Source organism: Streptomyces ambofaciens ATCC 23877, assembly GCF_001267885.1.
GTDB lineage: Bacteria > Actinomycetota > Actinomycetes > Streptomycetales > Streptomycetaceae > Streptomyces > Streptomyces ambofaciens.
Genome location: NZ_CP012382.1, coordinates 8,192,123 through 8,246,128 on the forward strand (window position 1 = coordinate 8,192,123; position 54,006 = coordinate 8,246,128).

At 71.7% G+C, this 54,006-nt stretch carries 59 protein-coding genes and 2 pseudogenes (2 of these 61 only partly in view); 34 read left to right on the top strand and 27 right to left on the bottom strand.

Features of this window, described 5'->3' with window-relative positions; genetic code table 11:
* Positions 1 to 488 carry the 5' portion of a helix-turn-helix domain-containing protein gene (locus SAM23877_RS35585; protein ID WP_053125785.1) on the bottom strand. The gene continues 451 nt to the left of window position 1, outside the view, so the window shows 488 of its 939 coding nt (coding positions 1–488); the start codon lies at positions 486 to 488; the stop codon falls past the left edge of the window.
* A 129-nt stretch (positions 489 to 617) separates the two neighbouring features.
* Between SAM23877_RS35585 and SAM23877_RS35590 the strand changes: the two genes are divergently transcribed.
* Entirely contained in the window at positions 618 to 1,670 is a 1,053-nt protein-coding gene (locus SAM23877_RS35590; protein WP_174532179.1) for a saccharopine dehydrogenase family protein, read from the top strand.
* Here SAM23877_RS35590 and SAM23877_RS39885 read toward each other — a convergent pair.
* Together SAM23877_RS39885 and SAM23877_RS35600 are read right to left on the bottom strand one after the other, a co-directional pair.
* Complete coding sequence (locus tag SAM23877_RS39885) at positions 1,640 to 2,017, bottom strand: hypothetical protein (RefSeq protein ID WP_159041955.1); 378 nt, start codon at positions 2,015 to 2,017, stop codon at positions 1,640 to 1,642. The two genes, SAM23877_RS35590 and SAM23877_RS39885, sit on opposite strands and share 31 nt — an antisense overlap.
* Before the next feature lie 162 nt (positions 2,018 to 2,179).
* Positions 2,180 to 2,758 carry a dienelactone hydrolase family protein gene (locus SAM23877_RS35600; RefSeq protein ID WP_053125781.1) on the bottom strand — a complete coding sequence of 193 codons (579 nt, stop codon included), beginning with the start codon at positions 2,756 to 2,758 and terminating at the stop codon, positions 2,180 to 2,182.
* 112 nt (positions 2,759 to 2,870) lie between these two features.
* Between SAM23877_RS35600 and SAM23877_RS35605 the strand changes: the two genes are divergently transcribed.
* Together SAM23877_RS35605 and SAM23877_RS35610 are read left to right on the top strand one after the other, a co-directional pair.
* Entirely contained in the window at positions 2,871 to 3,263 is a 393-nt protein-coding gene (locus SAM23877_RS35605; protein ID WP_053125779.1) for an SgcJ/EcaC family oxidoreductase, read from the top strand.
* 189 nt (positions 3,264 to 3,452) lie between these two features.
* A complete protein-coding gene (locus tag SAM23877_RS35610) occupies positions 3,453 to 4,037 on the top strand; it encodes a dihydrofolate reductase family protein (protein ID WP_053125778.1) in 585 nt (194 codons plus the stop codon).
* A gap of 111 nt (positions 4,038 to 4,148) precedes the next feature.
* Here the strand turns inward: SAM23877_RS35610 and SAM23877_RS41655 are convergent, their stop codons facing one another.
* The 4 genes from SAM23877_RS41655 to SAM23877_RS35630 form a co-directional block, all read right to left on the bottom strand.
* Positions 4,149 to 4,469, bottom strand: a complete 321-nt coding sequence (locus SAM23877_RS41655) for a DUF8108 domain-containing protein (RefSeq protein ID WP_053125776.1) — start codon at positions 4,467 to 4,469, stop codon at positions 4,149 to 4,151.
* A 751-nt stretch (positions 4,470 to 5,220) separates the two neighbouring features.
* Positions 5,221 to 5,661 (bottom strand): VOC family protein, encoded by a 441-nt coding sequence (locus tag SAM23877_RS35620; protein WP_053125774.1) that lies wholly within the window; start codon positions 5,659 to 5,661, stop codon positions 5,221 to 5,223.
* Between the two features lie 232 nt (positions 5,662 to 5,893).
* The gene (locus SAM23877_RS35625; protein WP_053125772.1) at positions 5,894 to 6,952 is read right to left on the bottom strand and encodes a phosphotransferase family protein; all 1,059 of its coding nucleotides are present in this window, start codon (positions 6,950 to 6,952) and stop codon (positions 5,894 to 5,896) included.
* A 96-nt stretch (positions 6,953 to 7,048) separates the two neighbouring features.
* Positions 7,049 to 7,714, bottom strand: coding sequence for a maleylpyruvate isomerase family mycothiol-dependent enzyme (locus tag SAM23877_RS35630; RefSeq protein WP_053125771.1), 666 nt, complete (start codon positions 7,712 to 7,714; stop codon positions 7,049 to 7,051).
* A gap of 342 nt (positions 7,715 to 8,056) precedes the next feature.
* On the opposite strand from SAM23877_RS35630, the gene SAM23877_RS35635 reads away from it, so the two are divergent.
* Together SAM23877_RS35635 and SAM23877_RS35640 are read left to right on the top strand one after the other, a co-directional pair.
* Positions 8,057 to 8,605, top strand: a complete 549-nt coding sequence (locus tag SAM23877_RS35635) for a YciI family protein (RefSeq protein WP_053141957.1) — start codon at positions 8,057 to 8,059, stop codon at positions 8,603 to 8,605.
* A 61-nt stretch (positions 8,606 to 8,666) separates the two neighbouring features.
* Positions 8,667 to 9,818 carry an SGNH/GDSL hydrolase family protein gene (locus SAM23877_RS35640; RefSeq protein ID WP_053125769.1) on the top strand — a complete coding sequence of 384 codons (1,152 nt, stop codon included), beginning with the start codon at positions 8,667 to 8,669 and terminating at the stop codon, positions 9,816 to 9,818.
* Here SAM23877_RS35640 and SAM23877_RS35645 read toward each other — a convergent pair.
* Positions 9,785 to 10,213, bottom strand: a complete 429-nt coding sequence (locus SAM23877_RS35645; RefSeq protein ID WP_244902878.1) for a hypothetical protein — start codon at positions 10,211 to 10,213, stop codon at positions 9,785 to 9,787. The genes SAM23877_RS35640 and SAM23877_RS35645 overlap by 34 nt on opposite strands.
* Positions 10,210 to 10,968 carry a DeoR/GlpR family DNA-binding transcription regulator gene (locus SAM23877_RS35650; protein ID WP_053125767.1) on the bottom strand — a complete coding sequence of 253 codons (759 nt, stop codon included), beginning with the start codon at positions 10,966 to 10,968 and terminating at the stop codon, positions 10,210 to 10,212. Before SAM23877_RS35650 ends, SAM23877_RS35645 begins: the two co-directional genes overlap by 4 nt.
* Positions 10,969 to 11,016: 48 nt before the next feature.
* Here SAM23877_RS35650 and SAM23877_RS35655 point away from each other — a divergent pair, with 48 nt between their 5' ends.
* The 3 genes from SAM23877_RS35655 to SAM23877_RS35665 all read left to right on the top strand — a co-directional run bounded on the left by SAM23877_RS35655 (position 11,017) and on the right by SAM23877_RS35665 (position 13,129).
* A complete protein-coding gene (locus tag SAM23877_RS35655; protein WP_053125764.1) occupies positions 11,017 to 11,400 on the top strand; it encodes an NUDIX hydrolase in 384 nt (127 codons plus the stop codon).
* Positions 11,397 to 12,095: an NUDIX domain-containing protein gene (locus SAM23877_RS35660; protein WP_053125761.1), complete on the top strand. Its 699-nt coding sequence runs from the start codon at positions 11,397 to 11,399 to the stop codon at positions 12,093 to 12,095. The genes SAM23877_RS35655 and SAM23877_RS35660 overlap by 4 nt, the downstream gene beginning before the upstream one ends.
* Before the next feature lie 149 nt (positions 12,096 to 12,244).
* On the top strand, positions 12,245 to 13,129 hold the full coding sequence (locus SAM23877_RS35665) for an SCO4651 family lipoprotein (protein ID WP_053125759.1): 885 nt from the start codon (positions 12,245 to 12,247) through the stop codon (positions 13,127 to 13,129).
* Positions 13,130 to 13,431: 302 nt separating this feature from the next.
* Here the strand turns inward: SAM23877_RS35665 and SAM23877_RS35670 are convergent, their stop codons facing one another.
* Both SAM23877_RS35670 and SAM23877_RS35675 read right to left on the bottom strand, forming a co-directional pair.
* Entirely contained in the window at positions 13,432 to 15,033 is a 1,602-nt protein-coding gene (locus SAM23877_RS35670) for a serine/threonine-protein kinase (protein WP_053125757.1), read from the bottom strand.
* 136 nt (positions 15,034 to 15,169) lie between these two features.
* A complete protein-coding gene (locus tag SAM23877_RS35675) occupies positions 15,170 to 15,448 on the bottom strand; it encodes a hypothetical protein (protein ID WP_053125755.1) in 279 nt (92 codons plus the stop codon).
* 93 nt (positions 15,449 to 15,541) lie between these two features.
* On the opposite strand from SAM23877_RS35675, the gene SAM23877_RS35680 reads away from it, so the two are divergent.
* On the top strand, positions 15,542 to 16,543 hold the full coding sequence (locus SAM23877_RS35680; protein ID WP_053125753.1) for a DUF389 domain-containing protein: 1,002 nt from the start codon (positions 15,542 to 15,544) through the stop codon (positions 16,541 to 16,543).
* A 76-nt stretch (positions 16,544 to 16,619) separates the two neighbouring features.
* Here SAM23877_RS35680 and SAM23877_RS35685 read toward each other — a convergent pair whose 3' ends face one another.
* On the bottom strand, positions 16,620 to 17,357 hold the full coding sequence (locus SAM23877_RS35685) for a VOC family protein (RefSeq protein WP_053125752.1): 738 nt from the start codon (positions 17,355 to 17,357) through the stop codon (positions 16,620 to 16,622).
* 181 nt (positions 17,358 to 17,538) lie between these two features.
* On the opposite strand from SAM23877_RS35685, the gene SAM23877_RS35690 reads away from it, so the two are divergent.
* Entirely contained in the window at positions 17,539 to 18,312 is a 774-nt protein-coding gene (locus tag SAM23877_RS35690; protein WP_244902877.1) for a tetratricopeptide repeat protein, read from the top strand.
* 119 nt (positions 18,313 to 18,431) lie between these two features.
* Here SAM23877_RS35690 and SAM23877_RS35695 read toward each other — a convergent pair whose 3' ends face one another.
* The 3 genes from SAM23877_RS35695 to SAM23877_RS35705 form a co-directional block, all read right to left on the bottom strand.
* Positions 18,432 to 19,901, bottom strand: coding sequence for an oxygenase MpaB family protein (locus tag SAM23877_RS35695; RefSeq protein WP_053125749.1), 1,470 nt, complete (start codon positions 19,899 to 19,901; stop codon positions 18,432 to 18,434).
* Entirely contained in the window at positions 19,901 to 20,620 is a 720-nt protein-coding gene (gene uppS / locus SAM23877_RS35700; RefSeq protein WP_053141984.1) for a polyprenyl diphosphate synthase, read from the bottom strand. The genes SAM23877_RS35695 and uppS overlap by 1 nt, the downstream gene beginning before the upstream one ends.
* Positions 20,621 to 20,946: 326 nt before the next feature.
* Positions 20,947 to 22,455 (bottom strand): helix-turn-helix domain-containing protein, encoded by a 1,509-nt coding sequence (locus tag SAM23877_RS35705; protein ID WP_053125747.1) that lies wholly within the window; start codon positions 22,453 to 22,455, stop codon positions 20,947 to 20,949.
* A gap of 236 nt (positions 22,456 to 22,691) precedes the next feature.
* On the opposite strand from SAM23877_RS35705, the gene SAM23877_RS35710 reads away from it, so the two are divergent.
* Positions 22,692 to 23,315 carry a hypothetical protein gene (locus tag SAM23877_RS35710; RefSeq protein ID WP_053125745.1) on the top strand — a complete coding sequence of 208 codons (624 nt, stop codon included), beginning with the start codon at positions 22,692 to 22,694 and terminating at the stop codon, positions 23,313 to 23,315.
* Positions 23,316 to 23,429: 114 nt separating this feature from the next.
* On the opposite strand, the gene SAM23877_RS35715 is transcribed toward SAM23877_RS35710, so the two are convergent.
* From SAM23877_RS35715 to SAM23877_RS35735, 5 genes are all read right to left on the bottom strand, one after another.
* Positions 23,430 to 23,738 carry an SCO5918 family protein gene (locus SAM23877_RS35715; protein WP_053125743.1) on the bottom strand — a complete coding sequence of 103 codons (309 nt, stop codon included), beginning with the start codon at positions 23,736 to 23,738 and terminating at the stop codon, positions 23,430 to 23,432.
* A gap of 49 nt (positions 23,739 to 23,787) precedes the next feature.
* Positions 23,788 to 24,192 (bottom strand): CBS domain-containing protein, encoded by a 405-nt coding sequence (locus SAM23877_RS35720; protein ID WP_053125741.1) that lies wholly within the window; start codon positions 24,190 to 24,192, stop codon positions 23,788 to 23,790.
* A 47-nt stretch (positions 24,193 to 24,239) separates the two neighbouring features.
* Positions 24,240 to 25,739: a DEAD/DEAH box helicase gene (locus tag SAM23877_RS35725; RefSeq protein WP_053125739.1), complete on the bottom strand. Its 1,500-nt coding sequence runs from the start codon at positions 25,737 to 25,739 to the stop codon at positions 24,240 to 24,242.
* Positions 25,740 to 26,087: 348 nt separating this feature from the next.
* Positions 26,088 to 26,291 carry a cold-shock protein gene (locus tag SAM23877_RS35730; RefSeq protein ID WP_003973099.1) on the bottom strand — a complete coding sequence of 68 codons (204 nt, stop codon included), beginning with the start codon at positions 26,289 to 26,291 and terminating at the stop codon, positions 26,088 to 26,090.
* A gap of 450 nt (positions 26,292 to 26,741) precedes the next feature.
* Positions 26,742 to 27,641 carry an aminoglycoside phosphotransferase family protein gene (locus SAM23877_RS35735; protein ID WP_053125737.1) on the bottom strand — a complete coding sequence of 300 codons (900 nt, stop codon included), beginning with the start codon at positions 27,639 to 27,641 and terminating at the stop codon, positions 26,742 to 26,744.
* A 451-nt stretch (positions 27,642 to 28,092) separates the two neighbouring features.
* Between SAM23877_RS35735 and SAM23877_RS35740 the strand changes: the two are divergent.
* From SAM23877_RS35740 to SAM23877_RS35750, 3 genes and pseudogenes are all read left to right on the top strand, one after another.
* Positions 28,093 to 28,898: pseudogene (locus SAM23877_RS35740) on the top strand (SDR family oxidoreductase).
* A gap of 249 nt (positions 28,899 to 29,147) precedes the next feature.
* Positions 29,148 to 30,347, top strand: coding sequence for a hypothetical protein (locus tag SAM23877_RS35745; RefSeq protein WP_053125735.1), 1,200 nt, complete (start codon positions 29,148 to 29,150; stop codon positions 30,345 to 30,347).
* A 10-nt stretch (positions 30,348 to 30,357) separates the two neighbouring features.
* Positions 30,358 to 30,948 carry a hemerythrin domain-containing protein gene (locus SAM23877_RS35750; RefSeq protein ID WP_053125733.1) on the top strand — a complete coding sequence of 197 codons (591 nt, stop codon included), beginning with the start codon at positions 30,358 to 30,360 and terminating at the stop codon, positions 30,946 to 30,948.
* A gap of 198 nt (positions 30,949 to 31,146) precedes the next feature.
* On the opposite strand, the gene SAM23877_RS35755 is transcribed toward SAM23877_RS35750, so the two are convergent.
* Positions 31,147 to 31,668: a hypothetical protein gene (locus SAM23877_RS35755; protein ID WP_053141982.1), complete on the bottom strand. Its 522-nt coding sequence runs from the start codon at positions 31,666 to 31,668 to the stop codon at positions 31,147 to 31,149.
* Positions 31,669 to 31,810: 142 nt separating this feature from the next.
* Between SAM23877_RS35755 and SAM23877_RS35760 the strand changes: the two genes are divergently transcribed.
* From SAM23877_RS35760 to SAM23877_RS35770, 3 genes are read left to right on the top strand one after another with little or no spacing between them, the layout of a single operon-like run.
* Entirely contained in the window at positions 31,811 to 32,299 is a 489-nt protein-coding gene (locus tag SAM23877_RS35760; protein ID WP_053125731.1) for a hypothetical protein, read from the top strand.
* Between the two features lie 20 nt (positions 32,300 to 32,319).
* Complete coding sequence (locus tag SAM23877_RS35765) at positions 32,320 to 33,483, top strand: zinc-dependent alcohol dehydrogenase (RefSeq protein WP_235614667.1); 1,164 nt, start codon at positions 32,320 to 32,322, stop codon at positions 33,481 to 33,483.
* Entirely contained in the window at positions 33,480 to 34,175 is a 696-nt protein-coding gene (locus SAM23877_RS35770; protein WP_053125727.1) for a catalase family protein, read from the top strand. The genes SAM23877_RS35765 and SAM23877_RS35770 overlap by 4 nt, the downstream gene beginning before the upstream one ends.
* Before the next feature lie 266 nt (positions 34,176 to 34,441).
* Here the strand turns inward: SAM23877_RS35770 and SAM23877_RS35775 are convergent, their stop codons facing one another.
* The 3 genes from SAM23877_RS35775 to SAM23877_RS35785 form a co-directional block, all read right to left on the bottom strand.
* Complete coding sequence (locus tag SAM23877_RS35775; RefSeq protein WP_053125725.1) at positions 34,442 to 35,125, bottom strand: hemerythrin domain-containing protein; 684 nt, start codon at positions 35,123 to 35,125, stop codon at positions 34,442 to 34,444.
* Positions 35,122 to 35,301 (bottom strand): hypothetical protein, encoded by a 180-nt coding sequence (locus tag SAM23877_RS35780; RefSeq protein ID WP_053125721.1) that lies wholly within the window; start codon positions 35,299 to 35,301, stop codon positions 35,122 to 35,124. Before SAM23877_RS35780 ends, SAM23877_RS35775 begins: the two co-directional genes overlap by 4 nt.
* Before the next feature lie 198 nt (positions 35,302 to 35,499).
* Entirely contained in the window at positions 35,500 to 36,225 is a 726-nt protein-coding gene (locus SAM23877_RS35785) for a GAF and ANTAR domain-containing protein (protein WP_053125719.1), read from the bottom strand.
* A gap of 319 nt (positions 36,226 to 36,544) precedes the next feature.
* On the opposite strand from SAM23877_RS35785, the gene SAM23877_RS35790 reads away from it, so the two are divergent.
* The 6 genes from SAM23877_RS35790 (at position 36,545) to SAM23877_RS35805 (ending at position 40,317) form a co-directional block, all read left to right on the top strand.
* A complete protein-coding gene (locus SAM23877_RS35790) occupies positions 36,545 to 36,775 on the top strand; it encodes a DUF5133 domain-containing protein (RefSeq protein WP_053125717.1) in 231 nt (76 codons plus the stop codon).
* 22 nt (positions 36,776 to 36,797) lie between these two features.
* Entirely contained in the window at positions 36,798 to 37,244 is a 447-nt protein-coding gene (locus tag SAM23877_RS35795; RefSeq protein ID WP_053125715.1) for a DUF6098 family protein, read from the top strand.
* A gap of 147 nt (positions 37,245 to 37,391) precedes the next feature.
* A complete protein-coding gene (locus tag SAM23877_RS38680; protein WP_053125713.1) occupies positions 37,392 to 37,586 on the top strand; it encodes a hypothetical protein in 195 nt (64 codons plus the stop codon).
* Positions 37,587 to 37,619: 33 nt separating this feature from the next.
* On the top strand, positions 37,620 to 37,790 hold the full coding sequence (locus tag SAM23877_RS40470; RefSeq protein ID WP_167355219.1) for a hypothetical protein: 171 nt from the start codon (positions 37,620 to 37,622) through the stop codon (positions 37,788 to 37,790).
* 417 nt (positions 37,791 to 38,207) lie between these two features.
* A complete protein-coding gene (locus SAM23877_RS35800; protein WP_053125712.1) occupies positions 38,208 to 38,933 on the top strand; it encodes a GAF and ANTAR domain-containing protein in 726 nt (241 codons plus the stop codon).
* 184 nt (positions 38,934 to 39,117) lie between these two features.
* Positions 39,118 to 40,317 carry a PP2C family protein-serine/threonine phosphatase gene (locus SAM23877_RS35805; protein WP_244902875.1) on the top strand — a complete coding sequence of 400 codons (1,200 nt, stop codon included), beginning with the start codon at positions 39,118 to 39,120 and terminating at the stop codon, positions 40,315 to 40,317.
* A gap of 405 nt (positions 40,318 to 40,722) precedes the next feature.
* Here SAM23877_RS35805 and SAM23877_RS35810 read toward each other — a convergent pair whose 3' ends face one another.
* Positions 40,723 to 42,846, bottom strand: coding sequence for a GAF domain-containing SpoIIE family protein phosphatase (locus SAM23877_RS35810; protein ID WP_244902874.1), 2,124 nt, complete (start codon positions 42,844 to 42,846; stop codon positions 40,723 to 40,725).
* 568 nt (positions 42,847 to 43,414) lie between these two features.
* Between SAM23877_RS35810 and SAM23877_RS35815 the strand changes: the two genes are divergently transcribed.
* The 7 genes from SAM23877_RS35815 to SAM23877_RS35845 all read left to right on the top strand — a co-directional run bounded on the left by SAM23877_RS35815 (position 43,415) and on the right by SAM23877_RS35845 (position 49,498).
* Positions 43,415 to 44,098: an alpha/beta hydrolase gene (locus tag SAM23877_RS35815; RefSeq protein WP_053125709.1), complete on the top strand. Its 684-nt coding sequence runs from the start codon at positions 43,415 to 43,417 to the stop codon at positions 44,096 to 44,098.
* Positions 44,099 to 44,137: 39 nt separating this feature from the next.
* A complete protein-coding gene (locus tag SAM23877_RS35820) occupies positions 44,138 to 44,812 on the top strand; it encodes a winged helix-turn-helix transcriptional regulator (protein WP_053125707.1) in 675 nt (224 codons plus the stop codon).
* Positions 44,813 to 45,370: 558 nt separating this feature from the next.
* Positions 45,371 to 45,964, top strand: a complete 594-nt coding sequence (locus tag SAM23877_RS35825; RefSeq protein ID WP_053141979.1) for an isochorismatase family protein — start codon at positions 45,371 to 45,373, stop codon at positions 45,962 to 45,964.
* 258 nt (positions 45,965 to 46,222) lie between these two features.
* Positions 46,223 to 46,786 carry an EF-hand domain-containing protein gene (locus SAM23877_RS35830; RefSeq protein WP_053125705.1) on the top strand — a complete coding sequence of 188 codons (564 nt, stop codon included), beginning with the start codon at positions 46,223 to 46,225 and terminating at the stop codon, positions 46,784 to 46,786.
* Positions 46,787 to 47,200: 414 nt separating this feature from the next.
* On the top strand, positions 47,201 to 47,770 hold the full coding sequence (locus tag SAM23877_RS35835) for a hypothetical protein (RefSeq protein WP_053125703.1): 570 nt from the start codon (positions 47,201 to 47,203) through the stop codon (positions 47,768 to 47,770).
* A 312-nt stretch (positions 47,771 to 48,082) separates the two neighbouring features.
* Positions 48,083 to 48,286, top strand: coding sequence for a cold-shock protein (locus tag SAM23877_RS35840; RefSeq protein WP_053125699.1), 204 nt, complete (start codon positions 48,083 to 48,085; stop codon positions 48,284 to 48,286).
* Positions 48,287 to 48,808: 522 nt separating this feature from the next.
* Positions 48,809 to 49,498 carry a haloacid dehalogenase type II gene (locus SAM23877_RS35845; RefSeq protein ID WP_053125695.1) on the top strand — a complete coding sequence of 230 codons (690 nt, stop codon included), beginning with the start codon at positions 48,809 to 48,811 and terminating at the stop codon, positions 49,496 to 49,498.
* Positions 49,499 to 49,532: 34 nt separating this feature from the next.
* On the opposite strand, the pseudogene SAM23877_RS40640 reads toward SAM23877_RS35845, so the two are convergent.
* Positions 49,533 to 49,687, bottom strand: a pseudogene (locus SAM23877_RS40640) (IS5/IS1182 family transposase); the annotation flags it as partial.
* A gap of 175 nt (positions 49,688 to 49,862) precedes the next feature.
* Here SAM23877_RS40640 and SAM23877_RS35850 point away from each other — a divergent pair.
* From SAM23877_RS35850 to SAM23877_RS35860, 3 genes are all read left to right on the top strand, one after another.
* A complete protein-coding gene (locus tag SAM23877_RS35850; protein WP_053125693.1) occupies positions 49,863 to 50,951 on the top strand; it encodes a pentapeptide repeat-containing protein in 1,089 nt (362 codons plus the stop codon).
* Between the two features lie 350 nt (positions 50,952 to 51,301).
* Positions 51,302 to 52,105, top strand: coding sequence for a hypothetical protein (locus tag SAM23877_RS35855; protein ID WP_159041952.1), 804 nt, complete (start codon positions 51,302 to 51,304; stop codon positions 52,103 to 52,105).
* 8 nt (positions 52,106 to 52,113) lie between these two features.
* On the top strand, positions 52,114 to 52,929 hold the full coding sequence (locus tag SAM23877_RS35860; RefSeq protein WP_159041951.1) for a tetratricopeptide repeat protein: 816 nt from the start codon (positions 52,114 to 52,116) through the stop codon (positions 52,927 to 52,929).
* Positions 52,930 to 53,261: 332 nt separating this feature from the next.
* Here SAM23877_RS35860 and SAM23877_RS35865 read toward each other — a convergent pair whose 3' ends face one another.
* On the bottom strand, positions 53,262 to 53,624 hold the full coding sequence (locus tag SAM23877_RS35865) for a helix-turn-helix transcriptional regulator (protein ID WP_053141976.1): 363 nt from the start codon (positions 53,622 to 53,624) through the stop codon (positions 53,262 to 53,264).
* Positions 53,625 to 53,729: 105 nt separating this feature from the next.
* Here SAM23877_RS35865 and SAM23877_RS35870 point away from each other — a divergent pair, with 105 nt between their 5' ends.
* On the top strand, positions 53,730 to 54,006 hold the 5' portion of the coding sequence (locus SAM23877_RS35870) for an STAS domain-containing protein (RefSeq protein WP_053125687.1). It continues 107 nt past the right edge of the window; only the first 277 of its 384 coding nucleotides appear in the window; its start codon is at positions 53,730 to 53,732; its stop codon lies off the right edge, out of view.

Sequence of the window (54,006 nt, forward strand, 5' to 3'; positions counted from 1 at the left end):
CACAGGTCCATGGCGGCGGCCTTGCCCGCCGAGGTGAGAACGTCACCGTTGTCGACGTACAGGACGTCCGGATCGACGGTGGCGGCCGGGTACCGCCGGGCCAGCTCCCCGGTGTGGGCCCAGTGCGTGGTGGCACGTCTGCCGTCGAGCAGGCCGGCGGCGCCCAGGACGAAGGCGCCCGTGCACAGCGACGCCACCCGGGCGCCGGCCGCGTGGGCCGCGCGCACCGCCTCGACCAGGTCCGCAGAAGGCTCGCGGTCGGTGTCGGCCCACCCGGGCACCAGCACCGTGTCGGCCCGCGCAAGGACCTCGAGCCCGTGGTCGGGCTCCAGACGGAAGCGGTCGACGCGCACCGGAGCGGGCCCGCAGAGGGCGAAGTCGTACCAGGGGTCCACGACATGCGACAGGTCACTGCCGAACACCTCGAGGGCCACGGACAGTTCGTAATGGAGCATGCCGTCGGTGACGGCCAGCGCGACGCGATGCATGTCCGAAAGTGTATGCGGCATGTCGTTTCCGACGGTCGTGCGAAGGCCCGCCGGAAGCACAGGATGTGGGGGACAGGCCGCCGGCGGATCCCCGCCGCAGCGGACGATCGAGCACACGGGAGCAGTCTCATGGAAGCAGGCCCGCTGGTGGCGGTGTTCGGCGCGTACGGTCACACCGGACGGTTCGTGGTCGCGGAACTCACCGCGCGCGGCTACGTCCCGGTCCTGTCCGGACGCGACGCGCGGGCGCTGGGCGAAGTGGCCGACCTGCACGGACTGCAGGCCCGGGTGGCGTCGGTCGACGACCCGGCCTCGCTGGACCGGGCCCTGGCCGGTGCGGCGGCGGTCATCAACTGCGCCGGCCCGTTCGCCTCGACCACCGGCCCGGTGATCGAAGCCTCGCTCCGCGCCGGCATCCCGTACCTGGACGTGGCCGCCGAGCTCGAGGCCAACCTCGACACCTACGCGCACTTCCGCCACCGGGCCCGGGACACGGGAGCGGTGATCGTCCCGGCCATGGCCTTCTTCGGCGGCCTCGGCGACCTGCTGACCACCGCGGCGATGGGGGAGTGGACCTCGGCCGACGAGGCCCACATCGCCTACGCGCTCAGCAACTGGCACCCCACCGCCGGCACCCGCCTGTCGGGCGCCGTCTCCCGCGAGCGGCGCGGCAACGCCCGCCTGCGCTACCGCGGCGGACAGTGGGAACACCGCACCGACGCCGCGCCCACCGCGCAGTGGACCTTCCCGGAGCCGGTGGGACGCCGCTCGGTGATCGCGGAGTTCACCATGGCGGACGTGGTGACCGTCTCCCAGCACCTGGCCATCCCCGACGTGACCACCTACATGAACGCCGAGGCGGTCCGCGACGTCGCCACCCCGGACACCCCGGCCCCGGCCGCCGCCGACGAGAGCGGACGCTCCGCCCAGACCTTCCTCGTCGACGTCGTCGTCCGCTCAGGCGGCGCCGAACGCCGGGCCACGGCCACCGGCCAGGACATCTACGCCGTCACCGCGCCCCTCGTCGTCGAAGCCCTCGACCGCGTCCTCACCCACCGCGTCAAGGCCGTCGGCGTCACCTCCGCCGGCGAGCTCTTCGACGCCCCCGACTTCCTGCGCGCCCTCGCCCCCCACGTCGAGGTCGAGACACGTCACCTGCAGGAGCGCATGACCGCGGACTGAATCTTGGTGGACGTCCCTTCCCAGATCGTTTCCGTGAAGTAGTCGTGGCATCCCGCCTGCCTGTCCCCGTAGACGGTGACGCTTCCGGTGACGAAAGACCAGGAGGTTCCGGAGGCGACGGTCTGGTCGGGCCAATTGTCGATCACCCTGCGTACTTCGACCGACAGGTTGATCTTGTTCGTACAGCCGGTACGCCCCCCTACGCCGACGATCCTGCCGGTGGAACTGACCGTCGGCACCTTGGCGAACCAGTTGCAGCCGGCGGATTGACCCGCCGATGCCGCCGGCGCCGAAAGAGTGGCTGCCGCGAGCGCGGTCACCAGCACAGAGACAACTCGTTTGACCATGATCCCCTCAAGATGAGGTCAACGCATTCACGGGTGAATGCGTTGAATACGTTGAATGCGAGTACAGCGTGGAACCGCCCGATAAGCAGCGTCAAGCATGCAGATCGGGCCATGATCCCGGCCGTGGTCCGCCGGACGTGGTTCCGCCGCCGTCAACGCCGGCTATGCGGTGCGCTCGAGGAAGTCGAGCACCCGCCGGGTGGCCAGCGCTGCAGCGTGCTCGTCGTGCGAGGGCAGGCTGCTGTCGGTGAACAGGTGCCTCTCGCCGCGGTAGAGGAACAGCTCGGCGTCCGCGGCCGTCCCGGCGAGCGCACGGGCCGCGTCCACGTCGCCCTCACCGCAGAAGAACGGGTCCGCGTCCATGCCGTGGACCTGCACGGGAACGCCCTGGGGCCAGACGCCGCCGAACTCCGAGACGGGCACACACGCCTCGAACAGCACCGCACCCCTCGCGCCCGGGCGGGTCTGGGCCAGCTTCTGCGCCGGCAGGACCCCGAGCGAGAACCCGAGGAGGACGAGGTCCCCGGGCAGCCCCTCGGCGACGGCGCATCCCCGCGCGAGGAACGTGCCGAACCCGATCTTCTCGACGTAGGCGATGCCCTCCTGGAGGCTGTCGAACACCTGCCCCTCGAACAGGTCCGGGGTGTGGACGGTGTGTCCGGCCCCGCTCAGCCGCTCGGCGAACTCCAGGACGCCGGCGGTCAGTCCGTGCCCGTGGTGGAAAACCAGTACCTCGGCCATGTCGCTCCCCTCGCGCTGCGGTGCCCGGGCGGCGCCGCGGCACGAGTATGGTCCCCGGCACCGACAACCAGGGCTTGACCTCATGTTTACTTGAGGTCGCAGAGTGATCCGTATGAACACCGACCCCGCGGACATCAAGGCCATCGAACAGGTCGTGGCCACCGTCGAGCGCGTCCAGCGCGCCAAGGACGTGGAGGGATTCCTCGCCCTGTTCCACCCCGACGCCCTGTGGACGACCGCCCACGGCAAGGTCCTCATCGGCTTCGACGCGATCGCCGAGTTCACCCGCGCCGTGCTGCCCGCCGCGAGCTGGGACGGCGAGGTCACCTACGAGGCAGTGCACACGCAGTTCCTGCGCGCCGACGTGGCGGCCGTCAAGGTCCGCCAGACCTACCACTCGGCACAGGGCGACACGCAAGGCACTCCGCTGTACGTCATGACCAGGCAGGACGACGGCAGGTGGCTGCTGCACGCAGGCCAGAACACCGAGGTGCACACCGGCTGAGACAGCCGCCGGCGCCCCGGCACGGACCGGAGCGCCGGCCGCGGCCCCCGCCCCCCCGGGGCCCGGCCGCGGGGCGGCGCGCCGGACCGATGAATGCGCCGCCTCCCTGCGGTCTACCTGATGACACGCCCGCCCGGGCGGATCAGGCACCACCGGACCCGGTGTCCTGCAGGAGCGAGGGAGGCCAGGATGAACAACCCGATCCGGCTGTACATGTCGATGTCGCTCGACGGCTTCATCGCCGGCCCCGACGACCGGCCGGGGCAGGAACTCGGACGCGACGGCGGACGCCTGTTCAACTGGCTCGACGACCGGGAGTCCGACGGCCCGAGCGGCCAGGTCTACCGCGAGGCGCGGGCGAGCGGCGCGGTGATCTCCGGCCGCCGGACCTTCGAACTCGCCGGGCGCTGGCAGGGCGACCACCACGACGGTGTGCCGATCTTCGTACTCACCCACCGGGTGGAGGACGGGGACGTGCCACCGGGCCACGCGCGTTTCGTCACCGACGTCGAGGACTGCGCCCGGCAGGCTCGCGCAGCCGCGGGCGACCGGCCGGTCATGGTCCACGGGGCGGGAGCCGCCCAGGCACTGCTGCGGTCCGGGCAGCTGGACGAGATGGAGATCCACCTGGTCCCGGTCCTCCTCGGCGACGGCCGACGGCTCTTCGACCACCTGGGCGCTCGTCACATCGAACTCGACCTCGTACGACGCCTCGAGGACCGCGACGTCACGCACCTGCGCTACCGCGTGCGCCGGCCCGAGAGGGCCGCGTGAATCAAGGAGTGCGGAGTCCTTTGGGCACCCCGACGCCGTCACCGCGGCAGACGTCACCTGAGCCGGCCGGCGGCCACGCGCGGCACGGCCCTCCGCGCCGCGGCCGGGCTACTACAGTCCGCGCTTCTTGTTCCAGTCGCTCACGTACCAGGCGTAGGCGATGTTGCCCAGGCCCGCGGTGAACAGGAACAGCCAGAAGTGCGCCCAGAAGGACTGGCGTTTCCTGCGGCCGTACCCGCCGGCGAACGCCGCGGCCGACGCCGAAGCGGCCGCCGACACGTTGTTGTTGATGATGATCGGCTGCGGCGCGTAGGGCTGCGGCGGCTGGGGGTACCCCTGCTGCCCGTACTGCGGTTGGGGCGGCTGCCCGTACGCCTGCTGCCCATACGCCTGCTGCCCGTACTGCTGCGGCGGTTGATTAGGCGTGTTCACAGACGCCCCCTCTCGTTCACATGTTGACGGCTGAACCATAACCGACCCTCCGGCACGCTACCTCCGCAGTGTCAACACGTTGCCTCCACATCGCTCTGAGGGGTTGCCGACGTCGCCCCTAAGTGGCCGGATCACATCATGTCGGGCAGTTGATGCCGCTCCACCCTGTTCGGGGTCACTCGTGCCCATAAGGGGGGCGGTCAGGCTGCCTCGCCCCCGCCCCCCCCGTGAGTGCGGCAGCGGGGCCTCCCGGTGCCAGTGAGGCGGCTGCGACCGGTGTGCCTGCCTGCCGGCCCGAATCCACCCGCCGGCCCCTTCTCAACGCCCCGGGCGACTCGTAGCGTTGAACTGCCACACCTCATCAGTTGGCAGGCCGGGGCCGCTTGGTTGCCCGGCTCCCGCTGGGGGGACGCCGGGACCTCCCGGCGGCCCTGGCCCAACAAGATGAGGTGAGGTGGGCAGATGGTGGCAACGGAGAATGCCGCGCCCCGCAAGGGGTGGGTACGTACAGCGGCCGAACGCCTCGGGATCGCCATCGCAGCGCGCGCGCTGTGGTCCCTGGTCGAAAGGCTGCTCCACCATTAGGGGCCTTCGGGCTCCGGGCCGCCCCCGGTGGTTCCCCAGTGCACCGGGGGCGGCCGCCCCGCGGAGCCGGGACCGCGGACGCACGGCGGAGCCCCCTCCCCGAGGCCGGCCGGGATGCCGGGAGGGTGGGAACCTGCTCGGACGCATGGTGCGGCTCGCGCGCCTGTCAGTGCAGCTGCTCGGCCAGTCCGACGATGATCCCCTCAGGGCCGCGGATGTAGCAGAGCGCGTAGCTGTCCTGGAACCGGGCGATCTCGCCGACGAGTTCGCCGCCGTGCGGGCGCAGGCGGGCGAGGGTGTCCTCGAGGTCGTCGACGGCGAACATGACGCGGTGCGTGCCCAGGATGTTGTGCGGCGCGTTGCGTGGGCCGGCGCTGGTCGCCGCGGGGCTGCGGTACTTCGCCAGCTCGAGCCGGCTGTGGCCGTCCGGGGTCCGGAGCATCGCGATGTCGCAGTGGACGCCGTCGAGTCCGGTGCACTGGTCGGCGACGAGGCCCTCGACCTCCGTCCGGCCCTCCAGCTCCATGCCGAGTTCCACGAAGAACGCGACGGCGGCGTCCAGGTCCTCGACGACGATGCCGACGTTGTCCATCCGCTGAATCGCCATGCTGCTCTCTCCTTCTTCCTCGTGCGGCCGGTGGCGGCCGCTGACGTCCCTGGGACGGAGCCGGCGGCACCTTCTCGACATCCTCCGCTCACCGGCCTTGGCGGATTCAGGATCGCGCCCCTGTGCCCCGGGACCGCGGCGGCATGCCGTGGGCGCCGTCTGCGCGGCAGGAGGGCTCGCGGATACCGGCTGGGCGCAGGCACACCCCCTGCCCCGGTGAGCCGGCGGGCGGTCAGGACCAGGGCCGTGTGCGGTGGGTGGGGAGCGGGCGCAGGGCCGGCCACCGTTCCAGCAGGCGCACGGCCAACGCCGCGCTGAGCTGCCCGAGGGCGTGCAGGCGGTCGTGTTCGCGGGTCAGGCCGGCGGCCACGCCGAGCCGGTGGACGAGGCGTTCGCGGGCGGAGACGTAACCCCACGTGAAGTCTTCCGCGGGCACCCGCGCGAGGTGGTCGACGGTCTCGCGGTGGGCGCGTTCGACGAGTGCGTCGCCACGGATCAGCCAGCCGGCGCAGGCGTCGGCGAGGTCTCCGGGAACGTCCCTGCCGGTGAGGCCGCGCCAGGTGGCACGGTAGACGGCCTCGGCCTCCGCGAGGGGCGCGGCGGTGGCCGACATGGCGCACCAGCAGGTCGGGAAGCCGATGCGCAGGTAGGCGAGTTCGACCAGGCCGTTGCCCAGCGACGCCTGCTCGAAGTCGACGAACCGGACGCCGGCGGCGGTGCGCAGGTCGTTGCCGGGGCAGGGGTCCCCGTGCAGCAGCGCATGGTGGGACGCCGGGTCGAGCCGGTCGAGCAGGCCGGCGAGCTCGTCCGGCACGTGGGGCGGGACGGCGACGTCGAGGGCCGTGGCGAGCGCGAGGAAGGACTCGGCGTCGGCGGCGGTCGGCCCCAACCAGGCGGGGAGCGTTCCCGTGTCGGCCGGCCCGGTGAGCGCGTGCAGCCGGGCCAGGGACTCGGCGTAGCCGGGCATCCAGTCGTCGGCCGCGCCGAGATCGTCCAGGTGTTCCAGGACCATCACGCGTGACGCCGGGTCCGTTGCCAGGAGCGCGGGCGCCACGGCCGGCCGGGTCGCCCGCGCGGCGAGCCGCAGCGCGGCGACCTCCCGCGCGTAGCGCGCGTCCCCGTCGGACCCGGTCCCGCCCCCGTCGGCGATCTGCTTGACGATCACCCGGCTGCCACCGCTCAGCTCGACCCGCCACACCCGGGAGCGCGGACTGCTGTCCAGGAGGACGGCCCGCATGGGGGAGCCGAACACGGAACGCAGCTCGTCGCTGATCGGCACACGGGTCGGCATGCGGACCAGCGTAGGGCCCTGGGCCGCGCGGTGTACGCGACACTCTTCACGCCGGGGCATCCGGCCCGGAGACGGCCCGGATGCCCCGGCGTCGTCTCACGCCCTCTCGCAGCGGCTGCGGAGAAGGTCCACTCCCTCGCCCTCGAGGTCGTCGCAGTACGCGGCGCGTCCGGTCATGGCCATCACCAGGGCCAGGGTGGGGCCGGACACCGCAGATCCAGAACCGGTCGTGAAGGGGCCGTCGTTCGCGGAGAGTCGCAGTCCGCCGATGCGTCCCTTGGCGAGGACGACGAGGTCCGAGCCGCGGTAGTACTCGGCCACCTGCGTGAGGACGTCGACCGGGTACGCGTGACGGATGCCCAGCGGGCGCCGGATGTCCTCGCCGTGCACGAGCGTCTCGCCCAGCATGGCGATGACGGGCAGGGGAGGCTTGGTGGTGCTCGGCACGATCCGCCGAAACCGACCGAGGGTCTCGGCCGGAGCCGCGCCCAGCTGCTCGGCCAGCCGTACGGCGACCTGCTTGTCGAAGTCGAACCGGCAGCGGATCACCCCCGCCAGCCAGCGCACGGTGTCGAGGCTCGCACCCGCGGTGAGATGGGCCAGCACCTCACGCACCGTCAGGCCGGTGCACAGCGAGGGTGTGGCCCACTGCTCGTCGGTCAGGTCTTCGAGGTCGGCCGCCAGCGCCGCCCGCTCGGTGCGGATCAGGGGCCAGAGGCCTCTTCCGCGGCTGCGGTCGACGGTCGGCTCGGGGTCGTTCACGGGGAAGGTCTCCTGTCGCGGGTCGTGCTCTGCGTCGCGTCCGGGCCGGAAGCAGGGGTGCGTCCGGCGGGCAGGCTCGTGCAGGAGACTCTCACCGCGGAGCAAAGTCATCGCCCGTGAGCGATCGACCCTCCGGCACACGCACCCGGCTCGCCCGCACCGGCGTGTCCCGCACCGGCGTGTCCCGCACCGGCCCTGGGACCATCGGGTGGCTGCCGGCCGTCCCGCACCGGGGCCGCCGGCGCCGCGGGGGCTTCGTCACGCCTTTCGGAACGGGACGCGGGGAGCTCGCCGCCGAAAGCCGGTTGAGACGGCGCCCTCGGTGAGGAAGGGTCCGTGGTCATGGAGTACTTCTGCTATCACCGGGACCGGATGGGCTCCCTCGCGCTGCGCGAGGAGCTGCAGGAGGAGCACTGGTCCTACATGGACCGGTACGCGAAGGAACTGATCGCCCGCGGCCCGACCTTCGCCGACGACGGGGAAACGCCCACGGGAAGCGTGCACATCGTCGACCTGCCCGCCGCCTCCGACGCCCGCGCGTTCGCCTTCGACGAGCCCGCCTACCAGGCCGGTGCGTACCGGGACGTGCTGCTGCGCCGGTGGCGCAACGTGCTGGGGCGCACCATGTGGGATGCGCCCGGTGGCCGCGGCGACGGCAGCCGGTACCTGGTGCTGGGCCTCGGCCAGGGCCCGGCCGCCGACCTCGCCCCGCCGCCCGGCCAGGACGAGCTGATCGCCTACGGGCCGCTGCTGTCCGATGACGGCGGCACATGGCTGGGCACGGCGGTGCTCCTCGGGGCCCCGGGCCCGGAGGCGGCCCGCGCCGTCCTGACCGCGGACCGGTACGCGGACATCGAGGTCCACCACTGGGAGCCCGGCGGGCGCCGGTGAAGTACGCGGACACCGGCCCGGCGCCCGCTGCCAGGCGCACCGGCCCGGGAGGACGGGAGCGATGACGGTGAGGATGCGGGCGGTTCCCCTGGTCGGCGGGCCGGTGGAGTGGCGGGGTGCGCTGGACCTGGAGACCACACCGGCGGGGGTGATGCCGCGCCGGTTGCCCGCGTGGACCAAGGAGCAGTACCAGGACCCCTCGGTCCATGCACCGACCGTGATGCCTTCGGGGGTGCGGCTGGTGTTCCGCACCGACGCGCGCACCCTGGAGTTCGAGGTACTCACCTCCACCGCCCGGCTCGACGGCGACCCCCGCCCTCGCCCGACCGGAATGCTCGAGCTGCTGGTGGACGGCGCCCTGGCCGGGCGCCGGCAGGCGCCGGTGGGCAACGTGCTGCGGATGGCGGGCCCCGGGGCCCGCCAGCGACTCGTCGCGGGCAAGCCCGGGACCGTGCGGTTCGCCGGACTGCCGAGGGGCATGAAGAACGTCGAGCTGTGGCTTCCCCAGCAGACCCCTACGGAACTGGTGGCACTGCGCGCTGACGGCGAGGTGCTGGCACCGCTGCCGGACGGGCGGCGCCGCTGGGTGCACCACGGAAGTTCCATCAGCCACTGCATCGAGGCCGACGGCCCGACCGGGACCTGGCCGGTGGTGGCGGCCGCGCTCGCAGATACGGAGGTGATCAACCTCAGCCAGGCGGGCAACGCCCTGCTGGACCCCTACGTCGCCCGGACGATCCGCGACATGCCCGCCGACCTGATCAGCCTCAAGGTGGGCATCAACATCGTGGCCCTGTCCGCCTTCCGGCTGCGGACGTTCGGCCCGGCGCTCCACGGATTCCTGGACACGATCCGCGACGGCCACCCCGACACCCCGCTGCTGCTGATCTCCCCGGTGAGCTGTCCCGCCCTTGAGCAGGTTCCCGGCCCGGCCGCGACCGGACCGGACGGGAGGATCGCCGCCCTGGGCGACCCGGCCGACGTGGCCGGCGGCGCACTGACGCTGACGGTGGTCCGTGCCGAGCTGGCCCGGATCGCCGCGGCACGCCAGGCGTCCGATCCCCACCTCCACCATCTCGACGGACGAACACTGCTCGGCCCGCACGAGGCGGACGACCTGGGCGACGGCCTCCACCCCACCGCCGCCGCGTACCGCCGCATGGGCAGGCGCTTCGCCGCCTACGCCTTCGCCGCCGGCGGCCCCTTCGGCTGAGCCCGTTCTTCCAGGCGGAGCAGGGGCGGCCGGTCGAGTACCTCGATGTACACGATCCGGCCGTCCACGACGTCCAGGATCAGCATGCCCGTCGAGGGCGAGAGAGGTACGCACCGGTGGCCCGGGCCGTAGGGCCGCCCCCGCGGATGATCTGCCGTCCGGATGCTCTGGCAGAAGCCGTCGCCGCAGCCGCACTCCTCGACCAGCCGCAGGTCCCGCGCGCAGACCGCCAGTTCGCTCTCCCCCTCGTCCTGCAGAAGGGCGGTCAGTTCGGCGACGAGGTCCGGGAAGACGTCGCGGAGGAGGGGGTGCTCCGGTTCCCCGGGCGCGGGGCGAGCGGCGGCTGCGGCCGGCTGGTCCTGGTGCGGCCGGCTGCTGCCGGGCTGCTTCTTCATTCGGCGGTGAGGGTCTTGACGCCCAGGGCCCTGAGCCGTCCGACGACCGTGTCGTGGGGATCGGCGTCGGTGATCAGTCCGGTGATCTTCTCCCACGGCAGGACGCGGTAGGGCGAGGCCGTTCCGATCTTCTCGCAGGAGGCGAGGATGTAGGTGTCCGCGGCCCGCGCTGCCAGGGCGCGTTTCATCGCCGCCTCGTCGGCGTCCGCGGTGGTCAGTCCCGCCTCGGGGTGCACACCGGTGACGCCGAGCAGGCACAGCTCGGCGGAGACGTTCTGCGCGGCCTCGACCGCGGCGGCACCGCAGGTGACCGCCGAGTGCTTGAAGACGCGCCCGCCGAGCAGGAAGAGCTCCGCCCCCGGGTGGTCGATCAGAGCCGTGGCGATCGTCGGGCTGTGGGTGATCACCGTGCAGGTGAGCTCCTGCGGCAGCGCCCGCGCCACCGCGAGGGCGGTGGTGCCGCCGTCGAGGATCAGCGAACCGCCCGGCCGTACCAGTGCGGCGGCCACCGCGGCGACCTTGCGTTTGCCCTCCGGGGCCACCACCCGCCTCGCGTCGTAGTCCACCACCGCGGGCGACGCGGGCAGCGCACCACCGTACACCCTCTGGCACAGCCCCTCCGCGGCGAGGTCGCGCAGGTCGCGCCGCACGCTGTCCTCGGAGATGCCCAGGTCGGCGGCGACGTCCTTGGCCACGATCTTTCCCGTGCGGGCGAGCAGAGCGAGCAGGTGCTCGCGTCGTTCAGCAGCCAGCATTCACGTTCCTTCCGGTTGTTGCACGATCCTGCATGTATCTTAGCGGTCATGAACGACAAGCCCCTGCTCATCCTGATCGCCGGCCCGTACCGCTCCGGCACCGGCGGCGACCCGCAGGCCATGGCCGCCAACCTCGCCCGCCTCGAAGCCGCCGCCTGGCCCGTCTTCGCGGCCGGCCACCTCCCCGTGATCGGCGAGTGGATCGCCCTGCCCGTCCTGCGCTCCGCCGGTGCCGGCCCCACCGACCCCCTCGCCGACCAGGTCCTCTACCCGGCAGCCGACCGGCTGCTCGCCCACTGCGACGCCGTGCTGCGCCTGCCGGGTGACTCCGCCGGCGCTGACCAGGACGTCGCCACCGCCCGCCGGCGCGGCCTGCCCGTCTACCACGACGCCGCCGACCTTCCCCGCCGCACCCCGCAGGCGGCCGCGTGACAAGCCGCCCGGGTGTCGACATCCCCGACCACCGCGGGCGCACCGGTCTCCACCTCGCCGGACGCGGCCTCGAGCGCAACCCCCGCGTGCGGATACGCGACGTCGAGCTCACCTCGCAGGGCTGGCACGTCCTGCGCCGCACCACCTTCGACTACCGGCGCCGCGACGGACGATGGGAGACCCAGCAGCGCGAGACCTACGACCGCGGCAACGGCGCCGTCGTCCTGCCCTACGACACCGACCGCGGCCGCGTCCTGCTCACCCGTCAGTTCCGCTACCCGGCCTACGTCAACGGCCACCCCGACGGCATGCTCGTCGAGGCGGCGGCCGGACTGCTCGACGCGGACGACCCGGCCACCGCGATCCGCCGCGAGAGCGCCGAGGAACTCGGCGTCAGGCTCGGCCCGCTCACCCACGTCCTCGACGCCTACATGAGCCCGGGCTCGGTCACCGAGCGCCTGCACTTCTTCGCCGCCCCCTACACCCCGGCCGACCGCCTCGCCGCCGGCGGGGGAGTGGAGGAGGAGGGCGAGGACATCGAGGTACTCGAACTCCCCTTCACCGAGGCCCTCGCCATGACCACCGACGGACGCATCACCGACGGAAAAACCCTCCTGCTCCTGCACTGGGCAGCCCTGCACGGGCCCTTCGCCCCCCGGCTCGCGCCCGGCGACCGGCCCCCGCACGGCGGCTGAACCCGCCCGCCCGCACCCGCGCGGCGGAGGGCGCACCGCGTCAACTCCGCACCGGCCAGCGTGTGTTCCGCCTGCCCCGGGGCATTCGGGACGGCAGAAAGCCGCAGGGCCGCAGTGGCCGCAAGCCGTTGAGGAGATGGGGAGTTCACATGCCGAGCAGGGGGATGAAGGCGAGCGCGATCGGCGTGGCCGCCGTCATGGCGAGTGCCGTACTGACGGGCTGCGGCGGTGACGAGGAGCCGAAGTCGCAGAAGGCCGGTACGGCATCGAGCGGAAGCGCGAGCGCGAGCGGCGATGCGGGGGCGCAGGAGCAGGGCACCACGCAGGTGCGGGCCGCCTACGACAGGACGGCCGAGGCGGAGACGGCCAAAATGACGATCAACATGAAGCTCTCCGCGCCGCAGGAGTCGATCACCACCGACGGCAAGGGGGCGCTCGACTTCCAAGAGGGCGACAGCGTCATGACCGTGACCGCCCAGGGCAAGAGCATCGAGCAGCGCGTGGTCGACCAGGTCCTCTATCAGAAGGTGCCGGGGCAGAAGGCCCCGGGCGGCAAGACCTGGATGAAGATCGACCTGAAGAAGGCCGCGCAGGCACTGGGCGTGAACGCCGGGCAGATCGGTGACCCGGCCCAGTCGGCCGCCTACGCCAAGGCCATCACCGACCAGGACGTCACCAAGGTCGGCCAGGAGAAGATCGACGGCGTCGACACCACCCACTACAAGGTGTCGGTGGACGTCGCCGAGCTGCCGGGCGGCGACCAGCTGCGCCGGCAGGTCGGCCCGACGCTGCCGATGCAGGTCTGGCTCGACGGCGACGGACGGCTGCGGCGCCAGCAGCTCGACATGAGCGTCAAGGGCGCGCCCTCCGCCGGCGCCAAGGCGGAGAACAGCGCCGCACCGCAGCAGATCAAGATGACCATGGTGATGAACTACTCCGACTTCGGCACCGAGGTCGAGGCACAGGCACCGCCGGCCGGCCAGGTCGCCGACATGACGAACGAAGTGATGAAGCAGAGCCGGCAGCAGAGCTGACCCGCAGGCCGGAGGGCGGCCCCGACGCGCCACACCGGGGCCGCCCTGTGCGGCAGGGGCGAAACTGACCACGCCCTCGGGACCGGACACGGCACCGTGCTCCCGGCGGCAACTCGGAAGCGGCGCTCTGAGGGAAAGCCTCCCGCAGTGATCCCCGGCCCCCGGCCCCCGGCCCGGGGAGCACGATGCGCGCGGAGTCCGGCTGCTCCCGCGGGGACGCCCCCACGCAGGCGCCGCGACCTGCTCGGCGGTCCGCCGGCTGCGCGCCCGTCACCGCGTGCGCGGGCCCGCCGCCCCACCCCTCAGGCCTTCTTCTCCCAGACGGTCATGCCCAGTTGCAGGAAGGCCTCCTCGCGCAGGGCCGTCTGCTTGACCTGGATCCTGAGCGCTCCGACGTCGCCCGAGTCGTTCCCGACACAGAGCTGGGTGCCCTCCTCGGCCGCCGCGAGGGACCAGGTGCGGTACTCGGGACTGGTGGCGCCGCTGAGGAGGTGGCGGCAGACGTCGAGGGAGGCGGCCTTGCCGTTGAACAGCTGCACGAACAGGCTGGTGTCGCTCTCCAGCGCGCAGGCGTCGTCGTCCTCGCAGTTCAGACGGATGTCGCCCGCACGGTCGGTGCGGAGCTTCGGTTCGTCCAGGCTCAGGGAGTTCGTCTCGTACAGCAACGCGGGGGACAGCACCTCCGTTCCCGAGGACGCGGAGGCGTCCGGGGCGGACCGCGACGGCCCGGGGGAGGCGCCAACGGCCTGCGGAGTGCTCGACGGTGACGCCGTGGACCGGGCGGAATGCGTCGGTGCGGGAGCCGAAGGGGAGTTGTCCGCGGCCCGCTCGCCGAGGCCGAACCGGTCACCGGCGAACCACGTCCAACCCGTCAGCACCAGAGCGCCCGCCGCCACGGCCCCACCCGCGATCAGCGCGGCTCGCCGTCCGCGCGGCACCCGGCGCCGGGCGGGCCCGAGCAACAGCGTCGAGGCCGCCGTCGACGGATCCACGGGAGTGCCCACCGGGTCCGGAACACTCGCCTCGGGTCCCGTGACCTCGCGCCACACGGCCGGCCCGGCGCCCGCGTCGGCGTCCGCTCCAAGACGCTCCCGGCACCACTCGACGACCTCCGCCGGCGTGGCCCGCTCCCGCGGATCGGGCGCCAGACACCGGGCGAACAGCGGACGCAACGGCTCCGGCAACCGGGACAGATCGGGTTCCTCGTGCACGATCCGGTACAGCACGACCGGCGCTATGCCCTCCCCGTACAACGGTTCGCCCAGCGCCGCGAAGGCCGCCGTCTGGGCCAGGGCGAAGACGTCGGTCGCCGGGGACACCTCACCGGCGGTCGCCTGCTCGGGCGCCATGAAGTGCGGCGTGCCGACCGTTGCGCCGGTAGCGGTGTGCGAGGAGAGGTCGGCGGCGACCGAGATACCGAAGTCGATCACCCGCGGCCCGTCAGCGGCCAGCAGCACGTTGGATGGCTTGAGGTCCCGGTGCACCACCCCCACGCCGTGGATCGCCTCGAGCGCCTCGGCCACGCCGGCCATCAACCACAGCACGGCGGACACCGGCAGCGGGCCCCGCCGGGCAACGGCCGCCGTCAGGGACGGCCCGGGCACGTACAGCGTGGCGAGCCAGGGCGGTACGCCGTCGGTGTCGGCGTCGACGAGTTCCGCGGTGTAGGCGCCCCTGACCCGGCGGGCGGCCTCCACCTCCCTGCGGAAACGCCGCCGGAAGCCCGGATCGTCGGCGAGCTCCGGCCGCACCACCTTGATCGCCACCGGGCGGCCGCCCTGGGTGTGCGACAGGTACACCCGGCCCATGCCCCCCGCGCCGAGCCGGGCCACGAGCCGGTAGTCGGCCACGACAGCGGGGTCACCCGCCTGAAGCGGCTGGAACACCTCGGTGGTGCTGCTCATCGAACCGTCATCCCCCTGCTCCCCGGCCGGCCGACGGGCCGGCCCGGGACAGAAGCCTAGACGGGAGCAGCGGACCGACTGACCTGGGACGTTGAGAACTGCCTCCCGCAGGAGGCGGCCACCGTCCGCGCCGGTGTCACGGACGCGGGCGGTGCCGGGACGTCCCGGCGTCGAGCGGGGGCCGCGGGCCACGGTCCTGCCGGCCCGGCGGGAGGTAGTACCGCAGCACGCGGGAGGTCCAGCGGGCGATGCCGTACTCGTCCGCGGCGGGATCGCTCAGGTGCGGATCGAAGTCGCTCTCGGTCTTCAGCATCGCCGCGACGAGGGCGGGCGAGACCTGCGGTGCGGCGCAGGCGGTGCCCGCCGCACGATCGCGGGACGGGAGCGGGCGGCGTACCCGAGTGCTGAGTTCCACCGGGCCGGCCGCGCGCCCTGATGGCCGACGTGACGTTCACGCGGGTCGTGTTCCTGCCCGGAGGGGACGGCCCCGGTCACGATACTGACCCACATGCCCGGCCAACTCCGTGCCAAGGTTCTGCCCGACCGCCAACGCCGCTCTCTGGACGACCTCCAGCAGGACCTCGACCTCTCGTCGGGGGACAGCCGCTCGAAGCAGTCGGCCTTCTGGACCATGCTCACGCTGTCCGCCGTGATCGCGGCGGGCGGCATCCTGACGGACTCCACCGCCACCGTCATCGGCGCGATGATCATCGCACCGCTGTCCACCCCCATCATGGGAATCGCCCTCGGTGCCGTACAACGCCGCCGCACCACCGCCGCCGCCTTCGTGACCCTCGGATGCCTGCTGGTGATCCTGGTCGGGGCAGTGGCCTCACTGGTCGTGCCCCAGTCCTACGACCTGCTGACCAACAGCCAGATCTCCGGCCGGACCTCCCCGGGCCTACTGGACCTGATCTCCGCCCTGGCCACGGGCTTCGCCGGCGCCGTGGCACTGGCCCGCAAGGATGTCGCCGCGGTCCTGCCCGGAGTGGCCATCGCGATCTCCCTCGTACCGCCCCTCGTGGTCACCGGCGTCTGCGCCGGCCAGGGGGCGTGGTGGCCGGCGCTGGGCGCGCTGGTCCTCTTCTCGTCCAACCTCTTCGCCCTCGTCTTCGCCGGCATGGTCGTCTTCACCGCCCTCGGATACACCCGCCCCGCCGGACGGCGCGTCCTGCGGCGGCCACGCCGCGCCCACGTCATGCTCGGGCTGCTCTTCACGGCCGTCATGCTCCCCCTGGGCGCCCACACGGTCGCCACCGTGCTGCTCAACACCTGGACCCTCAGAGCCAAGAGCGCCGCCGAGCGGTGGCTCACGCACACCCCCGGCGCGATGGTCACCAGCGTCGACGCACAGTCCCGGACCCTGTACATCCACGTACGCAGCCCCGGCGACCTGCCCCCGGTCGAAGGGCTGCTCAGCAATCTTGAAGGGCACATCCCCGACGGCATCCCCATCGTGGTCGACGCCACCCGCGGCCGGCAGATCACGGCCGGCAGGGTCGGCGGATGACACCGCCTGCCGGAACCGGCGAGAGCCGCGCCGCACCGTCTTCGCAGGAGCGGAACGGACGGGGCTTCCGCGCCGGTCAGCCCCGGCCCAGAACGCAGAACTCGTTGCCCTCCGGGTCGGCCAGGACGACCCAGGGCACGTCGCCCTGACCCACGTCGGCCCGTACCGCGCCGAGCCCTTCGAGCCGGGCGGTCTCCCTCGCCTGGTCCTCGACGGGGTCGGACATCACGTCGAGATGGACGCGGGTCCACACGGCCTCGCCGTCGGGCACGCGGCGGAACTCCAGGTACGGTCCGACGCCCTTGACGGAGCGCAGCAGGGCGCGGTCGTCGCTCAGCTCGTGGACGGTCCAGTCGAGCGCCTCGCCCCAGAACCCGACCATGGCCCGCGGATCGGCGCACTCGACGACCACGGCGGCTATCGGCCCGGTGTCCCGGTAGAGGTCCCGAGGCTCCAGGACCGTGAACACGTTGCCTTCCGGATCGGCCAGCACCGTCCCCCGCGCGTCACCCCGGCCCCCCTCGGCGGGCGTCGCCCCGAGCTCCTGGAGACGTTCGACCATGTCCGCCCGGTGGGCATCGGAGGCGGTGGCGAGCTCGAGGTGCACGCGGCACTTCACCGTCTGCGGATCCGGGACGCGTACGAGATCGACACAGACGGCGGAGGGGTCCGGCCAGTCGAAGCCCACGGGTTCCAGGTTGGTGACGCCGGGTCCTTCGCTGGACACCCCCCAGCCGAGCGCCTGCGCCCAGAAACGGCCGAGCGCCGAGTCGTCCCCCGCCTTGAAGTTCACCTGAACCAGTTGCAGCGTCATGCCGCAGTACCTTAGGTGATCTCCCCTCGGACAAGGGCGCGAACAGCATCCGCCGAACCCTCCGCTCGGCCCTCGAATGCCTGAACTCCCGGTCATGAGATTCTTCCGGCCGCGCAGCCGAAGCCGAAGCCGAAGCCGAAGCGGAAGCGGAAGCGCCGCCCGACGTATGACGGGAACGCCCTTGGCAGAGGCCAAAGCCCTCTACGAAGCCGGGCGTTACGCAGAGGCGGAGGCCGAAGCCCGCGCCGTGGCCCGGTCGCGGCCGCAGGACGACGAGTACGCCGCCGCAGCGCTGAACATCGCCGCGATCGCGACGGGCGCCCAGGGCCGCCACGCCGAGGCACTCGACACCTACGACGAAGCGCTGCCCGTCTCCAGCAGGATCTTCGGAGCCGATCACTTTCTGACCCTGAAGCTGCGCTCGGACCGCGCCCAGGCGATGACCGCACTCGGCCGGCACGCCGAGTGCGAAGCGGAGTGTGCGGCCGTCGCCGAGATGGCGGGCCGCGGCACCGGCCCGGACATGGCACGCCTGGCGGGGGCCGCCCGCAACGGGCTCGTCTTCGCCCTCAACGCGCAGGAACGTCACCAGGAGGCCGAGACACTCGCCCGTCAGGCCCTGGCCGCCCATCGCGAACGTGACCGGTTGCCCCTGGTCCTGCGTCTGGGCCTGGCGCGCAGCCTCAACGGCCAGGCCCGCTGCGAAGACGCCCTCACCGAGGCGCAGGGCGCCGGCGAGCTGTACCGCGCCCTGCCCGCAGACCAGCGGCACCCCGATACGGGCGCCGTCGAAGTCGCCCTCGCCACCGCCCTGCTGGGACTGCACCGCACCCCCGAAGCCCGGGGCCGGGCCGCAGCCGCCCACGATGCCTGCCTGGCCTCCTTCGGCCCCGACCACCGCCGCACCGCCGAAGCCAGGACCCTGCTCGAGCACATCGACGGCACCCGACCGTGAACGCAGCAGTCCCGCTCGGGGCGGGTCACCGTACCCGGTGGGCACCCCGGAGTGGAAACGTCCATCCGGCGGAGCAACGGCTGCATGCGCCCGCCCCCCGTCTCCCTTGGGCACGCGTGTCAGGCGTCGGCGAGCAGGGGGTCGTACGGGGTGCTCGTGCGGCGTCCCGACATGAAGGACAGGAAGTCGCCCACGAAGGCGCTGCGGCTGCAGGTGCCGTCGGTGGTGGCCAGGTCGCGGTGGAAGGCGGTGCGGAAGAGGGCCCGGTACTCGTCGGCGTCGATGGTTCCGCTGCCGTCCTTGTCGGTGACGTCGAAGAGGACCTCGGCGGCGCGGATGAGGGCCGGCCCGGCGAGTGAGGGGACGGCGGCGGCGTACTCGCCGGCGCTGACGCGGCCGTCGCCGTCCGTGTCGAGGGCGGCCTGCAGCTCGCGCCACCAGGCGGCGAAGGCGTCGTAGAGACGGGTCTCCTCGGGCTCGTCCAGGTCGAGGCGGGTGGCCAGTTCGCGGGCCATGGCGGCGAGGTCCGGCCAGTCGAGGTGGCCGTCGCCCGTCTGGTCCAGCACCTTACGGAAGAAGTCCTCCGCCGAACGCCGGCCCTCTTCCGAGCCCGGAACGGAGGCTGCCGGGCCCGGCTCGGGGCCGGGGTCGTCGCTCAGCGGCGACAGGAGACGGAGCAGGGCCGCCGCGCGCCGCATACGGGAGCGCAGCGCGGTCACGGTCCGGGCGCGGGGGTCGTCGCTGTCGGGAGAGAGGGAGAGGACCTCGATGATGCTCTCGGCGTTGATCCAGCCCTGTGGCAGGAAGCGGGCGAGCCCGGTGGCCAGGTAGGCCCCCTGCATGAGGGCCGCGGCGCCGGGCATCTCCGGCAGACCGGCCCGGCGCCGGTACGGCTCGGGAAGCGAGGCGACGGTGATCGCCCCCAGCAGCGGACCGGCGACGGTGCGGCCGGCCGCCCACAGGGCCGGTGCACCGTCCAGCAGCGCCGGGGCGGGCAGGTGGTCGAAGAGCCGGTAGAGGATGACGCGGGCCGCTTCGGTGTTCTCCAGCTCGTTCTCGACGACCTCGTCGAAGTACCGCCAGAAGTCGCCCAGTTCCTCAGGAAGCGCGGTGGCGTCGCCGTCGAGCGCGGCGAGGAAGGCGCGGTACTCGGCGTACATCCGCTCCATCGTGTCCTGGCCGAGCGGCTGGCCGCTTAGCCGGCACATGGTGACCGCGCTCTCGAAGAGCGTGGCGACCACCCAGGCCCGGGCGGACCGGTCCATCGCGTCGTAGGCGCGGCCGCGGGAGTCGGAGCCGCTCATCCGGGCGTGCAGCCGGTTGAGCCGGGCGGCCTCCCGTTCACGGACCGACGCGTCCGCGCCGAACATCCGCCGCATGCTCAGGAAGGTGTTGCGCAGCCGGCGCCAGGGGTGGGCGACGAAGGTGGAGTTGTCGACGAGGGCGGCGCCGATCTGCGGGTGCGCGGCCTCCAGCACAGTGGCGCGGATCATGGCCAGGGCCCAGCGCGGGTCGTCGAAGAAGGAACCGAACTGGGATTCCGGCCCGAACAGGGGTACCTCGCCGGTCGCTGTCGTGGTGTCGCTCATCAGGAACGGTCTCCGTTCGTCGCGGCCGGCACGCCGCCGAAGCGGCGGTCACGGCACCGGTAGGTATGCAGGCAGGCGAGGAAGTCCGAGGCCCGGAAGTCCGGCCAGAGCACCTCGGGGAAGACCCACTCGGCGTAGGCGACCTGCCAGAGCATGAAGTTGGAGATGCGCTGCTCGCCGGAGGTGCGGATGACCAGATCCACGTCGGGGGTGTCGGGGAAGGGCAGGTGGTCCGCGAACAGCTGCTCGGTCACCTCCTCGGCGGCCGTCCCGCCGCGGATCAGCGACCGTGCGGCCTCCACGATGTCGCGGCGCCCCCCATGGTCGAAGGCGACGGTCAGCGTCATCCCCCGATTGCCGGCGGTCAGCGTCGTCAGGTCCTCGAAGTCCCGGGCCAGTTCGCGGGGGATGCGCGGGTCGGCGGCCCCCAGGAAACGGCAGCGGATGCCACGGGCCAGCAGCAACGGCGCATGCTTGCGCACGACCCGGCGCACCAGACGCATCAGGAACGCGACCTCAGGGCCGGGACGGTTCCAGTTCTCGGTGGAGAAGGCATACAGGCTCAGCCACTCGACTCCGGCGGCCCGGGCCGCCTCGATGGTGTCGATGACCGTGGTCTCCGCGGCTCGGTGCCCGTCGGTGCGGGGAAGCGAACGCCGCTGCGCCCAGCGGCCGTTGCCGTCCATCACGCAGGCCACGTGCCGCGGCACCCCGCGCACCGGTCGACCGTCCTGCCGCTGCCCGCCGAGCCCGTCACCGTACTGCGGTGCGCCCGGCCGCTCCTGCGGATCCGCGCGTGCACGCGGAACACCGCGGTCCTCCAGGCCCGGCCCCGTTCCGCTCGAAGCGGCATGCTCGATGGCACCGTGCTTGGTCACGCCCACCCCGTCTTACCCGATCCACGCCCCGCCAGAGCCCTTGTCTGCGGCAGTCTGACAGTGTGAAAGGGGCCCTGACCGGCCAAAGGGGCGGCCGTCACCCTTGACGCGTACGTTCGGGTCCCTGGCAGGCGACCGGGCGCACGTGGCCCCCCACGTGCCCGTCCTCAGCTGTAGGGCCCCCACCGGCGTTCCAGGGTGTCGTACAGGTACCGGGGCAGACCGGCGATGGCGCTGGTGCGGAACGGGCGGCCGTCGTCGTCGATGCGCACGGTGCCCCGGCGGCCCTGGGAGGACCAGTCCAGCTCCAGGTACCAGCGGCAGTCGCACGAGCTGGTCTTGGCCGTGACCAGCAGCACCTCGGGGTCCTTGGCCGAGACGCGGTAGGGCATCCGCACGGCCGGGATCGGCGTGCCGGTGTCGTTTCCGGCGACCGCGCGGGCGATGGGTCGGTCCTTGTCCAGGTCCACGTCGAAGTACCGCGGAGTGACCGCGCCGCCACAACCCTGGTCCATGGCGTAGGCGTTGCCCTCGGCCGGTGCCGTACGGCCGACCACGCGCACGCGCAGCGCCTCCAGCACGACGGCCGTGTCGCTGCGCCCCTGCACCGACAGCCGCACGAGCGTCTCGCCGCCGTGCACCGCGCTCTGCGTCGCCGCCCAGGGCGCCGCGTCCTGCGGGGCGGGGGGCGGGGGGACCTGGCCCGGCGGCTTGGCGATGACGTAGTCGTGACCGCAGCCGAGCTCCCAGGCCTGGGAGTCGACGGACCAGGCGAGCGGCAGCCCGGCGGACTCCTCGCCGCGGGGCGCAACGGAGGTCGCACCGGGCGGCCGAGAGGTGCCCGGCTTCTCCTTGGGGGTGGCGGAGCCCGACGGCCGCTCGGAGGCGGGGGTGCCGCTCGGGCCGGGCGAGGCGCCCCGTCGCTCAGGCACACGGGCCTGCGCCCTGCCGGAGGGCGCCGGACCGGACGTGCTGGGACCGGCATCGGCCCGGGCCGGACCGTCGGCGGACGCCCGCCGCCCGTCGGGCAGCGCGGACAGGGCCCCGAGCGTCGCGAGCACGGCACAGACGCAGGCCAGCCCGGCCACCGGACGTCTACGGCGGTACCAGGCCCGGCGCGGCGGCGCGGGCACACCGGGCACAGGGTCCGCCTCGCCGACCGGACGGCCGCCGGCCGGATGGCCGCCGGCCGTCATCGCCGTCGTCGCCGGGGCGACGACCGGGCCGCCGTGGGTGTCCGGGGCGGCCAACGGGCCGCCGTCGCCCTTCGGTCCTGCCGTGTCCGGCCCGGTGCTGCCCTCCACCGCGGTGTCCGGTCCGTCCGCCGCGGCGTTCACGGCCGTCTCCGTCTCCGTCGCCGCCGCGGCCTTGGGCGCACTCCCCGCCGCCCCCGCTCTACGAGGCCGGCTGCGGACCGCCACGGCCAGCAGCCAACGGCGGTGAAGTTCCAGACGCTGCTCCGCGGTCGCCCCGCACAGGGCCGCGAAGCGTTCCACGGGAGCGAAGTCGAGCGGCACCGCGTCACCCGCGCAGTAGCGGTGCAGTGTCGAGGTGTTCATGCCCAGACGGCGGGCCAGCGAGCCGTAACTGCGGTCCGTGCGCTCCTTCAGCGCCCGCAGCAGCGCCGCGAACGTGGCCACCTCGTCGACGCCGCTGCCGTCGTCCTGTGCCGACACAGGCCCCCCTGGTCCTCGTACGCCCCCGCCCGGCCCCGGGACGGTATCCCAGGCACCCCATGTACCTGCACGTCACAGGGGCTGGGATGGTTCCACCGTGCCCGATCGGCCGCCGGCTGTTGCGCCCGGCCGCTGTGACCGCTGATGCTCTTGGTACCGCACCGGCCAGGCCCGGGCCGACCAGCCGGCCTCGCCGCGGCATCCACCACCACGCACTCACCCACGGGGGAACTCTCATGTCCTTGCGCATCCGAACGAGCGCTTGCACCGCACTGGCCGTCGCCGCCCTCGCGGCGGGCACGGTCCTCACGGCACCGGCCGCCGGCGCCGCGCCGAAGGCGGCCGCGCCCACGTTCCTGTCGGCCTCCCAGCTGCCGCCGCACCCGACGTCGTCCTGGACCGCCGGCCCGGTCACCGAGGGATTCCCGGAGGGACTCGGCCTCTGCGTGAGCACGGAGGGCGTGCCCTCCTACGACTACCGGCACCGGGAGTTCTGGACCGACCTGGACACCACCGCCGTGCAGTTGACCGTCGTCACGGGCACGGCCGCCCAGGCCAAGGCGTTGGCGAAGCACTACGACGACCTGGTCCGCACCTGCGCCGACCGCATCGAGGAGACCACGCCCGACGTCGAGGCCGAGAGCCGGGACTACGGCAAGCTGCCGGTCGAGGAAGGCGCCCGCGTCCGCGGCCTGCACACCGAGACGACCTGGGGCGCCACCGACATCGCCCTGCTGTCGGTCGGACGGGACGGCAGGACCGTCACCGTCGTGAAGTGGGGCCAGATGGGCGACTTCCACAACGCGCCCGTGACCGCCTTCAAGAAGACCACGACCACGGCCGTCAACAAGCTGTACTGACCAGGCGGCCACCGCAGACGCCAGGGCCGTCCTTTCGCCACGGGGGTCGGAAGGACGGCCCCGGTACCGGTCACGCCCCGGGCGGGGACTGCTGCTCCGGTCAGCGTGCGTCGGTCAGACGGGCAGGGGAGTGCCGAGCATCGCGGAAGCCCGCTGGAACGCGCTCTGCACGCGGACGGGTGCGGCCTCGGGGACGGTGCGGCAGGTGAACCCGAGCCGGGCCATGGCTCTCAGCACCTCTCCGGCGCTGAAGTCGCGGCGGTCCTGGCGGGTGATGACCTGGCCGACCTGCTTGACGGGGTAGTGGCGTCGCCCGATGATCACGGACTCGCCGGTGACCGGCTCGGGTTTGATGCCCTTCATCGATTCCAGCACGCCGTTCTTGGTCAGGTCGAACGGGAAGCGGGCGATGACACAGCGCATGATGCCTCACAGGCAGAAGGGGAGGGTGGGCCTGACCGCCGTCCAGCGGTCAGCGGAAGAGCGCAAGGACGCCCAGGACGCTGCCGTGTTCGTCGACCACGGGCACGGGCCCGAGCCGCCCGCAGGGCACCGCGTCCTCGGCTTCGGCCCTCGTGGCCGACGGTGACACGAAGGGCTGGCTGCCGTCGGTGATGTCGGCCAGGCGGATCCGGTCGGTGTATCCGGAGCTGTCCCGGACGGCGGTGAGCCGGGCCTGGGTGACCAGGCCCACGCACCGGGCGTCCTCGTCGCAGACCACCAGATGCTCCGCACGTGCGGCGGCCATGACGGACAGCGCCACCTCGACGGTCATGTCGTACCAGACCTGCGGTCCGGCCGCGTCCATGGCGTCGACCACCGTGCCGTGCACGGGGTGAGCGCCGACGGAGCGAGCCGGTAACTGTCCAAGCGCCAACGGGTGCCTCCTGTGCGGATGGGCCGGACTCTTGATCAAGGACAGGTCTATGCGGCGGCCACAGCGGCACCGGGCGGAAGCACGGCTGCGCGGCGGGTGGCCGAGGCGGGGCGGCGTCGGCCGCGTGAGGTGGAGCCGCGCTTCTTGGGGCGCTCGGCCACGGGTGCGGTGATGACGACGGGGATGCCGGAGGGTGCCTGGGCGCCGGTGATGCGGTGGAGGTCCTCGGTGCCCGCGCGGACCTGGGTGGTCTGCGGGACGATGCCCGCGGTGGCCATGAGGCGGGTCATGCCGCGGCGCTGGTTGGGGGTGACCAGGGTGACGACGCTGCCGGACTCGCCGGCGCGGGCGGTGCGGCCGCCGCGGTGGAGGTAGTCCTTGTGGTCGGTGGGCGGGTCGACGTTGACGACGAGGTCGAGGCTGTCGACGTGGATGCCGCGGGCCGCGACGTTGGTCGCCACCAGCACGCTCACGTGTCCGTCCTTGAACTGGGTGAGGGTGCGGGTGCGCTGCGGCTGGGACTTGCCTCCGTGCAGGGCGGCGGCCCGTACCCCGCTGTTGAGGAGGTGCTCGGTGAGGCGGTCGACGGCGTGCTTGGTGTCCAGGAACATCAGCACCCGGCCGTCGCGTGCGGCGATCTCGGTGGTGGCCGCGTGCTTGTCGGCGCCGTGGACGTGGAGCACGTGGTGCTCCATGGTCGTGACGGCGCCGGCCGAGGGGTCGACGGAGTGGACGACGGGGTCGCTGAGGTAGCGGCGCACGAGCAGGTCGACGTTGCGGTCCAGGGTGGCGGAGAACAGCATGCGCTGGCCTTCGGGGCGGACCTGGTCGAGCAGGGCGGTGACCTGCGGCATGAAGCCCATGTCGGCCATCTGGTCGGCCTCGTCCAGGACGGTGACGGCGACCTGGTCCAGGCGGCAGTCGCCGCGGGTGATGAGGTCCTTGAGACGCCCGGGGGTGGCGACGACGATCTCGGCCCCGCCGCGCAGCGCGCTCGCCTGCCGGCCGATGGGCATCCCGCCCACCACGGTGGCCAGACGCAGCTTCACCGAGCGGGCGTAGGGGGTGAGGGCGTCGGTGACCTGCTGGGCCAGCTCACGGGTGGGCACGAGCACCAGCCCCAGCGGCTGCCGGGCCTCGGCGCGCCGTTTGGCCGTGCGGGCCAGCAGGGCCAGCCCGAAGGCCAGGGTCTTGCCGGAACCGGTGCGCCCGCGGCCGAGGACGTCGCGGCCCGCGAGGGAGTTCGGCAGGGTGGCGGCCTGGATCGGGAAGGGGACCGTCACGCCCTGCGAGCCGAGTGCGGCCAGCAGTTCCCGGGGCATGTCGAGATCGGCGAAGGCGTCCGCGGAGGGCAGCGCGGGGGTGATCGTCTCGGGGAGGGCGAACTCGCCCTGCATCGCGGCGGGCCGGCGGCCGTGACCGGCGGAGCGGCTCGGTCCGCCGGAGCGGCGCGGGGCGGGCGAGCCGAAGCGGCTGTTGCCCCTGGCGGAGTCGCCGCCGTTGTTACGGGTGCGGGCGAAACGGTCGTTCGTACGTGTGCGGTTCATGCGGAACCTTCCTCGACGCGGCGCATATCAAGGAATTCCCGCAGCGGAAAGCAGCACGGAGAACTGCATGAAAGGCCGGTGGAACGCGGCAGCGAATCCGACCCGCGAAAAGAATCCATGCGGGTGAAGACGCTGAAAGGGGTGGCGTGGTGTGGAATCACTGTTCGAAGCGCCCACGGTGACAGCTGGGAAGGGATGCGTCTGCACCCTTGAAGGATGGTCCGTGTGCGGTGAGCCTACGGATTCCTGGTGTCGTCCCCAGGTGAAACCACCACGGGAAAACGCATGCAGCTGGGGCCCGCACCCCGAAGGATGCGGGCCCCAGCTACAAGTACGCGACAGTCAGCGTCAGGCGGGAACGATGTTCTCGGCCGTCGGGCCCTTCTGGCCCTGTGCGATGTCGAAGTTCACCTTCTGGCCCTCCAGCAGCTCGCGGAAGCCCTGGGCGGCGATGTTCGAGTAGTGGGCGAACACATCAGCGCCGCCACCGTCCTGCTCGATGAAGCCGAAACCCTTTTCCGCGTTGAACCACTTCACGGTACCAGCAGCCATGTCATTTCTCCTTCGGGGCAGTGCACCGGCAGTCCGCACCGTGCGGACACCGTGTCGCCGCAATGATCACCCCGCCCGGAAAAAGACCGGAAGTACAAAAGCGTTTCCAGCGGCACAGGACCGGCCGGAGAGCACTTGATTCGGGAACCACAACTGCAACTGAGATCGACAGTAGCACGCCGCAGCGGCCCGTGTACGGTGAAGAATTCCCCTCCCCTCATTGCGGCAAAGAACCTGTCCGCCAGTTCCGCTGAAATCTCGGCTCGCGAACGCAGATATGGGCGCACCCGCGCGACGGCAAATGTGGCGCACCCGCGCTTCCGCGCCCCGGTCGCCCACCGGCCGGAGAACCCCTTCGCGAGCATCCGGCCTCATGCGGAGGCTGCCACCATGAGGTGGATCGCCGCTGAGTGCCGTGCCGTGCCGTGCCGTGCCGTGCCGTTGCCGTTGTCAGCCGACGAGGGCGTGGGTGATCTGCCGGGTCGTCTGCGCGGCGACCCGGGGGTTGACGGCGGCGTAGGAGGTGTAGGCGTTCAGGCCGGTGGCCAGGGCCCAGCCGCGCCCCCGCATCCAGGTGGCATCGTCCACGCCGAGCGCATCGCGGAAGGCGGCTCGGCTGTCTGCCGACATCAGGGTGAAGGCGATCATCAGGTCGCAGGCCGGGTCGCCTGTGCCGAGCCCGCCGAAGTCGATGACGGCGCTGAGGCAGCCGTGGGAGGTCAGCAGGTTGCCGGTGTGGAAGTCGCCGTGGAACCACACCGGAGAGCGGTCCCATCCGGGCGCGCTCAGTGCCGCGTTCCACAGTTGCGTCATCGCTGCTGTGTCGAACACGCCGTCCACCTCGGCGATGGCGGCCCGCGTCGCGCGGTCCCGGTCGGACAACGGACGGCCGGTGAGGGCTTCCCCGGCGTCCCCGGCGGGGATGTCCTCGAGGGGGAACCGCTGCAAGGCGGCCAGGAACCGAGCCAGTTCGATGGCCGCCTCGGGGGAGTCGCCCAGCGCGTCAACGGTCGCCACCTCGCCGTCCAGCCAGCGGGACACCGCCCACGGCCACGGGTAACCGAAGCCGGGGCCGCCCACTGCCACTGGTACCGGGATGGCCAGGGGGAGGTGCGGGGCGAGCTGGGGCAGCCACTGCGATTCCTTCCTGGCCTGCCCGATGGCTCCGGGATGGCGCGGAAGCCGGACGGACAGTTCCTCGCCCAACCGGTAGATCACATGATCGGAGCCGGCGGGGTCGAGCAGCTTCAGGGCCAGGTCCGCCCACTGCGGGAACTGAGTGTCGACCAGGCACCTGACCAGTGCCTCGTCGATCTGAGGGCGTGTTTCCGCAGTTCTCGCAGCTACCAAGAACAGCTCCCATGGCCGGCCCGCTCCGTGCGGCGGGCAGTCGCAGCCATCACAGTGGTTCACGGCTGCGTCTGTCGACCGATTTTGGAACGCGGGTGCTCCACCTCCTTGTGCTGGCTGCTGTTACCGCCGCTGGCGTGCAGGCCGCAACCCATACCCACTACCGGGCGCCCCGGCTGATCCCCTTCAACGCCCCAGTCGCATGAAGCGTGCTGGACGGCCGTCGGGCCCCGGCCGTTTGGGTTCACACGGCATGAACACGCGTGTGGGGGCGCCGCCGGTAGGCGGCCCCACAGACAGCCCAACAGCTCGCGAAGGGACCAGCATCATGGGGCAGAGGAAGGCAACGGGCAGGGCACCGGACGAGCGGCCGGCCATGCCGCAGGAGGAAGCGGAGATCACCCCGCCGTACCGCTTCCAGCGCCAGCAGCGCCCCGGCCTGGAGGCCGAGATGGAAGTGCGGCCGCGCTACCTCGCCCCCAACTACCGCGGTTCCGGCAAGCTGCAGAACAAGGTCGCCCTGATCACGGGCGGCGACTCCGGCATCGGCCGCTCGGTCGCCGTGCTCTACGCCCGCGAGGGCGCCGACGTCGCCATCGTCTACCTCCCCGAGGAGGAGCGGGACGCCGCCGAGACACGCGAGGCCGTGGAGAAGGAGGGACGCACCTGCCTGCTGCTCCCCGGCGACCTGTGCGACCCGTCCTTCTGCGCCGACGTGGTGAAGCGCACCGTCGCCGAACTGGGCGGCCTCAACGTGCTGGTGAGCAACGCCGCATACCTCAACAGCCAGAACGACATCACGGACCTCACGGCCGAGGACTTCGACCGGGTCTTCAAGACCAACGTCTACGCCTACTTCCACCTGCTCATGGCGGCCCTGCCGTACCTGTCGCACGGAGACGCGGTGATCGCCACCGCCTCCGAGGAAGCCCTCAAGGGCAGCGACATGATGTGGACTACGCGGCCTCCAAGGCCGCCATGGTGGTCTTCACCAAGTCCATCGCCTCGCACCTGGCGGCCCGGGGCGTCCGCGCCAACGTCGTCTCGCCGGGACCCACCTGGACCGTCCTGAACGTGGCAGGTCAGCGCTTTCCCGACGACTACCTCACCCACCTGGGCAGCTCTGCCCCGATGGGCCGTGTCGCCCAGCCGGAGGAGGTGGCCCCCGCCTACGTGTACCTGGCCTCGGACGCCGATTCCAGCTTCACCGTGGGGGAGGTGATCGCCGTCACCGGCGGCCTGACCGACACCCGGTGACCGGCCGGCTCCTGGCATCGTGTGCCGGCTCCGTCCCCGCGCCCCGTCTGCGGCGTCGGACAGGCACCGACGGGCGGCCGCTGAACCTCCCGACTAGGTCAGAAGGGGCACAGGATCGGCTGACTGGGCGTGGGACGTGGCGTGTTTCCTCCGGCCAGCGAAGCATGGGACTCCTGCCGACTTGGCGGATGTGAAGACGGCGAGCCCGGGGTACTCCACCGCTCGGCCTGTCAACGAGGAGAGTGCCTGATGACGTTCAATCCGCTGGAGCAGCGGGGTATCCCGCTGGACCGTCAGCTGCGGAGCTGGCGGGAACTGAACGTGGACCCAATCGACCCGGACCACTGCGACCCGTACACCCGCTGCCGGATCATCACCATGAACGGGATCGAGGTGGAGGCGATCCTGTTCAGCCACCAGCTCGCCCGCAACACCGTCGACCCCGAGGTCAAACGGCAGCTGGCGCGGGTGCGCTACATCGAGGCACAGCAGCAGAAGGTCGTGAACTGGCTGCTTCCAGGGGTGTCGTCGGTGCTGGAGACGACCATCGCCTACGAGCAGGTGGCCGTGGACCTGACGGCATGGGTGGCCCGTATGGAGCCGGACCCGTATCTGAAGCAGGCGTACCAGTTCGGGGTGCTGGAGGACTTCGACCACCTGTACCGGTACGCCAACCTGTACGAGATGATCGAGCACCGCAAGGCCGAGTCGATCGTCGACAACCTCACCGAGGTCATGCCCGGCCGTCCCACCAGGTTCCACCACCGCAACCCGGTGGACAACGTCCGCGACCCCTACGCCAAGGACGAGACGAACCCGCTGTCGAAGCTGCACGCGCTGACGATCATGTCGGCGGAGCAGCAGACCATGAACTTCTACATGAACACCGGCCCCACCTACATGGAGCCGATCGCCCGCCAGCTCTACCAGGAGATCGGGCTGATCGAGGAGGAGCACGTCACCCACTACGAGTCCCTGGTGGACCCGGGCGAGACGTGGTGGGAGCAGCTGGTCAACCACGAGTACAACGAGTGCTACCTGTACTACTCCTTCATGGAGCAGGAGAGCGACCCCAAGGTCAAGGCGATCTGGGAGCTGCACCTGAACATGGAGCTGGAGCACCTGCACGCCGCCTGCGACCTGATGCGCAGGCACGACGGCCGCGATCCCGCCTCGGTGCTGGCCCCCGAGCTGCCCAACGTGCTCACCTTCGAGCCGAACAAGGGCTACCTGCGCGAGCTGCTCGACACCCAGATGGACCTCACGACCCTGGGCGCGGGCTACGTACGCGAGGCGCACGAGCGGTTCGAGCAGATGCAGGAGCAGATCCACGGCGGCGAGGCCCCGCCGAGCGACCGGGTGATCCACGAGCACCAGGAGATGTTCGGCCGCGAGTACCGCGTCCAGACCGAGGGCGAGCACCCCGACCCCTCCCAGCGCGAGAAGTAGAAAGGCCGCGATGTCCGAGCTGAAGACTCCGCACGCCGGGGACGACATGGCCAAGGACGACGACGTCGTCTCCCTGCTGATGCGCCAGCACGGCGACATCCGCAACCTCTTCGACGAGGTCGAGGCCGCCACCGGCGAGGAACGCCGCGACGCCTTCCACCGTCTGGTGCGCCTGCTGGCCGTGCACGAGACGGCCGAGGAGGAGGTGGTGCACCCCTTCGCCCGCAAGGGCTTCCCCGGCGGCGAGCAGGTGGTCAAGGACCGCCTCGCCGAGGAGAAGGCCGCCAAGGAGACCTTGTCCGCACTCGACGAGATGGACACCGACGACCCGAAGTTCATGCCCCAGCTGCTCAAGCTGCGCAAGGACGTCCAGGAGCACGCGCGGGCCGAGGAACGCTACGAGTTCACCCACATCCGCCGCAGCACCGACGTCACCAACCTCGCCGCGATGGCCAAGGCCATCAAGGCCGCCGAAGCCATGGCCCCCACCCGCCCCCACCCCGGCGTCGAGTCCGGGGCGAAGAACATGGCGCTCGGACCGGTCGCCGCCCTCATGGACCGCACCAAGGACACCGTCCGCAAGGCCATGGGCAAGGGCTGACCACACCGGCCACCCCGCCTGCGACCAGGAAAGGATCCCGCCCGGGGGCGCTGCCGCGGCGCAGGCTGATCTCCACCGCGCTGGCCGGCGCGGACGCCCTTCAGCTGACGTACGGCGCGCTGGTCGCCAGGACGACCGGCGAGTGACCCCGTCCCGTGAGGCGCCGGGCACCTCACGAGGGAGCCGCTGGACGGCGGGTCATCCTCTCCGCGGCACAGGACCCACGTCGGCGTGGCGGCCGGGGAGCATGGCGGCGTGCCGTTGCCCCGGCCCGGGGCCCGAGCCGGCGGCCAGGGCGTCGGCCACCACGCCGGCGGCGAAGGCGTACACGCTCTTGTGGAGCACGTCGACGACGAGTTCGCGGCGCGGCCAGGTCTGGGGCGGGGCGCCGACGCCGGTGGCGTTCTCCAGGATCTGGTCGGTGGTGAGGCGGACGACGGTGAACTTCGCCGACGACCAGGGCCCCCGCAGCCCGGCGTGCGCCATCACCGACCGCAGCACGCCGAGAAGGGCGCCCTGCCCCACGTGCATGGCCAGGTTCACCGGCACAGGCTGACGGCCGGGATACTCCCGCATGCCGGTCAGGCGTTCCAGGGTCCGGGCGGGCACGTGGGAGTCACGGCGACCGGTCAGCCGCTGCTCCGCCTTCTCGCCCAGCGTCATCGCCAGCACCCCGGCCGTGCCGGCCACCAGCCCCTGCCACAGCGCGCGCTTCATCATGCCGTCGCGGGTACCCACGCCTCCCCGGCTCACTGGCCCGGCTCCCGCCCCCCTCCGACCGTTCCCGTTTCACTCCGGCGGTCACGGAAACCCGGCGCCGGACGGTGGGCCGCCGGGTGGCCACCGAAGCGGAGGGCTTTTGATGAAGAAGCTGGTGTGGACGGCCGCGGTCGCGGCCGCCGGGGCGGCGGCCGTGCGACGGTCCCGGCCGTCGCACAGGAGCGGGGAGCAGGCCGGCAGCCGGGCGCAGGAGTGGGCGGGTGACCGCTGGCTCACCGTGACGGTCAACCGGACGCCCGCCGATGTGGGTTCCGAGGGGAAGCTGCCGCCGCCGCTGGACGACCTCGCGGAGCGGATCGACGTGCAGATCCGGCCGGCACCGGGCGACCGCGGCACGGAACTGGCCGCACGCTTCAAGGAGCCCGTGCCCGCCGCGTCCGCCTCCGTGCCCGCACGCCTGGCCGGGCAGGACCCGCGCCAGGAGCTGCGGCGCGCGCTGCGTGACGCCAAGTCCCTGCTGGAGGCGGGTGAGGTACTGCGGCCCGACGCGCCGCCCACGACCCGCCCCACGCCGGGCGGCAAGCTGGTCGAGGTGTTCACCCGTCGCTCCGGCGGGGAGGGAGTGCTGTGAAGGCGCTGTGCTGGGAAGGCGTGAACAAGCTGTCCGTCGAGCAGGTCCCCGACCCGGAGCTGCGCAACGACCAGGACATCGTCGTACGACTGATCGCGGGCACCACCTGCGGCTCCGACCTGCACCTCATCGGCGGCTACATCCCGGCGATGCGCGCCGGTGACGTGATCGGCCACGAGTTCGTCGGCGAGGTCGTGGAGACCGGCTCCGCCGTGCGCAAGCACAAGGTCGGTGACCGGGTCGTCGTGTGCTCGTTCGTCGGCTGCGGACGCTGCTGGTACTGCGCCAACGACCTGTGGTCCCTGTGCGACAACACGAACACCAACCCGGGCGTCGGACAGGCCCTCTTCGGCTACGAGACCGCCGGCATCTTCGGCTACTCCCACGCCATGGGCGGGCTGCGCGGCAGCCATGCCGAGTACGTCCGCGTGCCCTTCGCCGACTACGGCGCCTTCAAGGTGCCCGAGGGCATCGACGACACCAGCGCCCTGTTCGTCTCCGACTCCGTGCCCACCGGGTGGATGGGCGCCGACCTGGCCGGGGTGAAACCCGGTGACGTGGTCGCCGTCTGGGGCTGCGGCGCGGTGGGGCAGATGGCGGCCAGGGCGGCGATCCTCAAGGGTGCCGAGCGGGTGATCTCCATCGACCGCATCCCCGAGCGGCTGGCCATGACCGAGCGGTACGTCGGCGCGGAGACCCTCGACTACACGAGCACGGACGTCGCCGCGGAACTGCGCGAACGCACCGGCGGACGCGGCCCGGACGTGTGCATCGAGGCCGTCGGCATGGAGGCGCACAGCGACGGCCCCGCGCACCTGTACGACCAGGCCAAACAGCAGCTCCGCCTCCAGAGCGACCGGCCCACCGCCGTACGCCAGGCCATCCACGCCTGCCGTAAGGCCGGCACCGTCTTCATCCTCGGCGTCTTCGCCGGAGCCGTCGACAAGTTCCCGCTCGGCGCCGTGATCAACAAGGGGCTCACCGTCCGCGGCGCCCAGATGCACGGCCAGCGCTACATCCCGATGCTCCTGGAGCGGCTCGCCGCCGGCGAGATCGAGACGGCCCACCTGGCGACCCACACCCTCTCCCTCGACCAGGCGCCCAGGGCCTACGACATGTTCAAGCAGAAGACCGACGGCTGCGTCCGCGCCGTCATCCGCCCCGAGCCCCGAGGGGCCGCATGACCGTCAGCCGCCTCGCTCGCCCTCTGGCGGGCCGGGTGGCCCGGTGGCGCTCGGCACCGGCCCTGCACCCCCACGGCGTGCTGTGCACGGGAACGCTGACCGTGGCCGGCCGCACGGACGCCCGCTGGGACGTGCCCTGGCTGGACCGGCCCGGCACCTACCCGGCGACGGTGCGCTGGTCCCGGGCGCTCGGACTGCCCCGAAGGCTGCCGGACGGCCTGGGCCTGGCCGTGCGCGTCGAGGACGCCGACGGCCCCGGCAACACACTCGACCTGCTGTTCACCTCCAGCCGAAGCGGCCGGCTCGGCCGGCACCTGCCGCTGCTGCGACCCGACGCCCTGAAGGGGCCGTACTCCACCCTGCTGTCCTACCGGATGGGAGATCGCGACCGGGTACTGGCGGCCTTCCCCGCCTCGGATGCGGACGCCACCTCTGGAGACACCCTGCCGACGCTGTGGCAGGAACTCGCCCGCCGGCCCGTCCGCTTCGACCTGCGCGCGGCCGCCCCCGACGAGCCGTGGACCACCTTCGCGTCCCTGTCCCTGGAAGCCGCGCACACCGCCCCGGCCACCAGCACCGTGTCCTACGACCCCTACGCCCACAGCCTTCCCGGACTCCGGCCCACCGGACGACTGCGCCGCCTGCGCGACGCCGCCTACGCCGGCTCCCGCCACGGACGAACCACCGCCTGACGACGGCCGGCTCGGCCTGGTGTACGCCGGTGCAGGCGATGGACCCGGCCTTGCCCTCCCGCGGGGTGAGACACGGGCAGAGCTGCCGAACAAGAGGGCCGGGTCAGTGGGGCAGCAGGTGGAAGCCGGTGCTCAGGGCGCCGGCGCAGACCAGCAGGAGCGACGCACCAACGGCGAGCCGTTTCAGGAGCATACGGCGCAAGGCGGCGTACCGGGCTTCGTACTCGCCCCGCAACTGGTCGGCCCGTACGGCAACGGCCGGCGGGTCAGATGCACGTACGCCGGACAGCGCGACGCACCAGGAGGGTGACGGCCGCCGCTGCGCCGGTGCCCGCGGCGACCAGTGCAGCGCGGCGGACGGCCGGAGCGGTGGCAGGGGCAAGGTCGCGCAACCGGTCGAAGGCGCTGAGCGGGAGGCCGCTCAGCGCGTTGCCGGGCGGACGCCGAGACACCGCGGGGTGAGGATGCGTGGGCGCGCTCACGCGCACCGCCTCCCAGGCAGCACCGATCTGCCGTAGCCGGCGATCGCTCAGAGCTTCACGCATCCGCGGCAGCAGCTCGTCCTCCTCGTCACGGATGTCCTGCGCGATCAAGGCGAACGCTTGCCGGATCCACGCGCCGCGGTGAGGGTCCTCGGGGGACTTCTCGATCCGGGCGATCAGCTCGTTGATCTCTTGATGCTCCTGCTCGACGCGCGCGGTGAGGTCCTGACCGTCGGCGCTGATACGCCGCAGGACGGGCCACAGCACGGTCTCCTCGGCGAACGCGTGGCTGAACACCAGCTGCACGATCTCCCGCCACAGCTCGTCCTGCCCGTCAGGCGCCATACCGCGGGCGAGGTAGCGGTGCATCATCGAGTCGAGCCTGGCGTGCTCTCGCCGCTGCCGCATCAGAATGCTGCCCGCTCCTCCTAGCCGGGCAGTGTCCTGCTCGCTGATCGAGACGGTCATGACGAGCCCTCCGCCGGCCCCTCGGCGGGGTCCGTCGTCGCATCCGTGCGTTCCGCGTCGGACGACGTCGATCGGTCCTGTCGGCGCCGGCGTTGCTCGTCTTCGGGGTGGACGTCCTTCTCACCGGTGACGTGTTCCAGCGGGTGGGACAGTTCATCGTCGTTCTGCCTGCTCATGACGGCTCCTCACTGTCTGGAGCCCGGGTCCCCTGCATGCGGGCATCCGACCACCTCAATGCCGTCGAAAGCGTGGACCGTACTCCTCGCCGTTCAGACGCCACCCACTGTGCACGCCGCGCCACTCTCCCGATAAGGATCAGGAAAGGGAACACCAGGCGGCTTCGCACACCGCGTGAGCAAACACCCAGCGCATGCTCAGGGCGCGTTCGGAGGGCCGCGCAGAATGTCCGCGGTGATGTCCGCGAGTGTCTTCCCGGTGCGAAAGGCATCGGCCCGCATGACGGCCAGCGCGTCCTCGTGGCTCAGCCGCCGGCGCTCGGCCAGGGCCACGACGGCACGCGCGGTGTCGAACCAGTGGGCACGCACGACCGGCTCCGGTTCCCAGGCAGGCGGCCGAGAACCGGTGATGATCAGTTCTCGTACCGGAAGGAGCGCGGCTGCCACCGCGTCGGCCACCTCGGAGGCCACCTCCAAGCTCTCACCGTGCAGGGCGCGGGCCCGAAGCCCCAGCAGGTCGATCGATCCCAGCACGTAGTCGCCGAAGAAGAGGGGGAGTGCGTACACCGATCTCACGTGCGGCAGTTGCTCCCGCATGGCCGCCCCGAACAGCGGCCACGGTGTCAGCTCGTCTGCAAGGTCGTCCACGGCCACCAGCTCACCCGTGTGCGCGGCACTGATGCAGGGGCCCTCCAGCACCGTGAACTGGATCTCCTCCAGGCACAGCGCGGCATCGTCCGACGCGGCGAGCAGCTGGCGGGAAGGCGTGTCGGTCAACAGCGACACCGTCGCACCATCCACCCCCAGCCCGTCGCGGACGGCCGCACACACCCGGCGCGGGACCTCTTCGACGGCACCGCCTTTCACGGCGGACGCGACGAGCCGCGCTGCGAGGCTGTCGTCCGCGGTCACCGCGCAGCCCACCGCACCGGCGGGGGAGCGGCGTGGCCGTGCTCAGGAACACGGTGACGGTACGCACCGCGCATCGCACGGCGCCGGAGGCGGGAGGTGGCAGGAGGCTGACGTAGTGCCATGCGGGGCGGAATACCCGGTTGGCTCGCCTCCACACGAAAGCCTGGTGCGCAGCGTGGGGCGCCGGCTTGGTCTCCCGACGCCGGCAGAGCAGTTGCACACCGCCGAGCACCCGGTCCGGGCCTGTGAATGCATCGGCATGGCGCCCGGGGCCCGGGGAACACGCATCGGTGTATCACCCATGTGAGTGGGGCGAAAAGGGAGAATCGCGATGCTCATGGCACACCCGGCGGTGCTGAAGGACCTCATCGAGCAGTACGAGACGCTGCAGACCCTGCATGCCGAAAGGGGCACTGAGGAAACGCGTCGCCGGATGGAGGACGTCGCCTACACGCTGTGCGTCTCGACCGGCACCCGCGACATCGACTCGGCCTTCCTGGCCGCCCGGCGCCGACTGGACAACGCCGTGCCCGCGCAGGACGGCACCCTTCTCACCACCTGACCCACCCCGCGCGATCAAGCTCATGAGCACCGCTATGCCGACCCTCACCAGCCTCGACGACCTGGTCCGCCTCCTCGGTCGCCGCCAGGGCCTGTATGTCCGCTGGTCCCGCGGACCGGAATATGACCTGGTGACCGGCTGCAGCTCGGATGAGCTGACCGGCGTCAGGCTGCCGGGTCTTTCGGCCAGCCCGCTGGATGTCGAGGACTGGTGGGGGACACGGTCCGTGCGCGTCTGGGTGGCTCGACGGCTGTACGACTACTGCCACCTGCCTCGCGTCAGGGACCCCGGTACCCGGCCGTGGGTCCTGCACGGCGCCGAGCAGGCCCGCGGGCCGGACAACGAACCGCTGGTGACAAACGTCGAACCCCTCGGCTGGATCGCCGGTGAGGTCATCACCAAGGCCAGGCGGATCATCACCGAGCAGCCGGGGGCGTGGGGCCCGCTGGACCGCAGCAGGGCCTCCTGAAGATGTTCTTGCGGGCCTGGAAACGCCCCGTCGCGTGGCGGCTGACGTTTTCGCCGCGGACGCCTGGCTGAACGTTTCACACGGGGACCATGCGCCACCCGTAACGGACAAGCCTCTCGACGAACACAGGCGGAGCAAGGAGGAGCGATGTCGAACCCGCAACAGCCCGAGCTGCGGCGCAGTGACAAGGGAGCAGGCACACCGCAGGACAGCCAGTCCCGCAAGGCGGCCCAGCCCGGCCACGAGGGCGGTGGCCGCGCCCATGGCACGGACCGCGGAAACAAGGGCGGAGGAGAAGGCGGCGGTACGCCTCCGGAGCAGCAGCCGGACCACCCGGCCTGAGCCGCTTCGCAGAAGAACGAGCAAGGAGAAACCGTGACCGTTCCCGAGGAGAACCGCCCGAAGACGACGTCCACCGACGACGTCATCGAGGCGCCCGAGGAGAAGACGACCGCCGAGCAGGCGGACGGCGCCACCGGGCGCACCATGCGGGAGGCGATGGAGGAAGCCGGGCTCAGCCCGGACGACGTACGCGAGGAGAGCTGACCCGTCGGCAGACGGGCCGGTCCCGGCGGATACGCACGAGCCGTCAGGCCGGGGCCGGCTGCACATCGGGTATGTCGAGGCCCCCGGCCGGCCTGGGAAGACCTGGGCACGGCGGCCGGGGGCTTCGGCGGGCCCGGGCCGGCTGCCTGCGAAGCGGTGCTGCGGGGCCGAAAGCCGCGGCAAAACGATGCCTGTCCTTCGCATGGCGGGCCGCGGCTGAGCGTGTGGTACCTACCGGCCCCTCCTGTCGCGCGTCTAGGGTGGGCTGTAGACGAGAAGACCGTGCTGCTCCGGTGGCTGTGCCGGAGTGAAGCGGCGGTCGCACTGAGGTGTTCCTTCGGATTGCGGAGTCCGTTGCCCCGGTGGCACGAGGACGATGCCGACCGAGAAGGCCATGCGCCTGATGAAGGAACCGTGATGAGTGCCCAGGACGCCTACGACGGCAACCACATCACTCAGTGGCTGCTGGAAACCGATTCGCTGGAGGACTTCCTCCAGGTGCTGGCAGATGCCGCCCTGGAGCTGTCGCACGTCGAAGGCGTCGGCGTCACCCTGGAGCGTGAGGGCCGGCCCGTCACCGTGGTCAGCGCAGGGCCCCCGGCACCGAAGCTGGACGAGAAGCAGTACGGTCAGGACGACGGTCCCTGTCTGCAGTCGCTGCGCACGGACGAGGAGGTCACCGTCCGCGACATGCTCGACGAGAGCAGGTGGGGCGACTACCCCGCCTACGCCGCCTCCTGCGGCATCCGGTCCTCCCTTTCGCTGCCGATCGCCGCCCACACCCACACCGCCGGCGCCCTCAACCTGTACGCCGGCCCGCCCGCCGCGTTCGAGGATGCCGACCTCACCGCCCTGCGTTCGCTGGCGGCCCAGGCCACCGGTGGCATCGCCCTGGCCCAGCGCATCGCCGACACGCAGGAATTCGCCGATCAACTGCAGACCGCCATGCAGTCCCGCAGCGTCATCGACCAGGCTCTCGGTGTGGTCATGGGCCAGAACCGGTGCACCGCCCAGGAAGCCTTCACGATCCTGCGCTCCGCCTCCCAGCACCGCAACATCAAACTCCGCGACCTGTGCAGGGAGTTGATCACCGGTGTCACCGGCCGGCCTCCCGACCCTCCTGATCTGCGCCCCCGCCCATGACACGACCGACCGGCCGGATCTCCGCCCGGGCGCCGGCCACTGCTGCAGCGGACAGTGACCGGCGTACCGGCCTGCGAGCGCCGCACCCCGCAGGGCCCTTGGTGGGGCCGCAGATCGCCATGGAACGGGCCGCCGCAGCGTGCCGACGCGCAGTCGGCCGGTGCGGTGGCAGGAGGGAGCAGCTGTGAGTGCCGGGGCGCTGGGGCGGGCGCTGAGCCGACTGCTGGAGGACAGCCACACAGCGACGTTCGACCAGCTGCCCGCTCTGCTCGGGGCAGCCGCTCGCCGCGCGGGCGCCGGCGGGGCCCGGCTGTTCGTGGCGGACCTGCAGGAGGACGTGCTGCGGGAGGTCACCGGCGTCGGGCTGGACGCCGGCCACGGCGGGCAGGAGGCGCGCATCGAGGGCACGCTGCCCGGCCGTGCTTACCGCATGCTCCGGATCACCACCACACCCACGGGCAGTACATGCTGGTCACCGGTGCTCGACGGCGCCGAACGCCTGGGTGTCCTGCGCGTCGACCCGGCCCCCGGCACGACGACCGTTCCCGATCAGGACGTCGTGCGTGCGCTGGCCTCGATGGCCGGACTGTTGCTGGTCTCCAAGCGGAACAACAGCGACGCCCACGCCCGCCTCACCCGCACCCGGGAGATGAGCGTGCCGGCGGAGATGCAGTGGACGCTGATGCCGCCGCGCACCTTCGCCAACGACCGACTCACGGTGAGCGCGGTGATGGAGCCCGCCTACCAGGTGGCCGGCGACGCCTTCGACTACGCCATCGCCGACGACCACGCGCACCTGGCGGTCTTCGACGCCATGGGCCACGACACCGCCGCCGGCCTGACCGCCTCGCTGGCGATGGCCACCTGCCGCAGCCACCGCCGCTCGGGCAGTCCTCTGGCCGCCGTCAGCCACGCCATCGAAGAAACCCTGATGGAACAGTTCGGCCACAGCCGCTACGTCACCGGCATCCTCGCCGACCTCGACCTGGCTACCGGACAGCTGAGCTGGGTCAACCGCGGGCATCTGCTGCCGGTGGTCATCCGAGGCGGACGCTGGGTGACCACCCTGCACTGTTCACCGGCCGGTCCCATGGGCACCGGACTCGGCCTGCCGGCCCACGGGTGCACCGACCAGCTCGAGCCCGGAGACCGGCTGCTGCTGTTCACCGACGGCATCACCGAAGCCCGCGGCGCGCACGGTGAACTGTTCGGGGTGGAGCGCTTCACCGACTTCCTCATCCGCCACCACGCTGACGGCCTGCCTGTCGCGGAAACCCTGCGCCGCCTCATCCATGCTGTTCTCGACCACCACGACAGTCGCCTGGAGGACGACGCCACTGTCTTGTTCTGCGAATGGCACGGCAAGCCGCCGACCGCTCACTGACCCGCTCGACCGCCCGTCACGGCCCGGCGCCGGCCAGGGGCATGCGCTGCTGGCTGAGCAGCGTGCCGACCGTTGTTCGGGCGGCCGTAGGCGACATGGAGAACGTCACTCCCAGTCTGGAAGTTCGTGCGTTTGGTTCCGTCTTGTGGCCTGTGCCCCGTACCCGGCTCCGACCGCGTTATGGAAGCCGTCGGCAGGGCACGGGGAGGGCAGGTGGTGGCCGGTAGTCCCCCGGGGGTCGGCGTCCGCCAGGTGCCCGTGGTCCGGAACGTGTGCTGCGGCGCCGGCCTGCTCCCGTTGCCGGCTCAGCCGGTAGCGGGAGAGGGTCACACGAAGGATCCCCTCGACGTGCACGGTCCGTGTCGGCCATCCCCGCACGATGGGTTCGGCGGAGCGGACGATCGATCAGAGGCTGCGCAGCAGGAGCAGGGCGATGTCATCGGTGTACGTGTGCCGCGGCACGGCGTAGTGCACCACGTTGTCGGCGAGCTCGCTGATCGGCTGGTCGCCCGCGCTGGTGAGATGGCGGGCCAGGGCGGTGATGGAATCGGTGATGTCGGTGTCGGGCGTCTCCACGAGGCCGTCGGTGTAGAGGGCCAGCAGTGATCCGGCCGGCAGGGGTGAGCTGGTGACCGGATAGTGGGTGCCCGGGTTCGCGTCGATGCCGAGCAGCGGGCCGGGCTCCACTTCGAGGACGTGGGTCTGCGGTGCGGGCGCCGGTACGCGCAGCAGCGGGGGAGGGTGCCCCGCGCTGGCGAGGTGGAGGCGCCGGCCGGCGAGGTCGATGTGGACGTAGAGGCAGGACACGAACAGATCCGTCTCCAGATCCGCCAGGACCCGGTCGGTGCGGGCCAGGACCTCCCCGGGGCCTGCGCCGGCGGTGGCGTGGACGGCGGTGCGGACCTGCCCCATGAGGGCGGCGGCGTTGATGTTGTGCCCTTGTACGTCGCCGATGACGGCGGCGGCGGCGGTGTCACTGAGACGGATCAGGTCGTAGAAGTCACCGCCGATGTCCATGCCGTGGGCGGACGGCAGGTACCGGGCGGCGACGGCGAGACCGGGGACGCGCGGCAGGGTCGTCGGCAGAAGGGCCTGCTGCAGGCCGTGGGCCAGGTCGTGCTTGGCGTCGTAGAGCAGGGCGCGGTCCATGGCCTGGGCGATGAGACCGCCCAGTGAGACGAGCACCGCGCGGTCGCCGGCACTGAAAGGGTGCGGGTGGTCGTAGGACAGGATGCAGCAGCCGACGCGGCGGTCGGAGACCACGAGCGGGAGGAAGGCCCAGGCCTGCTTGTCGCTCACCGTGGAGGCCCTCGGGTAGGCGCGGGCCATCTCCTCGGGGTCGGCGAAGAAGGCTGGGACGCCGTTGCGGAGAACGGGGCCGGCGGGAGTGATGTCGGTGTCCAGCGGCAGGCCGTCGAGGCGGGCGATGGTGCGCGGGTCGTAGCCCCGGTGGCCTGTGATCTTCAGACGTCCGGCGTCGGCGGCGGAGACGACCAGTCCCTGGGCGCCGAACGCGGGCAGGATCTGGTCGGCCACGACGTTGATCACGTCGGTCACGGTGACGGTCTGGCTCAGCGCGGCCGACAGGTGGATCAGCTGGTGAATGCGCCCGGTGCCGCTCTTGGGAGTGGTGAGAGGGGAGCTGATACGGGGCGGTGCCGGTGCGTCCGCGGGGTGCCGGTCGTGGTTGGGGGAGACCAGGACGCTGATACCGCTCTCGTCCGGGTACAGCCGGAAGTCGAGCCACCTGTCGGGCGGGCGCAGTGCGGTGAAGGCGACGGGCTCGCGGCTGAAGACCGCTGCGCGGTAGTGCTCTTCGTGGACCGGGTCGTCGAGCCAGGGCACGGCCTGCCAGGGCAGGTTGCCCAGGAGCCGGTCGGGCCGGCGGCCCAGCAGCTGGGCTGCCGCGTCGTTGAGGTAGGTGACGCGTCCCTCGAGGTCGAGGCTGAGGGCGCCGACGGGAAGCCGCTGGACCAGGTCGACGGCGGCGAGCTGGGCCTGCGCCGGAGCGATGTCGGGCCGCCGCAGCGGTACGGTGCGCGGCTGGTCCGGAAGGGCCCACGAGGCGGGCGCCCGGTCCAGCACCTGGGTCAGGCGCCGTGCGCTGGACTGGATGTGCCCGCGTTCGCGCGGGGTCAGGGACGGCGGGTGGCTCTTGGACCACACCAGTGCCATCACGCCGTAGCGGCGGACGCCGTGCAGGGGAACGAAAGCCGCCGCGAACTGGTAGGGCATCCCGGCCGCGGCGTTCGGATACAGGCGGGCCATGTCCTCCTGGCGGCCCACCCAGACCAGGTGGTCCTCCCGCACCGCCTCCGACAGGGGTCCCGCGGCCGAGACCGCCACGCGCCGCCACGGCGCCACGGTGGTCATCGGCATGCCACAGACCGCGGCCAGCCCCAGTACCGGTTCCTGCGCCGCCAGCAGGTACACGCCACCCGCCAGTGCCCCCGTACGGCGCACGGTGGCGCCGAGCGCCTCGTCCAAGGAGGCTAGGTCGCCGCCGTCCTCGGAATTCCCATGAGTCACATATACGACAATATTCGGTTAACGGTCCAGAGGCTAAGAGCGTGCCGCGGCGGTAGGCGGGAACGCGGCGCACCCTCGCCGTACCGCGTGGAGGAGGACGCTCCTGCCGCCGGTGACCTGGGCCTGCGCCCGGCACGGCGTCTCTGGCCGTCGCCCCGGCGGTCATCTCGGGCAGCGCGGAACCCTGCAAGGCTAGCTTCTTGTTTTAGAAGTAGTCACTTCAAAATCAGAAACTCGCGGGCTAGGGTGACCTGGCAAGGGTGGCGAGCCGGCGCGTGAGGAGTCGGCCGCCGTCAGCGGCCGTGACCGGAGCCCGCCGAACGGGGCCGCAGGCAACGGCGGTGTGCTGCCCGCACTGCGCCCCCCGAGCCTGGGAGGCCGACAACCCCGGGGGAGGGGCGATGCCAGGGCCGAAGAGCGTCAACTTCCCGCCGACGCACGCCCCGACCGCTCGGCCACAGGCCGGGCGGCTCGGGTCCGACATGACCCGGGCCGAGGGCAACCCTCATGAGGCGCACCTGCCGAAGCGCGCCGGCCACGCTCTGCCACCGCTGCGCGAGGAGCACCGATGACCACGTACGTACTCGTCCACGGCGCCTGGCACCGACCCTGGGCCTGGGACCGGCTCGTGCCCCTGCTGCACGCCGCCGGAGCCCGCACGCTCACCCCGGACCTCGGCACGTCCGGCGACCACGGGCTCCACGACGACGCCGCAACGGTCGCCGCCGCCCTCGACACCGTCCCGGCGGGTGAGGAACTCGTCCTCGTCGGCCACAGTTACGCCGGTCTCGTCGTCCGGCAGGCAGCGGACCTGCGCCCCCACGCCGTCGACCACCTCGTCCTCGTGGACGGCTGGGCCGGACACGACGGAACGAGCATGCTCGAACTGGCCCCCGACGCCTTCGTCACCGCCGTACGCGAGGCGGCCCGGACATCCGGGGACGGGCGGTGGATCCCGGCCCCGCCCCCGGCGGCCTTCGGCATCGTCGACGCTGCCGACACGGCCTGGCTCGCCGAGCGCCTCGTCCCTCAGGCGCTGCGCACGTTCACCGAGGCCACACGGCTGAGCGACGCCGTCGACCACATCCCCGGCACGGCCGTCCACTACCGGCCCGCGGCCTACCCGTTCGACCGCTTCGGCGCCGCTCTCGGCTACCGGACCCTCGCGCTCGACGGCCCGCACGACGTGATGCTGACCGACCCGGAACCACTCGCCCGGCTGCTCCTGGAGACACCCCCGGACCCCCGGTGACGCTTCAAGAACAGGAAGAGCGAAGTCTAGAGTGAGGGAGTGGAGCAGCGAACGTACCGACAGTACTGCGCGACCGCGCGCACCCTCGACCTCGTGGGCGAGCGCTGGACCCTGCTGCTCATCCGCGAACTGCTCACCGGCCCCAAACGGTACGGCGACCTCCAAGCCGGCCTGCGCGGACTGGGCACCGGACTGCTCGCGGCCCGGCTCAAACACCTGGAACGCGAGGGTCTCGCGCACAAGGTGCTTCTGCCGCCGCCCGCCCGCACCCCCGCGTACGCGCTCACCGAAGCGGGCGAGGAACTCGGGCCCGCCGTCCTGGCACTGGCCCGGTGGGGCCTGAAGTGGGCCATGGACGAGCGCCGCACGGACGAGACCTTCCACGCCAGCTGGGCCGTGCTCGGCCTGCGGGCGTGCTTCGACCCCGATGCCGCCGCAGGACTGCGCGCGGTCTACGAGTTCCACGTCGACGACGAGATCTTCCACGCCCGCGTCGACGACGGCATCGTCGAGACGGTCCACGGGCCCACCCGGCACCCGGACGCGACGATCACCACCACGAAGGAGGTGCTCGCCGAGGTGACGGCCGGCAGGCTGACCCTCTCCCACGCGACCGAGACCGGTGCCGCGACGGCGGCCGGCGATGACGAGGCCCTGCGCAGGCTGCCGGGCATCTTCCGCCTGCCGGCCCCGCGTTCCCGCGAGACCAAGTGACCCGCGCGCGCCTTCGTACGAACACGTCAGCGCACCGTGGGTGCCGGACAGTCCTGTCCCACGCGGCTTCGTGCGCTCGCCGTGGCCGCCCGGCTCGCACACCTCCTGCGGCCTGCGGTGCAGCGTGGCCCACCCCCCTGGCCTGCGCCCGCTCGGTGAACCGGTGGTGAGCCGTCGCTTCCGGCGGCGGTCTGAACGAAGCGGTGGGCAGGTGCTGCCACCTGCAGTCCGATGGCGACACGTCCACGATCGCGGGCCGCACCTCACAGCCACCGTGCCGACGCCGGCCACCGCCCTGTGGCCGAGTCGGTGCCTCCGGTACCAGCCGCCGGCACAGTTCCCGCAACGCGTGCGTCACTAGGCGCTCAACGACCCCCAGCACAAGCCACAGCTCACTCAGCCAGATGAGATGACGTGTCATAGAGGTCGGGCACGAAGCGTTTCTGCGGTGAACAATCGTGGTCCGTGCGGGTGAGCGCGACCGCTTTTGTCTGTCGGTGAGCGTGTGGGGCCGGTAGAACGCGGGGGGTTGTTCCGTCGCGTTGAAGGGGGCTCATGATGAGCCGAGGGTTGATCGTCGTGGATGTGCAGAACGACTTCTGTGAGGGAGGCAGTGTCCCGGTCACGGGCGGGGCGCGGATCGCGACCGCTGTCGCCGCTCTGGTCGAGCGCAGTGCGGGGACCGACTACCAGTACATCGTGGCCACCCGGGACCACCACATCGACCCAGGCAGCCACTTCTCCGAGAACCCGGACTTCAAGGACAGCTTCCCCGTCCACTGCGTGGTCGGGGGCGAAGGCGGCGAGTTCCACCCGAACTTCGCTCCCGCTGCCACCGGCGGCAAGGTGGACGCCGTCTTCTTCAAGGGGGCTCACAGCGCCTCCAAGAGCGGTTTCGAAGGCTTCGATGAACACGGGACACCCCTGGCGGAGTGGCTGCGCTCGCGGGGAGTCGAAGACGTCGACGTGGTGGGCATCGCCACCGACCACTGCGTCCGCGCCACCGCGTTGGATGCTGTCAAGGACGGGTTCCGCGCCCGCGTGCTCCTGGACTACTCGGTCGGCGTCGCCCCGGACACCACCGCGTCGACCCTGGAGGACTTCCGCCGGGCAGGCGTGGCCGTCTCCGGTGAGACACCCGTCCCGCAGTAACCACTCCTTCGTCCGTCGAGGGGACGGGCACCGGACCAGACGGGATCCCGCACTTCCCTGGAGGCTGCGGGAACCCACGGCACCGCGCCCGCGACCAGGGACCGCCGGCAGGCTCCCTTCGGCTTCCATGACCGCCCGCGCTCGTCCGACGGATGAGCGCCCGGCCGCAGCCGGCTGTCCGACCCGGCGCGCCCCCTACGGGTAGCCCCGCTCGTCAGCGGCGTTTCAGGCGCTGCTGCGGCAGGCAGGGTGTCAGTCATGGACATCTCGCCGTTCCTGCAGCGCAAACTCGCCCGCCGCTTCGCCACCTTCGACACCAACCATGACGGCTACATCGACCGCGGCGACTTCGAGTCGGCCTGCGACCGCCTCGCCGCTGCCTTCCAGCTCGCGCCCGAAGCCCCCGCACTCAAGCACATGCGGGAGTTGAGCGACGGCCTGTGGCAGCACTTGTCACAGGCCGCGGACACCGACGCAGACGGACGCATCGGCCTCGCCGAGTACCAGGCGGCGTTCGCCGCCGGACTGCTGGTCACTCCCGCCTCCTTCGACGCCGGTTACATGCCGTTCCTCGACGCGCTGATGGACATCGCGGACCAGGACGGCGACGGATACCTGACCCGGGACGAGCAGGTCCGCTGGTCCGGCGCCCTGATGGGGCTGCCTGAAGCGGACGCCCGCGAGGTCTTCGGCCGCCTCGACCGGGACACCGACGGCCTGATCAGCCGCGACGACATGCTCCAGGCCATCCGTGACTTCTACTTCAACGAGGAGCCCACCTCCGCCGGCGTGTGGCTGCTCGGACCACTGGACCCCGCCTAGAGAGCGAACGCCCGGACAGGGCGAGAGCAGGACCCAGAGCAGCCCCCGCACCCTCTGACCCCCGTGACAGCGCAGGGACGCCACGCGGTGTGCCGGGGGCCCCGCTCCACGGGCCCTGGCCCGTCACCGGACGCGCCGGATACGCAGGCGGACCCAGGTCCACAGGCGCTGCATCTCCAGACGGCTACCGCGAGAGCGGCCCAGACCGCCTCGGGACGGACGATGCCGCGGCTCCGTGCGCCCCCTGGCGGCCTTGAACCGCGCTCGCGCCTCCAGTGCCCCCCTCACGGGCGGTTTGGCACCCGGACAGATCAAGGCCTGCCGCAGGACTGTGACACTCGGATGGCTGCGGGGGGACGACCCGGCCACCGGGGCGGGAGCCGTCCGCATGCCCTCCGTCGACCAGGGAGAAGAATGGCGAACGAGCTGAAGTACGGCGACCAGGTCCACCTGCAGAACGGCTACAGCAACTGGGCGGGCGGATACCTGGACACCAACGGCCACAGCAGCGACAGCGGGGCGAAGTACGCGGTGTCGACGGCGGACTCGCCCAGGCGGGGAGAGGGTACGGGGACCTGGCAGATCCTCTCCGCCGAGGGCAAGGCCGCTGGTGCCAACGTGGTCAGCGGGGACCTGGTCTACCTGCGGAACCTCTACGGCGGTGACGGCGGCTACCTCGACACCAACGGGCACGCGACCGCCGACCAGAAGAACAGCGGCGGCAAGTACAACGTCTCGACGTCCAAGGACCAGGACCGCGCCCCCGGTACCGGCCGCTGGCGCCTTTTCGCCCAGGCGTCCAGCCCCGGTGACCAGCATGTCCGCTCCGGCGACGTGATCCACCTGTGGAACACCTACGGCGACAACGGCGGCTTCCTGGAGACGAACGGAGGCGGACCCGCCGGCGGCAAGTACGACGTGTGCACCAACGCCTACTACAACCGGGCCCAGAACGTCGGCGACTGGAAACTCCACCGCGCGTAAGCCGCGCCGAACCCGCCCCGGGCTTTGAGGGCCGGGGCGGGTTCGCGGCCTTCGGCCGGCAGGCACCACCGCACGGACGGCCTGCCCCAGGACGACCCGGGGGCACGGGCGCACGCCGGGGAGCCGCACCAAGGCGGCGGCCTCCCCCCCCCGGGCACAGCCGGCGCCGTCGACTCCCATTCGGCGGGTCACCCCGCATAACGGAGTACCGGTGTCAGCATTTCCGCCTGTTTTACCCAGATGCCGCATGGAAAGGATGTGGCTGCGGCCGGGAACGGACCACGTTCCCGCTCTACGGCACAAGGGGCAGGCATGGCGCAGGGCACTGTGAAGTGGTTCAACGGAGAGAAGGGATTCGGCTTCATCTCCCCAGATGAGGGCGGCCCTGACGTCTTCGTGCACTTCAGCGCGATCCAGGGATCTGGTTTCCGGAACCTGGAGGAGAACCAGCGGGTCGAGTTCGAGATCACCCAGGGACAGCGAGGCCCCCAGGCCGACAAAGTCCGCGGCCTCTGATCTGGCCGCCCACCAGCCGGCTACGTGCCGCGACGCCGCCCCGTCGCACAACCCGCCCCTGTCAGCGACCTGATCATGCAGTACCTCACCGACCCTGAGTCCGCGCCCACCGTCGAGGGAGTACTGGCGAGCCTGCGGAAGCTGGCCAGCTACCTGCCTGAAGAGTGAACAGCCGAACTGGTCACCCAGCGGATGCGAGCGGCTGTCCGTGGTTCACCCACGGGACCATCCGGTCATGCTGCTGCGCCGACGGGCGAGCGCGCTACGCGCGCCGGCAGCAGACGGTTGTCCGTTCCGGCGGATCGTGGAAGGAGCCACACCCCGTCTCTGAGCCACCGCGCTCGCTACGGAGGCTACTCGGAAATAGTGCACCGGCCGTGCCTCCTGTTTGGCGGGCGCGGTCGGTGGCGACGTTGATGCGGTTGCCGCACAGCCCGTGAGGTTCGGGAATCAGGGTGGCTTCCCGCTGCGTTCGGCCAACAGCCGCTCTCCCGCCCCTGCTTTATCCAGGAGACCTCCCGCATGCCACAGCTAGAGATCGATGTGATCGTGTTCGACGTGCTCGGCACGCTCGTCGACGAACCCGCCGGTATCCGCGCCGGCATTCGTGAACTCGACCCATCGCTCAACGATTCCAGGGTCGAACAGCTTCTGTCGCTGTGGCAACAGCACATCGACCGCGAGCAACGTTGCGTCCTCGACGGCGTCCGGCCCTACCTGCCCAGCGACGTCCTCGACCTGGAAGCAGCCCGGCTCGTCGCCGATGTCGCCGAAGTCGACGACCCGGCCGCCGTATCGGCGCTGGCCCTGTCAGGTCGCAGGCTCCCGCCGTGGCCCGACACCGTGGCAGGGCTCGCCCGACTTGCCGAACGGTTCCCGCTCATCGGACTCTCCAACGCGAGCCGGTCGGCGCTGCTGGGACTCAACGCCCACGCCGGACTGCGCTGGCACCAGGCCCTGTCCGCCGAAGAGGCCCAGACCTACAAGCCGGACCCAGCGGTCTACCAACTGGCCGTCACCGTTTCCGGACGCCCGCCGGATCGGCTCTTGATGGTCGCCGCCCATGCCTGGGACCTGCGGGGAGCACAGAACCTTGGTCTGCGCACCGCCTACGTCGCCCGCCCCGTCGGCGACCCGCCCACCTCCTCGGACGAGTTCGACCTGCACGCCGGCGATCTGGCCGGCCTGGCCGTCCAACTCGACGATGTCTAGGGCGCATCCGGTGGGGTCACCGGCGGAGCCGGAGTCAGATTGAGGTGACGGTGCCGTGGGAGATGTAGGCGCGCTTGTCGAACCCGGTGGGTCGGCCGCCACTGCTGCCACGGCGTCTGCGGCTGGCGCACTCGTTGCGGGAATGGTGTGCTTGATCTGGCGTCGGCACGGATAGCGGCGGTTGCGGCGGTCACGGGGTGTCAGCGCCGCTCGACGAGCCGCGCCACCCACAGTCCAACTCGTACATCTTGATCGCCTATGGGGTGGCGCCTAGGGTTCCGTGTTCATGGAGACGGGGGAACCGGGCCGTGGTCGCAGACCGTGGCGCGACCGGCAGGCTGGACATCGTGCCATCGCGGCCCTGATGGCGGGGACGGCGGTGCTGGCCGTCCTGGGGGCCGTGCTCGTCGTCCTGCCGGGTGTCGTGGTCGACCACGATCTCGCCGGGGCGAGCGTCGCCGCCCAGGACCGGCTCAAAGCGGTGAACGACGTCCGTACGACTCTGCTGCAGGCCGTGGGCGGCATGGTCCTGCTGTTCGGCGCATACGCCACCTGGAGGCAACTGCGCGTCAGCCAGGAAGGCCTGCGCGCCACCCAGGAGGGCTACGTCACCGACCGGTTCAGCACGGCCGTCGATCAGCTCGGCAGCGACAAGCTGGAAACACGCATCGGCGGGCTCCACGCGCTGTGGCGGATCGCCGAGCATTCCGCCCGCGACCGCGAGGCCGTCATCTCCATCCAGGCCGCGTACCTGCGTACCCACCTGCCCTGGCCGCCCGCCGGACCGCAGGCACCGGCGGCGGACGTACCCATCAACGACGTCGTGCCGCTGGAGATCCGCGCCGCCGACGCCCAGGTGGCGCTGACCGGCCTCGGCGTGCTGTTGCTGCAACCCCGGGAACAGTCCTGGATCAACCTCAGCGTCACGGACCTGCGCAGGGCCGACTGCGACGGGCTGTGGCTGCACGAGGTCAACCTCGACCGGTCCTGTATGGAGGCGGCGGGCCTGTACCACGCCAACCTGACGCAGGCCTCTCTCGTCTCGGTCAACCTGCGGCACGCCGACCTCAAGACCGCGATCCTGCGCCGGGCCCGCTGCGTTCTGGCCGACCTGCGGGGCGCACGACTGGTCGAAACCGACCTGCGCGAAGCGGACTTCACCGAGGCAGACCTGCGCGAGGCGAATCTGCGCAAGGCTGACGCGGGCGGCGCGGTCTTCCGCCGCGCCGACCTGCGCCTGGCCGACCTGCGCGGCGCCGACCTGAAAACGGCCGACCTCCTCCAGGCACGTCTGACCGGCGCGGTGGCCAGCGAGAACACACGCTGGCCGGCCGGTTTCGACCAGGCGACCGCCGGCGTCATCCTCACCGAGGACCCTGGCCCGGAACCACCGCCACTGCTCCAGCCCACAGGGATAACGACACAGCACCCGCCTCTGCGGTCTATGCCGTGACCCACGAGCCCGGGCGAAGACCACGGCGTGCCCGAGAACCTGGCCGCGAAGACTGCGCCCTGCCCTCGCCACAAACCCCCGGGCGGTGCCGAGCTCAAAGACGCCGCTCTTCGGCGAAGACCGGCGTGCCCCGCCCTGAGCGACGAATGCTGTCGGCTCCCACGTGCAGAGATGGCTCAGGACGGAGACGATGATCCGCTGTGCGTGTTCCTGAACCGCGGCCGTCATCGAGCGGGTTCCCGATTTTCCCGGGGCGGAGGTCACTCGTGTCCGCAACCGTTCCCGTGGATGTGCGCCTTCGGAGCAGGGAAGGAAACCGACGGGCTTTCGGAGAAGGGGAGGGTGCGGTCTTGAGCCAGATGGACATGCTCCTGGTCGCGCTGGCGTCGGCCTGCGCGGCGTTTCCCGTGCTCGGAGTGCTGTGGTGGATCCGGGACCGGGCCGACCGGGCGGCGGCAGCGGGGCTGGGCACGGTGGACATCGACCCGTACCACGCGGTGGCCACGGCCCGTAGACCGTCCCGCGTGGACAGGGCCGCAGCCGCCGAACTGCTACGCGCCGGCCTGATCAGGATCCGCGACGACGGGATGATGGAGGTCACCGACAGGGCACAGGAGTCTGCCGCGGCACCCGGGCATCCGATGCCGGCCGCCCTGCTGGCCACACTGCGACGGCAGGGCGAACCGTTTCCGCTGAGCCGTCTGTACTGGGAATCCGGTTACACGCGGCAGCGTGACGCCTTCCTGCGGGCCGAGGATCTCAAGGTGCCGCGCTGGTCGCTGCGCACAAGGGACTCCATCGCAGGCGCTGCCTTCGCCACGCTGATTCTGTTCACCCTCTGGATCTCCGTCCAGGTGGTCTTCCTGCGGCAGGAGTACTGGACCAGCGGCGTCGGGCCGATCGTGGTCGGCGCGTGGTGCTGTCTGGTGCTGTGGGCCTTGATGGCGGTGCCACTGGTCTGGCTTGCGGAACGCTGCTGGCCGAGGCGTCGTGACCGGTTCGCGGCGTACTGCCGCCGTCTTCCGGCGCACCCGGCCGAGCGGGCCCTCAGCACGGAGGAGCGTGACCTGCTGGACCGCAGCTGGACCTGGCGCAGCGCGTACGAGCGGGCCAAGGACGAGGAGTCGTGGGTGGACCACGGAGGCGGGTTCTGATGACGGAGATGAGCGAGAGCCAAAGCGACCGGGACACTGGTGAGGAGCAGCGCAGGCCGCGGCGCACTGTCCGCACCTGGCGGGTCAGACGCCGTTTCCGGCACAGGGAGCGGCGTGAGGCCCGTCCCTGGCCGGACGTGCACGAGGACATCGCTTACCTCACCCGGGAGTTGGGCCGCTGGCACCCCCACACCCTCACCGCCCACTCGAGGGTCTTCTCCTGGCTCCTCCACGAAGGACGGCACCCCGAGATCCTGCGGCTGGCCGAGGCGGAAGCAGCCGAACGGACCGCGGAGTTCGGGGCCGACGACCCCGGCACTCTGGGGTGCCGATCGGCACTCGCCTGGCGCCGCCGCAGGGTCGGTGACCTGGACGGCGCCGTCGCCGAGGCACGGGCGGTAGCGGACGACTCCGCCAGGGTGCTGGGCCCCGACCACGCCGACACCCACCGCCGGCGGGCGTACCTGGCCCGGTTCCTTGCCGAGAACGGCGAAGCGGCCGAGGGGGTACGCCTGCTGCGAGTCCTGTATGCCGAGTCCCAGGCCTTCGGCTGGCAGCGCAAGGACGAGACGCGGTCCATACGCACGGCCCTGGTCACGGCGCTGGAGCTGAACGGCGACCTCCAGGAGGCCCTGGACCTCCTGGAAGAGGAGCTCGAAGCCGAGCGGGGGACGATCTACGGCATCGACGAGAACCTCGGCGACTACGAGATGAAGCGTCTGCAGGAGTGGCGCACCCGGCTGGTCGCCGAGGTGGCCCTGCAGGACTGGAACCGGCGCAGGAAGCACGAGCAGAGCAAGGACACCCCCGGGCGACAGCCGTAGACCGGGGAACCGCAGGGAAAGTCCGCGTGGAAGCCGACTTGTCGATACGGACGTTCGCGGCGGAGATCACGAAGAAGCCCACGTCAAGATCGACAAGAACAGAGACACGTCCTCTGCTGTCGCCTCCCTCCGGCCTGGCCCTGCCCCCGCCGCCGACCGAAGACCCTGTTCGTGTGAAGAGCGCGGCCGCGCCCTTCACGCAGTGGCCGTCGACCATCGCCCCGGCAACAGCCCGCGCACGGCTCACCACCCGCCCGGCGGCGCCCAAAAGGGCTGGGGGTGACCGCGAGAGTCGAGGCCCGTGTGCCGCGGCCGGCGCCTTGAGTCTCTCGCTATCGCGTGCCGCCGGTACCGGTCAGGTGGGATGCGTGGCGGCCGGGCTCGCGCGTGCGGTCGCTTTCGTCCTGCACGAGCAGGGAGAGCAGTGCGGCCACCGGCAGGCCCGCTTCCGCGGGGTGGCGCAGGACCTTGTCGGGCTGGATGCGGTAGGTGTTGGTGCGGCCGTCGCGGGTGTGGGAGAGGTAACCGTCCTGCTCGAGGTCGGAGATGATCCGCTGGACGGCGCGTTCGGTGAGCCGGCAGTGGGCGGCGATGTCGCGGATCCGGATGTTCGGATTGTCGGCGATGGCCGCCAGCACACGCGCGTGATTGGTGACGAACGTCCATCCGCTGTGAGAGCCAGGCACTTCAACCATGCACAGCATTCTAAGGACAGTCTTTGCGCGACACCCGATACATGACATACTTTTCGCGCAACAGACGACATGATCCGTTCGGGACAGCCAGAGGAGGGGCCCGAGGTGCCTGTGAACGAAGCGGTAGCAAGGCGGCCGAGGAGCGCCGACGGGAGCCGGCTGCAGGGGACGGACGAGGCCACGGTGGTGCAGTACGAACGCTGCGGCGCCTGGGTGGTCGGCGCGCGAGGCCCCTATGACATGTCTACGGTCACGCCGCTGGCGGACGCGCTGGACACCGCGGCCAAGGAACACCCGAAGGTGGTCCTGGACGCCTCCGGCATCACCTTCGCGGACTCCGCGCTGCTGAACCTGCTGATCCTCACCCACCAGGCAGCCGACT

What these genes read in the sequence shown, in the direction of transcription:
- SAM23877_RS35590 (WP_174532179.1), top strand. Translation starts at nt 618, where the DNA reads ATGGAAGCAGGCCCGCTGGTGGCGGTGTTCGGCGCGTACGGTCACACC.
- SAM23877_RS39885 (WP_159041955.1), bottom strand. Translation starts at nt 2,017, where the DNA reads ATGGTCAAACGAGTTGTCTCTGTGCTGGTGACCGCGCTCGCGGCAGCC.
- SAM23877_RS35600 (WP_053125781.1), bottom strand. Translation starts at nt 2,758, where the DNA reads ATGGCCGAGGTACTGGTTTTCCACCACGGGCACGGACTGACCGCCGGC.
- SAM23877_RS35605 (WP_053125779.1), top strand. Translation starts at nt 2,871, where the DNA reads ATGAACACCGACCCCGCGGACATCAAGGCCATCGAACAGGTCGTGGCC.
- SAM23877_RS35610 (WP_053125778.1), top strand. Translation starts at nt 3,453, where the DNA reads ATGAACAACCCGATCCGGCTGTACATGTCGATGTCGCTCGACGGCTTC.
- SAM23877_RS35620 (WP_053125774.1), bottom strand. Translation starts at nt 5,661, where the DNA reads ATGGCGATTCAGCGGATGGACAACGTCGGCATCGTCGTCGAGGACCTG.
- SAM23877_RS35625 (WP_053125772.1), bottom strand. Translation starts at nt 6,952, where the DNA reads ATGCCGACCCGTGTGCCGATCAGCGACGAGCTGCGTTCCGTGTTCGGC.
- SAM23877_RS35635 (WP_053141957.1), top strand. Translation starts at nt 8,057, where the DNA reads ATGGAGTACTTCTGCTATCACCGGGACCGGATGGGCTCCCTCGCGCTG.
- SAM23877_RS35640 (WP_053125769.1), top strand. Translation starts at nt 8,667, where the DNA reads ATGACGGTGAGGATGCGGGCGGTTCCCCTGGTCGGCGGGCCGGTGGAG.
- SAM23877_RS35645 (WP_244902878.1), bottom strand. Translation starts at nt 10,213, where the DNA reads ATGAAGAAGCAGCCCGGCAGCAGCCGGCCGCACCAGGACCAGCCGGCC.
- SAM23877_RS35650 (WP_053125767.1), bottom strand. Translation starts at nt 10,968, where the DNA reads ATGCTGGCTGCTGAACGACGCGAGCACCTGCTCGCTCTGCTCGCCCGC.
- SAM23877_RS35655 (WP_053125764.1), top strand. Translation starts at nt 11,017, where the DNA reads ATGAACGACAAGCCCCTGCTCATCCTGATCGCCGGCCCGTACCGCTCC.
- SAM23877_RS35665 (WP_053125759.1), top strand. Translation starts at nt 12,245, where the DNA reads ATGCCGAGCAGGGGGATGAAGGCGAGCGCGATCGGCGTGGCCGCCGTC.
- SAM23877_RS35670 (WP_053125757.1), bottom strand. Translation starts at nt 15,033, where the DNA reads ATGAGCAGCACCACCGAGGTGTTCCAGCCGCTTCAGGCGGGTGACCCC.
- SAM23877_RS35680 (WP_053125753.1), top strand. Translation starts at nt 15,542, where the DNA reads ATGCCCGGCCAACTCCGTGCCAAGGTTCTGCCCGACCGCCAACGCCGC.
- SAM23877_RS35685 (WP_053125752.1), bottom strand. Translation starts at nt 17,357, where the DNA reads ATGACGCTGCAACTGGTTCAGGTGAACTTCAAGGCGGGGGACGACTCG.
- SAM23877_RS35695 (WP_053125749.1), bottom strand. Translation starts at nt 19,901, where the DNA reads ATGAGCGACACCACGACAGCGACCGGCGAGGTACCCCTGTTCGGGCCG.
- SAM23877_RS35710 (WP_053125745.1), top strand. Translation starts at nt 22,692, where the DNA reads ATGTCCTTGCGCATCCGAACGAGCGCTTGCACCGCACTGGCCGTCGCC.
- SAM23877_RS35715 (WP_053125743.1), bottom strand. Translation starts at nt 23,738, where the DNA reads ATGCGCTGTGTCATCGCCCGCTTCCCGTTCGACCTGACCAAGAACGGC.
- SAM23877_RS35725 (WP_053125739.1), bottom strand. Translation starts at nt 25,739, where the DNA reads ATGAACCGCACACGTACGAACGACCGTTTCGCCCGCACCCGTAACAAC.
- SAM23877_RS35730 (WP_003973099.1), bottom strand. Translation starts at nt 26,291, where the DNA reads ATGGCTGCTGGTACCGTGAAGTGGTTCAACGCGGAAAAGGGTTTCGGC.
- SAM23877_RS35745 (WP_053125735.1), top strand. Translation starts at nt 29,148, where the DNA reads ATGACGTTCAATCCGCTGGAGCAGCGGGGTATCCCGCTGGACCGTCAG.
- SAM23877_RS35750 (WP_053125733.1), top strand. Translation starts at nt 30,358, where the DNA reads ATGTCCGAGCTGAAGACTCCGCACGCCGGGGACGACATGGCCAAGGAC.
- SAM23877_RS35755 (WP_053141982.1), bottom strand. Translation starts at nt 31,668, where the DNA reads ATGATGAAGCGCGCGCTGTGGCAGGGGCTGGTGGCCGGCACGGCCGGG.
- SAM23877_RS35760 (WP_053125731.1), top strand. Translation starts at nt 31,811, where the DNA reads ATGAAGAAGCTGGTGTGGACGGCCGCGGTCGCGGCCGCCGGGGCGGCG.
- SAM23877_RS35770 (WP_053125727.1), top strand. Translation starts at nt 33,480, where the DNA reads ATGACCGTCAGCCGCCTCGCTCGCCCTCTGGCGGGCCGGGTGGCCCGG.
- SAM23877_RS35775 (WP_053125725.1), bottom strand. Translation starts at nt 35,125, where the DNA reads ATGACCGTCTCGATCAGCGAGCAGGACACTGCCCGGCTAGGAGGAGCG.
- SAM23877_RS35780 (WP_053125721.1), bottom strand. Translation starts at nt 35,301, where the DNA reads ATGAGCAGGCAGAACGACGATGAACTGTCCCACCCGCTGGAACACGTC.
- SAM23877_RS35790 (WP_053125717.1), top strand. Translation starts at nt 36,545, where the DNA reads ATGCTCATGGCACACCCGGCGGTGCTGAAGGACCTCATCGAGCAGTAC.
- SAM23877_RS35795 (WP_053125715.1), top strand. Translation starts at nt 36,798, where the DNA reads ATGAGCACCGCTATGCCGACCCTCACCAGCCTCGACGACCTGGTCCGC.
- SAM23877_RS38680 (WP_053125713.1), top strand. Translation starts at nt 37,392, where the DNA reads ATGTCGAACCCGCAACAGCCCGAGCTGCGGCGCAGTGACAAGGGAGCA.
- SAM23877_RS35800 (WP_053125712.1), top strand. Translation starts at nt 38,208, where the DNA reads ATGAGTGCCCAGGACGCCTACGACGGCAACCACATCACTCAGTGGCTG.
- SAM23877_RS35815 (WP_053125709.1), top strand. Translation starts at nt 43,415, where the DNA reads ATGACCACGTACGTACTCGTCCACGGCGCCTGGCACCGACCCTGGGCC.
- SAM23877_RS35825 (WP_053141979.1), top strand. Translation starts at nt 45,371, where the DNA reads ATGAGCCGAGGGTTGATCGTCGTGGATGTGCAGAACGACTTCTGTGAG.
- SAM23877_RS35830 (WP_053125705.1), top strand. Translation starts at nt 46,223, where the DNA reads ATGGACATCTCGCCGTTCCTGCAGCGCAAACTCGCCCGCCGCTTCGCC.
- SAM23877_RS35835 (WP_053125703.1), top strand. Translation starts at nt 47,201, where the DNA reads ATGGCGAACGAGCTGAAGTACGGCGACCAGGTCCACCTGCAGAACGGC.
- SAM23877_RS35840 (WP_053125699.1), top strand. Translation starts at nt 48,083, where the DNA reads ATGGCGCAGGGCACTGTGAAGTGGTTCAACGGAGAGAAGGGATTCGGC.
- SAM23877_RS35845 (WP_053125695.1), top strand. Translation starts at nt 48,809, where the DNA reads ATGCCACAGCTAGAGATCGATGTGATCGTGTTCGACGTGCTCGGCACG.
- SAM23877_RS35850 (WP_053125693.1), top strand. Translation starts at nt 49,863, where the DNA reads ATGGCGGGGACGGCGGTGCTGGCCGTCCTGGGGGCCGTGCTCGTCGTC.
- SAM23877_RS35860 (WP_159041951.1), top strand. Translation starts at nt 52,114, where the DNA reads ATGAGCGAGAGCCAAAGCGACCGGGACACTGGTGAGGAGCAGCGCAGG.
- SAM23877_RS35865 (WP_053141976.1), bottom strand. Translation starts at nt 53,624, where the DNA reads ATGGTTGAAGTGCCTGGCTCTCACAGCGGATGGACGTTCGTCACCAAT.